The organism is Pseudomonas neustonica, assembly GCF_003797945.1.
GTDB classification, from domain to species: domain Bacteria; phylum Pseudomonadota; class Gammaproteobacteria; order Pseudomonadales; family Pseudomonadaceae; genus Halopseudomonas; species Halopseudomonas neustonica.
The window spans coordinates 1-57,671 of record NZ_RKKU01000010.1; the positions used below are offsets into that span (position 1 = coordinate 1).

The following is a 57,671-nucleotide window of genomic DNA, read 5'->3' on the forward strand; positions in this document are numbered from 1 at the left end:
TTGGGCCTGTCAGGCTTGGTGGCTTTGATCAGCGCAAAGCCGGTGGGAATCTAACTCCGTATTGGACGTTAAAAGTGTAACCCATGTATTTGAAATGATGTGTTACCTATGTTTTTGAATCATACAGGGTGGATTTCTTTTGGTTACCTTTTCTTTGGCCATTCAAAGAAAAGTAACTCGCCGGAGAAGGCGAAAGACAGATTAAAGAAAGACACTAAAATGAGCTTGCCACTTAAGGATACACAGCAAGAACTGGCACAGTTCACGCCGACCCAACCCGCACGCCAAGCCAAAAAACAAACAAAAAAAAAGCCGACATAAATGCCGGCCTTATAAAATGGTGGAGCTAAGCGGGATCGAACCGCTGACCTCCTGCATGCCATGCAGGCGCTCTCCCAGCTGAGCTATAGCCCCAGGTCTTTCGACCCTGACACGGAGACCGTGTCGGTAAAGATGGCGTCCCCTAGGGGACTCGAACCCCTGTTACCGCCGTGAAAGGGCGGTGTCCTAGGCCACTAGACGAAGGGGACGCAAACCCTTCTCTGAACAAACTGGAATCTGTTCAGCAGTGATAAAACAGGCCAACGCGAACGTCGACCAAAAAACTTGGTGGAGCTAAGCGGGATCGAACCGCTGACCTCCTGCATGCCATGCAGGCGCTCTCCCAGCTGAGCTATAGCCCCGTCTCGATGACGGGGCGCATATTATGATTCACGCCCCGCCCTGTCAACAGAATTTTACGCAAAACAGCAACTTAAGGTAGCAGCAAGCGACAAGCCCCAAGCTGCAAGCAGAACCCCAACGCTATATCGCCCTTGCCCTTGCCCTTGCCCTTGCTTTTAGCTTTTAGCTTGCGGCTTGCGGCTTGCGGCTTGCGGCTTCTAGCTTGCAGCTGGAGGCTAAATAGCCTCCAGCTCCTTCTGCCAGGCCTTGTTTTCCTTCTTCGAGGTGCCGCCGAGCAGCTCCAGAGCCTGCCGCAAGCGGAAGCGGGTCAGATCAGGCCCAAGATGCGCCATGGCATCCAGCACCGAGACCGAACTGGCTTGACCCGTGATAGCCGGGAACAGCAGCGGCATCAGATCGCGCAGCTTGAGCTCCTGACTGGCCGCCACGGCGTTAATGGTGGCCATGATGCCGTCCTTGCTCCACTCGCGAAGCGCTTCGAGCTTCCACAACAGTAGCTGCATGACCTTACGCACCTCGTCAGCCGACAGCTTTTTGTGTTCAAACAACTCGGGCGACGGGTCGACCTTGCCAGCCATGAAAAAGCCCAGCAGGTCCGGCAGATCACTGAAAGTTTCGACCCGGCTCTGCGCCAGGCCGATCATTGGCTTGAGATAGGCAGGGTTAAGCGCCCAGGTCTGCACCGCAGCGGCAAACTCATCTTCCGACAGCTCGCGAATCCATTGGCCATTGAGCCAGGACAGTTTTTCAACGTCAAAGATCGGACCACCCAGCGACACGCGTTGAATGTCGAAGTGCTCGACCATTTCAGCCAGGGTAAATTTTTCACGCTCATCGGGCATCGACCAGCCCATACGACCCAGATAGTTCATCAGCGCTTCGGGTAAATAGCCCATGCGCTCGTAGAAGGTAATACTGGTCGGATTCTTGCGCTTGGACAATTTGCTTTTGTCAGGATTGCGCAATAATGGCATGTGGCAGAGTTGCGGCATGTCCCAGCCAAAGTACTGATACAGCAGCATGTGCTTGGGAGCCGAGTTAATCCACTCTTCGCCACGCAGCACATGGGTAATACCCATCAGATGATCATCCACCACATTGGCAAGATGATAGGTCGGCAGGCCATCCGCTTTCATCAGCACCTGCATATCCACCTGCTCCCAGGGAATATCGATCTCGCCGCGCAGCATATCCTGTACCTGGCAGACGCCTTCACTGGGTACTTTCATGCGCACCACGTGGGGCTCGCCCGCACTCACTCGCTTGGCAACATCGTCAGCCGGCAAATGCAGGCAGTGGCCGTCATAGCCGGGTGTCTGCTTGTTGGCCATCTGCTCGGCACGTAGCTCGTCCAGACGTTCGCTACTGCAGAAGCAGCGGAAGGCATGGCCATCACTGATCAGCTTTTCGCTGTGTTGGTGATAAATCGCACTGCGCTCGCTCTGCCGATACGGGCCGTGGGGACCACCGACATCAGGACCTTCATCCCACTCCAGACCAAGCCAGCGCAGAGAGTCAAGAATCTGCTGCTCTGATTCAGCGCTGGAGCGGACTTGATCCGTGTCTTCGATCCGCAAAATGAACTGACCACCATGCTGGCGAGCAAAACACTGGTTGAACAGAGCGATGTAAGCAGTGCCAACATGCGGATCACCGGTTGGTGAGGGCGCGATACGAGTACGAACAGTCATGAAATCTCTCAGTCAGGCTGCCGAAGTCGACTTCGGCATGGTAATGATTGGGTTGTGGTAAGGATGAATGAAGATAATTTTATCAGTCCTCAAGCCTGCATCTCTACTTGCACGTCGTCACGCGCCTCCAGATTCTCGATAACAAAATCGATGAAAGCCTTAACCTTCATAGCCTGAAAGCGTCGTGACGGATATAACGCATACAGCTCGCTGGACGGCAGTGTCACACCTTCCAGCACCCGAACCAGGGTACCTTCGGCAACGCAAGGCTCAGCAATAAAGGCTGGCACATTGATAATACCGGCACTGGCCAGCGCAGCCTCACGAGCAAAGGTGATGTTGTTGACGACCAACACCGGGTTAATCGGCACGCTCAAATGCGGCTGTAAAAAGTGCCACTTGCGGCTACCGTCCACTAACGCGTGAATACAACGGTGCTGGCTCAGCTCCTCGGCCTTTTTCGGCATCCCATACTGGGCGACGTAATCAGGACTGGCATAAAGCTGCCGTGGACTGGACATGAGCGGACGTGCCACCAGACTCGAGTCCTGTGGTCGCCCAAGGTGCACTACGATGTCGACGCCCTCTTCAACCGGATCGACCATGCGGGTAGTCAGTTCAACTTCAACCTGAATAGCCGGGTAGCGGCGCATGAACTCCCCCACTACGCCGCCCAGAAACAACTGACCAAACTCAATCGGCGAGCTCACCCGCAACAAACCGGTAGGCTCACGCTGCAGCTGCATGATCGCCTGTTCGGCCTCGGCAAACTCCTGCATTATCTGCCGACAACGCTCGTAATAAGCCTGCCCAACCTCGGTTAGACGTAATTTACGCGTGGTCCGATTCAACAGACGCACACCAAGACGCTCCTCTAACTGAGCGATGCGCCGGCTCACCGTCGACTTCTGCATACTCAGGGTCGCGGCCGCACTGGTAAAGCTGTGACACTCCACTACGCGGGTAAAAATCAGCGCGTCATCCAATCCCATTAGTTACTGTTCCCGTATTGCAACAAAGTTTCCAGATTCTAGCGCCTCTGTGGTGATGTGGAACAGTGTTAGAGTGCAACGCATAACAAAAACTGGGGAACTTCATGTCTGCCCGCGTTCGCGTACGATTACTTGCCTTCCTGCTTGTCTGCGCCTTGATTGGTGCCGCTGCCTTCGCTAACTGGTGGCTCGTAGGCCGCCACTACGAAGAAACCGATAATGCCTACGTACAGGGCGATATCACGCTGATCTCCAGTCAACTGGCCGCTCAGGTCATCGAGGTACTGGTTGACGACAACCAACTAGTGGAAGCAGGAACCCCCCTGGTACGCCTTGATCCGCGCGATTTCGACGTTGCCCTGGCTCACGCCCGTGCCAACCTCGCCACGCGTGTCGCTGAACAGCAGCAGGCGCGTTCAAAGCTGATCCAGCAGGACAGCCTGATCCAGTCGGCAGAAGCCGGTCTATCGGCCACTCAGGCGGAGCGGCGGCGCATCGAGCTGGACATCAGACGAATTACCCCATTGCAGCAGTCCGGCTATGCCTCTGAGGAGCAACTGAGCAATTTCCGCGCACAGCTTGAAGTAGCCAAAGCGCAGGTCAAGAAAGCCGAAGCTGACGTGCAGACGCAAAAACTGATGAAAGACACGCTCAGTGCCGAAATCGATCGCCTGGCTGCACAAATTCAGGCCGCCGAAGCAGACGTAAGCCAGGCTGAGCTGGCGCTGGAACGCACTGAAATTCGTGCCCCCATTGCCGGTCGCATAGGCCAGCGCACTGCTCGCGCCGGCCAAAACGTGCAGGCTGGCAGTCACCTGCTGGCGGTCGTGCCCAGCAAGCAGCTTTGGATCAAGGCCAACTTCAAGGAAACTCAGGTTCAGGCAATGCACGAAGGCCAGAGCGCCGAGCTGATATTCGATGCCTTCCCAGACCAGGTTATAACAGCCCAGATCCAAAGCCTGTTCCCAGCCTCAGGGGCCCAATTCAGTCTGTTACCGCCAGATAATGCAACCGGCAACTTCACCAAAGTGGTGCAGCGCATTCCGGTCAAACTGGTCATCGACAGCGACCACCCGCTTGCAGGCAGCATCCGCCCGGGCATGTCGGTACATGTAAAGGTTGATCTGCGTGGCTGAACACGCGATCCCCGAACAGGAAATCCCGCCACCGGGCAGACGCGACTGGATAGCACTTCTAAGCGCTATCCTCGGCGCCTTTATGGCGATTCTGGATATCCAGATCATCAACTCATCCTTGAAGGATATTCAGGGCGCGCTGTCGGCGACCATTGAAGAAGGCTCCTGGATATCAACCTCTTACCTGGTCGCCGAGATCATCATCATTCCGCTCGCTGCCTGGCTGACGACAATCTTCTCGCCCCGCCGTTTTGCGGTCGGTATTTCAACCCTGTTTGTCCTTGCCTCGCTGCTCTGCTCCATGGCCTGGAATCTGGAGAGCATGATCGTATTCCGTGCCTTACAGGGGCTCGCCGGCGGCGCACTTATCCCTTTCGCCTTTACCCTGATCCTGACCAAGCTACCACCCGCCTCGCGCCCAAAGGGCATGGCGATGTTCGCCATCACCGCCACCTTCGCCCCGTCTATCGGCCCCACCATTGGTGGCTGGCTGACCGAGAACTTTGGTTGGGAATACATTTTCTACATCAACATAGTGCCCGGCATTCTGATGGCCAGCGGCTTAATGTATGGCCTGGATAAAGCAGCGCCGCGCTGGGAACTGCTTCGCCAAGGCGATTACTTTGGCATTGCTACCATGGCCGCCGGACTCGGCTGCCTGCAGGTTTTTCTTGAAGAGGGTCACCGTGAAGACTGGTTCGAATCCAGTGCCATGGTCACGCTGGCTGTCGTATCTTTTATCAGCCTGGTGTGTTTCATCATTCTGCAGCTCTCCAGACCTAACCCCCTGGTCAATTTGCGCCTTCTCAAAGACCGGAATTTTCTGTTTGGCAGTCTCGCTAATATTGGCCTCGGCGTAGGCCTTTACGGCACCGTCTTTGTGTTGCCGGTTTATCTGGCGCAGATCCAGCAATACAACGCCTTGCAGATTGGCCAGGTGATCATGTGGATGGGGTTTCCCCAGTTGCTGATCATTCCATTGGTGCCCATCCTGATGAAGTTCGTCGATGCTCGCCTCATCTGCGCTACCGGTTTTTTTCTGTTTGCCTTTGCCAGCTTTTTCAGTGGCAGCCTCAACCTGGATTTTGCCGGCGACCAGTTCATTGCCATTCAGATATTCCGTGCCTTTGGCCAACCTATGGTATTAGTCCCCATGTCGATTCTTGCCACGGCCATGATTCCGCCGTCGCAAGCGGGCTCAGCTTCCAGTCTCTATAACATTCTGCGCAATCTGGGCGGCGCAATTGGCATCGCTGCTTTGGCCACCATCCTGGATAGCCGGGCCAAGCACTATTACGAGATACTCCGCGAGAGCATTACACCCGGTAACGCTGCTTTTACCGACCGTATGGAGCTGCTCACAGCGCAACTGGGCAATGAACAAAGCGCCTTCCAGTTGCTGAGTAATCAAGTGCACCAACAGGCTAGCATCATGGCTTTTAATGATGCCTTTCACTTGATCGCTATCATGCTGGGCTTCTCCATGGTTTTCGTACTGCTGACCAAAGCCATTCCCAAACCTGTCGCTGCCAAGCCAGCCACTGCGAACGAAAAAAAATCTTGAGCCCCCCTTATCTGTAATTTTTTTTGATCACCCTCTAGCGCTAGCTGGAGCCAAGGGTTAGCATCGCCTACAAATGTAAAATATTTTAAACAACCCAATTTTCAGCAGGTGCACTATGGCCGAAACTCAGCACACCACTTCCTATTACGCCGCCTCGGCCAACCCAACGCCTTCACGGCCGCCGCTCCAGGGCCGTCATGAAACGGATGTGTGCGTTATCGGCGCCGGTTATACCGGTATTTCAACCGCGCTTTTCCTGCTGGAACAAGGCTTTAAGGTCACTGTTCTGGAAGCCGTCAAAGTGGGCTTTGGTGCTTCTGGTCGTAACGGTGGCCAGATCGTCAACAGCTACAGTCGCGACATCGATGTTATTGAGCGTAGCGCCGGCGCGCAGCAAGCTCGCATGATGGGCGAAATGGCCTTTGAGGGTGCTCGTATCATTCGCGAGCGGGTGGCCAAGTACAACATTCAATGCGACCTGAAGAACGGCGGGGTATTCGCCGCCTTCAACGAGAAGCAAATGGGTCACCTGCAAGCACAGAAAAAGCTCTGGGAGCGCTACGGTCACACGCAATTGGAAATGCTCGATCAGCGCCGTATCAATGAAGTCGTCAATACGGATCGCTATGTTGGCGGCATGCTCGATATGAGCGGCGGCCACATTCATCCGCTCAACCTGGTACTAGGCGAAGCCGAGGCAGTCGAGTCACTGGGTGGTATTATTCACGAGCACTCGACCGTGACGCGCATCGAGCAGGGCGCCAAGCCGGTGGTGCACACCGACAAGGGCCAAGTGGTTGCAAATTTCGTGGTCGTAGCGGGTAACGCCTATCTGGGCAACCTGGTTCCACAGCTTGCCGCCAAGTCCATGCCGTGCGGTACCCAGGTAATCACTACTGAACCGCTGAGCGATGAACTGGCGCAATCGCTGTTGCCGCAGGATTACTGTGTCGAAGATTGCGCCTACCTGCTCGACTACTATCGCCTGTCCGGTGACAAGCGCATGATTTTTGGCGGCGGCGTCGTTTATGGCGCGCGCGATCCTGCCAACGTCGAGGCGCTGGTGCGCCCCAACCTGATCAAGACCTTCCCACAACTCAAAGATGTGAAGATCGATTACGCCTGGACCGGTAATTTCCTGCTCACCCTGTCACGCCTCCCTCAGGTTGGCCGCATCGGCGACAACATCTACTATTCCCAAGGCTGCAGCGGCCATGGTGTAACTTACACGCATCTGGCTGGCAAAATCCTCGCCGAAGCCATACGCGGCCAGGCCGAGCGTTTTGATGCCTTTGCCAGCCTGCCGCACTATCCCTTCCCCGGCGGCCGACTGTTCCGCGTGCCCTTCACCGCAGTTGGCGCCTGGTACTACCAAATGCGCGACAAACTAGGCTTCTAACTCGCTTTCCCGACAGCCCTGCTGGGTATGGGCTGTCGGACACAACGCCTCCCAGACCAACGCATTAGAGTGAACCAGATCACAAGTGAAGTGGCATTTTGGAACTGCACGATACTTATCTAGTCAGATTATGCAGTGTCTGTGCAGCTTCAAGGCGCTACGCAGGCTTTCTAGCTGCAATCCAAGGCTTCCATGCAAGGAGGCCACGATCAGAATGAGGAGTAACTCCAATGACTTTCATGCAATCCAGCAAGCGCTATTTCTCCATCGTATTCGCCGCTCTCTTCATGCTTACCTCATTGGTCAGCATCCAGGCACAAGCAGCCATGGTAGGTACTGACGAAGTCATCGCGCAGCAGCAGTTGAATGTTGATCGAGCAGAGCTGAAAGGCATGCTGGATGATCAGTCGGTTCAGGATAAACTCGCCAGCATGGGGGTATCGCCTGACCAGGTCGACCAGCGCATCGATAGTCTCACGGCAGACGAGTTGGCCTACTTCAACACCCAACTTGATGAGGCTCCAGCCGGTGCCGGCGTCGTAGGTATTATCGTTCTGTTCCTGGTCATATTCGTCATCACCGATATGCTCTGCGCGACCGACGTTTACAGCTTCGTTAATTGCATCAACCGCTAAGCAAATGCTTAAAAAACTGCGCATTATTGCTGCGCTCGGGCTGACAGCATTGCTGTCAGCTTGCGCTGGCACTCCCACCGCGCCAACCCTGGCGCAGCTGCCACCAAAGCTCGATAACCGCAAGTTACTGACTGACGTCCCGTTTTTCGCTCAGGACGAGTACCAGTGCGGCCCTGCAGCGCTGGCCATGATGCTCAACCAGCGTGATATTCAAGCCACGCCCGAGGCGCTCAAAGAGCGCGTCTATATCCCCGAGCGAAAAGGCAGCCTACAGGTTGAGATGATAGCCACCGCCCGCGACAACGGCTTATTGGTCTACCCGCTGGAACCCGACTTGGCAGCGGTTCTAAGTGAGGTCGATGCCGGTAATCCGGTACTGGTGATGCAGAATTTAGGTCTGAGCTGGTACCCACAGTGGCATTACGCCGTGGTGGTGGGTTATGACCTCAGCGAGCAACAGATAATCCTGCACAGTGGTCTGCAGGAGGCAAAGCGCGAACCCATGAAACTCTTCCTGCGCACTTGGCAGCGCGCTAACAACTGGGCCAGAGTCACGCTACCCACAAATCAGCTTCCTGCCACCGCCATTGCACTGCCCTACTTGCGTGCTGCCAGCGACCTGGAGCAAACCGGCAAACTGAATGCAGCCAAAGAGGCTTATCAAACCGCTCTGGTTGAATGGCCGGAAGAGCCTGCAGCGCGCCTGGGGCTTGGCAATATAGCCTGGAGCCAAGGCGAACAAAGTGTTGCCATCGACCACTTCAGCGCGCTGACGCGCCAGTTTCCGACGTTCGATGCTGGCTGGAATAACCTGGTAACCGGACTCACTGAGATGGGCTGCACTCGCGCCGCCGAGATAGCAAAACACTGCTCTAAGCAACGCGACCAACTCAATACGGAGAATGACCAGAATGGCACTTGTCCACTGCCGGTATGCCCCTGACAATCTCTGCTGATTATAAGCAAGCAGACGCACTAGAAATCGGAGAGTGTAGAAAAATCGCTCGCCAAGTCCTCGATTCATGCCGCCTGCCACCGCTTTATCTTGCCAATGTGTTCGCAATGCGCTGCGATAGGTAGAACAGCGTCCATCCATTAAGGATTCATCTTTTGACCCCGCGTGCAGCCTTGTTAACCATGCTCGCTATGTTGGCCTTTGCTGGCAACTCCATTCTGTGTCGTCTGGCATTAAAGGAAACCAGTATCGATCCCGCCAGCTTTACGGGTTTGCGGCTGTTATCAGGTGCATTGGCGTTATGGCTTATCGTCCGGTTGCGACGGCCGAACAGCGCTGGGAGTGGCAACTGGATATCAGCGTTTGCGCTTTTTGCATACGCTGCAGCATTCTCGGTCGCCTACGTAAAACTGACGGCCGCGACCGGTGCCTTGCTGCTCTTCGGCGCCGTACAGATCAGCATGATCGGCTATGGCATTAGCCGTGGCGAGCGCTTGCGCTTGCTGCAATGGCTGGGCCTCGGTTTGGCAACCATCGGCCTACTTGTTCTGCTACTACCAGGCCTATCAGCACCACCACTGGATGCAGCCCTGATGATGCTGCTATCTGGGGTTGCCTGGGGAGTCTATTCAGTGCGCGGTCGCGGCGCGGGCGATGCTACCCGCGTTACCGCCGGTAACTTCATGCGCGCCTTGCCCTTTGCGGCACTATTTGTCGCGCTAAGTTGGCAAAGCACACCGCTTGACACCTTAGGCGCGGTCTATGCGATGGTATCAGGAGCGCTGGCGTCAGGTGCAGGCTACGCGCTCTGGTACGCGGTACTCCCGTTGCTGGCGACCAGCAATGCCGCCACGGTACAATTATCAGTACCTGTCATTACGGCATTAGGCGGCGTTATGCTATTGAGCGAGCGCCTGACGTTCAGCCTGACTCTGGCTTCAATTACGCTATTGTGCGGCATCGCAATGGTCATACTGAATAACCAGAGAACCTCCTGAGTATACGGCCATCAACCACCTGCATCTGCGCTACCTGCTCATTCTCACAGCCGCCTTCTGCCTGCTATTTGCGGGCTTGGCCATCAATCCGCACGACCGCTACGACTGGGCCCTGGAAAACCTCCTGGTACTGGCCTTCGCCGTAGTGCTCGGACTGAGTTGTCGCACGTTTCCGCTCTCACGCCTGTCGTATACCTTGATCTTCCTGTTTCTCTGCTTGCATGAAGTCGGCGCACACTACACCTACTCTGAAGTTCCCTACAACGACTGGATGACCCAGGCTTTTGGCGTCACTCTCAATGAGCTACTGGGCTGGGAACGCAACAATTTTGATCGCGTCGTTCACTTTCTGTTTGGCGCCTTACTGGTGTATCCAATTCGCGAGTTGTACTGCCGAATTGCCAACGCCAAAGGGTTCTGGGGGTACTTCTTCCCGCTCGAAATGGCGATGGCCGCGTCTATGCTCTATGAACTGTTTGAATGGGGTGCTGCCTCCCTGTTCGGTGGTGACCTGGGAGTCGCCTATCTGGGCACACAGGGTGATATCTGGGACGCGCAGAAGGACATGGCACTGGCCAGCCTCGGCGCGCTGATAACATTGACGCTGGTGCTCCTGGTTAACCTATCGCTCAACCCCAACTTTCGCACTGAGTGGCGCGACAGCTTCAAGGTGAAGCGCAAGACGCCCTTGGGTGAAGATGAGCTGGAGCAACTGCTAAAAAGCCGGGAAAAAGCGAACACCGCGCTATAACGCAGCTAAATTCACGGCTGATGTATTGCGCGCAAAGTGTTAATGTAGCGCGCACAAAATGTGCAAACACTTGCGCAATTTCTTTCAGCAATGCCGCAGCGCCCTGAGTAGCGTGTGAGGCAGATACGATCGTTCGAAGGATTTTAAATGGCGCGTGTTTCAGGCATCACCCGACTGAAGTTAACAGCCTTGGTGCTGCTTATTGCTGGCTTATTTCTCGCCTGCACTCAAATACCCCGTTACCCGGTTGAAGAGCCGGTAGCAGCCCGCGTGCAAAGCTTCGACTATCAACGTGATATCCGCCCCATTTTTGAGCAAAAATGCATGGCGTGTCACGGCTGCTATGACGCGCCCTGCCAACTCAAGCTAACCAGCGCAGAGGGTCTGGAGCGCGGCGCCACGACACTGCGTGTTTACGACGGCGGCAGATTGGAAGATGCAAAACCAACCCGCCTGGGTATCGATGCCAGCTCGACCGCAGAATGGCGTGAAAAAGGGTTTTTCTCGGTATTGCACGGTGCAGAAGACGGCCAACTTAGCGGACTGGATGCCTCGGTGCTGTTCAAGATGCTTGAACTGGGACGCGCCAACCCGCTACCCGCCAACAGCTTATTACCGGACGAAATCACCATCGGCACTGGGCACGAAAACAGCTGTCCGAGCATAGATCAGTTTGCCAGCTACGCCGATAGTTTCCCGCACGGCGGTATGCCCTATGGCACCAGCGGATTGACTGACGAGGAATTCGCCACACTGACCCAGTGGGTCAGCGAAGGCGCCGTAGTCAGGCCCGCATCCTACGCCCCCGGCCAAGCCGAGCAGGCAATGGCCCAGCGTTGGGAAACCTTTTTCAATCAGACCGGGACACGTGAGCAACTGGTAGCGCGCTACCTGTTTGAACACCTGTTTGCTGCTCACCTGCACTTCCCCGAGGTTGAAGGCAGCGCATTCTATTCGTTGGTACGCTCCAGTACTCCGCCGGGCCAACCCGTGCAGCCGCTGCGTACCGTGCGACCCAATGATGATCCTGAACAAGCGTTTTTCTATCGTTTACAGCCCCTGCGCCAAACCATTGTAGAGAAAACCCACATTACCTACGCACTGGGTGATAAGCGCCTGCAGCGCTTCCAGTCGCTGTTTTTCGAACCCCAATGGGAGGTTACCGCGCTACCGGGTTATAGCTATGCCGAGCGCGCGAACCCGTTTATTACTTTTTCTGCCATTCCTGCCAAGGCGCGCTATCAGTTCCTGCTAGACAACGCAGAGTACTTCGTACGCAATTTTATCCGCGGCCCTGTGTGTCGTGGCCAGATCGCTACTGACGTTATCAGGGACCAGTTCTGGGCTGTGTTTGAAGACCCTGAGCAGGAAGCCTACGTCAACGATGCCGACTATCGTCAGAAGACCAGTCCGCTGCTTGGGCTACCAGGCCAGAAAAGCGATCTACTATCGCTTGGGCCACAGTGGCTTGAGTACAACGAGCAACGCAACAAGTACCTTGACCTGCGCAGTACCTACTACGCCGAGCGTAAGCCTAACGGAGCCACGCTGGACGAGCTATGGGACGGTGACGGCTGGAACCAGGACGCCCTACTGACGATCTTCCGCCATCACGACAGCGCCTCGGTGCGTCGCGGTCTGCACGGTCGCGTACCACGTACCATTTGGGTGATGGATTACCCGTTGCTAGAGCGCACTTATTACGAACTGGTAGCCAATTTCAACGTGTTCGGTAGCGTGTCCCATCAAGGACAAACTCGTCTCTACTTTGATCTGATCCGCAATGGCTCCGAGCACAACATGCTGCGCTTTATCCCTCAGAATAAACGCGAAGCACTCTACGCTCACTGGTATCAGGGCAGTGCCAGAATCAAACACGCACTGACCTACACCGGCCTGGACACCAGCACACCGGTTGCAATGGACTATGAGGGCGCAGACGATAACGCGGCCGTCATGCAGCGCTTCAGTCAACTACTGCTGGCTCGCGCCGACAAGGTCAGCGGGCCAGCAGATACCTTGAACCGCTGTGCGCAGAATAACTGTCAGCGCGCCGGAATAAGTAGCGAACAGCAGCAACTGGAACAGACACTGCAACCCTTGGCACGCGCCGATGGCGGCAGTCTGCCGGTCATCAGCCTGCTACCCGAGGTAACATTCCTGCGCGTCAAGCAGGGTGACCAACGCTGGGTTTATACGCTGGTGCATAACCGAGCGCATTCCAGCGTAGCCTTCATGTTTGGTGAGGAGTCGCGTTTTCTGCCCGACGAAGACACGCTAACCCTGATCGAGGGCACCCTTGGTAGCTACCCTAACTTCAGCTTTGATGTCAGCTTGGACGAGCTACCTGATTTTGTCGAAGCGCTTTCAGCAGTGCAGAAGCAGGACGGTTTGCACAAGCTCGCTGACCGCTGGGGAGTGCGTCGAACACACCCCCAATTCTGGGACATCATGGCTGACTTCAAACGCAGCATCGAGGAAGTGTCGCCCGACCAGGCTGGCATACTCGACGTCAACCGATACCAGAATCTCTAGGACGCTTGCAGATTAACGGGCTGATCCAACAACTCGTTAATCTAGCCTACGACTACCTCACTGATCAGCAACTGCGGCGCGATATCTGTGTAGTTAACGATATCGCTCTGTATCACCTTGGCGTGGGGCGCAAAGGCAGCCTGAAAGCCTTCTATCGACTCGCAAAACAAGTGACCCGTGGCGACATAGGCGGCAGGTGCATCGGGTGCGCCGCCAGCCAGACCGCGATCCACCCCAAATGACAGGCAAGCATCACCCATCAGTCTTTTGACCATTGGCATATGCTGGTCACGGTAATAATCGTGATCAAAATGACTGCCTGGGTTGTTGGGATACATCACGCTTACTTTGATCATGGAGTGCTCCAGTGGTTAAGGTCCGCCTGACTTGCAGGATGACGTTTGCTAACTGAGTTTGCCTCAGCCTATGCGCAAGCGGCAACGCCATCAGCAGCGCGAATGCTTTATCAGTCATGGGCTCTGATAGTGACGAACAACTCGCCCGGCCAATTCAGGTTATTGCCAACGCAGACCTGCACTGAACTTGCCAGCGCCAACGCTGCCCATAGTACGACAGAGAGACGTCGGCCAACTGAATGGCTCAAGGCATCAGCGGATAAGTCAACACGCGTCTTTGGGTTACACTCTTTAAACGAATAGATATCGCTGGCGCTTGGCGCCGAGTATTGAGGAGCATTGCATGCATATCACACCTGCACACGTCATGTTGATCGGATTCACTTCCCTGCTGGCCGCCGGCTGCAGCCAGATAAACAGCAAAAATAGCGCCAGTGATACGACACCCCAAGAACAGGCAGCCCCCGCCACTGAGCAGGTCATCGGTAGCATCAGCTACCGTGAACGCATAGCCCTTCCGCCGGGCAGCGTCGCACACATCAAGCTCAGCGATGTCTCGCGTGCCGACGCGCCCTCAATCCTATTGGCCGAACAGAATACAACGATGTTTGCCAAGCAGGTGCCGGTGCCTTTTACCCTCAAGGTCGAGCCCGCCATGTTCGACTTGCGCAACAGCTATTCGGTGTCGGCGCAGATCCGCAGTGCCGAGGGCCAATTACTCTGGACCACTGACAGCGCCAACCTGATCGATGTTACTCAGCCGGTAGCTGACATGGGTACCTTGATGCTTATCAAGGTCAGCGGTGCAGTGGCAGACGATGCCGAAATCGTCGATGTGAACGCATTCCTGCCCTTTGCCGCCCAGGGTAATGAGCCGGGCTGGACCCTCAAAGTCGACAACGAGCGCATGAGCCTGAACCGCCAAAACGACCCGACCACCATACTCACTCCTACCCCGACGACCACCCGAGAAGATGACAGTTACCATTTTAACGCCAGTACCGAGGCGAACTCTGTCATTGTCGATGTAACCCCTGAACTATGCCGTGACAGCATGACCGGGATGCCATACCCCTATGCCGTCAGCGTCAAGGTCAATGGCGACACGCTTAAAGGCTGTGGCGGTTCACCTCAGTCGCTGCTGACCGGACGTGAGTGGATTGTCGAGGATGTTGATGACAAGGGCGTCATCGACAATACCCGGATGAGCATGAACTTCACCGCCGAGGGCCTGCTGGGCGGCGTGCTTGCGTGCAACCACTACAGCACCGGCTACCAACTGACTGGAGAAGGGCTTACTACCCAAGCGATCGCCTCAACCAATAAAGCCTGCGCGCCCGCGCTAATGAACCAGGATGGTCACTTTCTTGAGGTACTAGGCGATATAAACCGCTTTGAAATCGATAATGCCGGTGCGCTGCTGCTTTACAGCAGCGATAACCGCAGCATCAAAGCACGTGCCCAAGAGCCAGCAAACAGACCACTGCAATAACCTGCGCCTTGGGCTGCGTGCAGCGCGTGCGCAGCCCAAGATGGGTACGTCCTCTACTTTTCCAGCACAGCCGCGAGTTAACGCATGACCAAACAGAGCAACCCAGAGCAGGACAACCCGCTTACTCTGCATCTGGGTCATGAAGAACTGATTATTCGTCGTCGCTACGAACTGCTCAGCATCATCAACGACTTTTTTATCGCTATCTGGTTTCTCATCGGTAGCATTTTGTTTCTTTTTCCGTCACATGAAAAGCTCGCCGTTGTACTGTTCATTATTGGTAGTGCGCAATTCTTGATTCGCCCAAGCATACGTCTGATCAGTCATATTCACCTACAACGTAGAAGCGCCAGCAACTGGGAGAATTGAGCTACAGCGGCAATTACGGGCCTCACCAAGAACCTATCCTAGGCCAGTCAACATGGACAGAAAGGTCAAGTTACGGCATTATGCCCCGCTCAAAAACCCTGTTTCCCGCAAGGTTATGCACCCTGACAAGGTAATTTCATGAGCGATTTGCCCAACTGCCCCAACTGCGATTCTTCCTTCACCTACGAAGATGGCCTGATGTTCGTATGCCCGGAGTGCGCGCACGAATGGCCACAGCAAGCAGCTGAAGAAGAAAGCGCCGGCAGCGGCATCACCGACGCCAATGGCAACCCGCTGGCCGACGGCGATTCAGTAACGGTCATCAAGGATCTCAAGGTCAAGGGCTCGTCACTGGTCGTGAAGGTAGGGACCAAGGTGAAAAATATTCGCCTGGTTGACGGCGATCACGATATCGACTGCAAGATTGATGGTGTAGGCGCCATGAAGCTGAAATCAGAGTTCGTTAAAAAGTCCTGATTCTCAGGCCGGGCGGCCTATTGCTGCATTCCTCCAGAGCCGCCCGCCCCGCTTCATCACTGCTCGCCGCTTCCTTCAACGCTTGAATGCGACGTACTGTCGGTGCGGGTTAGGACCGCGCCAAATAAAACCTTCAAAATAATAATGTAGAAACGACAGGGTCAGAATCAGGATATTGATCCAGGCGAAATGCTGATAACTGTTTAATGCATAGGCGACCAGCAGCGAACTCACTGGCAACACAATGAAAGGCGACCAGCCACTGGCATGAGTCAAGCGATAGCACCAACTGCCATCGCCTGCGCGGATACGGTTACGGTCGTGGGTGATATAGACGCTATACGCAGTCAGGTCATGAATGACCCGCGGAATCAGGATAACAAACAAGGTATAACCCACCTCGTTAATGACCAGCGCCGACACCAGCATGGCTGCATTGGCCCATAGATACCAACGTCCAACTCCCCGTTTTGCCAGGCGTGCCAGGCGCCATGACAACAATAGAACTCCGGCGCACAACCCGGCAGCCAGTAGCGACATCAGCTGGTAACCATTGATTCCCAGCAACGCCCAATCACCCAGAAAGCGCATACCGTAGACATTAATGTAAATTGCGAAGCCGGCCATAATTGCCAGCCACTTCCAGCAGGTAAAAAGGCGATCAGGACGCCTACCAAGCATCATCAGGGTCAATCCCAATTGCTGGGCCAGCACGTGATAGATAGTGTAGAAAGCGAGGAAGACAAAGAGCAGGTTATAGCTGAGCGGCTGCGGCCCAAAGTGGCCGGCAATGGCGATGAATAGAAACAGGCAGAAGGGCCACAGCAGCGTGCGACGGTAATACGACAGGTATTCCCCGTCTGCCATCGTTAGCATGCTGGCAATGATATGCGGCAACCCAAAAAGCACCGCCCAGATCGGCCAATCGTTGGGATCGTCCGGCAACACCTCGTTAAGCAGCCAACCATTCCACAGCAATACATCCAGCGCAACCAGCGCAATCGACAGCGGAATAACCGCGTAAAGTGCCAACAGCCAGCGGCAATCAATACTGTGTAGCGAATGTTCCATATAGGGGGCCAGCACTCAAGTGGTTATAACCATCACTTGAGCACAGGCTATTTACCGCGCATATCACCCGAATCAGTGAAGCTTAACCAATACGCCCGGTTGCCAGCCAAGCCACGATCAGACTTAAGATAACCACGATACTGAGCGGTTTACGCAGCGCAGGATACCACACCGGTGCCAGACCATGCCGTACAGCCCATAGATCAGCAAAATACAAGGTCGCAAAGGCGACGAAAAACACCGGCAAAGCCAGGTTAATCGGCAAACTCAATCCCACCCACCCCAGCAGCGGCGGCACAACCGATAACGCCAGCTGGATCGGCGCCTTACTGCTGTGCTCGTCCGCACGCATCGCCAACCCCCAGTGAATCGCGCCCATAAAAGCCAGAATCAACGCGGCATAGGCGAGCAACTCCTCCAATACCCGCTCACGCCATGCTTCCGGCGTCACCCATAAACCAAGGGCACCAGTGATAAAGGGAATCAAGCCAGCCAAGCCCAATCCGAGAGCCAGCTTCGGTGGCCGTGTCGCGCTGAAAGGATGCATGCCTACTCCATAGGTCCTGTTAACGCGCCAGCAAGACGCAAAGCTGAATTATAGGGGCTTATCGGAATGGGACAATGGCTGATCAGCCAGTAACTCACTAGCCGCCGCTGGTCGCTTGCGAGGCAACGCCTTTATCAACGCCTTTAACCGCGCTTGCAGGCGCTGCTGATCTTCACCAGAGCCAGAGCCAGAGGCAAGCGCGGCATAAGACTGCCGCACAAATTCATCGAAGAAGCCATCTATCGCACTACGTTGCCACGGCAAAGCCAATTGCAGACGTTGCTGCCAGTCCCGCGGGCCCTCACCCGGCAGTGCCTGCAAGCGCAGCCGTGCCAGTCGTTGATCCAAGCGCACCCAGGCGCGTTGCTGGGCACTACCACTCTGGCGTTGCGGGCGTAACCACCACAAGGCTTGCAACAGCATGATCGCGCCTGCGATTGCCAGCACAACCACACCGATCCGCTGCCAGTCTGTGGTACCCAGCCAGCGGCGGAACAGCCCCATCTGTTGCTCGCTCTTGAAATTCAGCACCCGCAACTGCCATTGATAGTTAATGTTATCCCAGGCCAGGCGCGCTTCATTGAGCCAGGCTACATCGCGGTACCGCGAGCCGGAAAGAAAGGCGTCCTGCAGGAAGCTACCTTCGCCTCGTACTGCTTCTTCCAGGCCCATTTCTATCCGCTCGGGTGCTACCTGGAAGGTAGGATCAACCGAAACCCAGCCACGCCCTTGCAGCCAAACCTCTACCCAGGCGTGGGCGTCAAACTGATGTACCAGAACATAGCTCCCGCGCGTATTGATCTCGCCGCCCTGATAGCCCGCAACAACCCGCGCCGGTATACCCGCAGCGCGCAGAACAAAGGTCATGGCGCCCGCGTAGTGTTCACAGAAGCCGCGGCGAGTATCGAAGAGAAACTCGTCGTTACTGTGCTGCCCCAATGGGGTCGGGTTGAGCGTGTAAAAGAATGGCTGTTGATTGAAATAACCAAGCAGCGCCTGCACCAACTGCGCATCGTCGGCATGCTGCTGGCGGAGCTCCTGGGCCCACTTGCGCGCACGCGGATCACCTTGTTTGGGCAGCGCCAGCTGTCGATCACGCTCCAGCTGGCTCAGTAGCTGCGGCTGTAATGCTGCGCTCGGGTAAGACCGAGCAGCGTAACCAAAGGTGCTATTCAGCGGTGCAATCGACCGCAGGGTGAAGTCTTGCATACGGCGCAGCGCAGGTTCTTCGGTGACCGCGCCAGCCAGACTGAACACCCAGTGTTGGCCACTCGCACCGGCAACCACGCGATAGTCAATAAACTCACCCGAGGTATCCAGCTCAGGTGCAGGCAGGTTATTAAGCAAGCGATCCTGCGACCAGCTACGCCCATCAAAACGGCTAAAGGTCATGGCTCGCCAGTAGAGCGTGCGAAGTGGCGGAATATCACCTTCGAAGCTGGCGCGAAATGCCAGCTCTGGCGAGCGCGCAAGATTGGCAATGTCGGCTGGTGACATGCTATCCGACAGGCCGGTGCGGGCCGTACCGCCCGGCATATTGACCGACCACAGCGGCTCCAGGCGCGGGAAGAAGATGAACAGCACCAGCAATAACGGGATAGCTTGCAACAGCATCACCCCCGCGCTGCGCAACGCGCGAATGGGGTCATTGCGACCCGAACTCTGCTGCAGACCAACCAGTGCAGCCACCAACACCAGCAAAGGAATGCACTGATACAGGGTTAACGGTATCCCTTGATCAAATAGAAAGGCCGTAGCCAGAATAAAAAAGCCAAGATAGACCACGACCAGGGCGTCGCGTGGGTTGCGCATTTCCAGTAACTTGAGCATGAACAGCAGCAGCAGAAACATGACCGTGGCATCCAGCCCGATCAAGGTGCCCTGTGCAAAGAACACCCCCAACAGGATCAACACCAGCGCCATGCTTTTGACCAGCGTCCCTGGATAACGCCAGCGCATGCGTTGAATTTGCACCCGCCAAAGCGCGCAGCCGATCCACATCAGCGCGACCCACCAGGGCAGGCGCGGCAAATGCGGTAACAGCACGACTACCTGCGCCGTCAGCAGCCAGGCCAGACTGTTGCGCGGGATAAGCCCGGCGGCACTCATGCGTCCTCCTCCAGCCCATACAAGGCCAGGGCGCGCAGACAGACATCGCGGTGCGACTCACCCAATGCAGGCGCCAATCTGAGCCCCGGCAAAGCCAACCCATAGGGCCGCCCGGCTGCTTCCAACGTCAATATCCAGCCTGTTAGCATGCCCAGACGCTGCTCCAGATCGCTTCCGGCAGTCTGCTCCAGATCCAGCCACTGGCTCTGCTGCTGTGGCTCGGCAAAGATCTTGCTGTGCAGCCCCTGACCGCGCGAGTAGGCTCGCCAGTCCAGGCGTCGCCGCGAGTCTCCGGGACGATAGGCACGTAGTCCCTGAAAGTCATCCACTCCCTCGGCCAATGGCGCTTGCTGGGCCTCGTCCTGCCCCTTACCACTGCGATGCACAGGCAGCGGCGCCTTGATTGGGCGCGGATACACCAACACCCGCCAATTCAGATCAAGCAAACTCCAGGCAACGAAGCAACCCAAAGGGAAACGGGTTTCAATACGCAACCGCTCAGGCTGCAACCAGCCCCGTCGCGCCGTTGGGTAATAGAGCGTTGCGGCAGTCTCGCCGTCAGCAGGCACGTCCAGCTGCTGTGGCACGACCTGTGGCCAACTTAGTTTGAGCGCCTGTCGCTCGCGCCTTGGGCTCTGCAATAACAGCCCCAAGGGCACCTGCTCCCCGGCAAACACCGGACGTCCACCGGTGGCGCGTAAACTGATCCCCGCGAGATTGCGATAGCTATGATGCAGCACTACCCAGAACAGGCTGAGTAACAGGAAGGTTAGTCCGTACACCAGACTATTTTGGTAATTGATTGCCCCCACCAGCAAGATCGCCAGCAACAGCAAAAATCCCAAGCCTGCCCGGCTTGGCAAGATAAAGATGCGGCGGTGATCCAGGCTGATCTGCTGTGCCGCCGGAATGCGGCGCTTGAGCCAGCGCTGATGCAGTGCGCGGGCACGCACTCGCCAGGCCTTGCTCACACCGCAGGCACTTCGTTGAGCAGCCAAAGCGCCAGGCTATCACCGCCATGACCGGTCGGATCGCTGGCCGCGCGCAAACGATGGCTGACAACCGATGGCAAGACCGCCTGTACATCCTCCGGAATCACATAACTACGCTGCTCAAGCATGGCCCACGCGCGGGCAGCAGCCAGCAAACCAAGACTGGCGCGGGGCGACAGCCCCCAAGCACAGACATCACTGTTACGGGTGTGATTGACCAACCGCAGAATGTAATCCACCAGTGCCTCACTGGCGTTGACCTGCGGCACCAGGCTCTGCAATCGGCGCAACTCATCACGATTGAGCAGCGCCTCTACCCGATCCAGACGCACCCGGCGATCATCACCCAGCAACAGACTCTTTTCTGCCTTTTCACTCGGATAGCCCAATGAAAGGCGCATTAAAAAGCGATCCAGTTGTGATTCGGGCAGGGCAAAGGTGCCGCCCTGAGATACCGGATTCTGGGTGGCAATCACAAAGAACGGATCTGATAACGCACGCGTGGCGCCATCGACGGTAACCTGGCCTTCCTCCATCGCCTCCAGCAACGCGCTCTGGCTTTTGGGTGTCGCCCGGTTGATTTCATCCGCCAGCACCAACTCGGCAAAAATCGGCCCCGGGTGAAATACAAACTGACCTGTATTGCGGTCAAATACGGAGGTGCCAAGAATATCGCCCGGCAGCAAATCACTGGTGAACTGAATACGCTGGTAGCTCATGCCCATTACCGAGGCCAGTGCCTGCGACAAGGTGGTCTTGCCCATCCCCGGCAGATCCTCAATCAGCAAATGCCCTTTGGCCAGGATGCACGTCAAAGCCAGCTTGACCGCGCGGGATTTGCCCAGCAATACCTGATCGATCGAGTCCTGTGCCGCTTTCAACGCATCCTTCATGCTCACCTCTTCTCCGGGTTACTATCCCATGGTAGGTGTAAGCGTCGCGCCGTGAAAGCCAAATGCAATGGCTTGTAACAGCTTGCGCGTCGCCAACTCATTCAACAGCGAGGGTCTCAGCATGTTGCTCCGTCCGCTTTCTCTGCTACTGACTACTCTTTTGGCTGGCTGCTCGGCATTATCGCCCGTCAACTGGCTAGTACCCGATGAAGGATATGAGCAGCTTGAGACTCAAGCTTACGGCGACTTGCCGCGCCAGCAGCTCGACATCTATCTGCCACAGAAGCTGGCATCTCAAGCACCTGTAGTGGTGTTCTATTATGGCGGCAGCTGGCGCAATGGCGAGCGCGCCAGCTACCGCTTTGTCGCTCAGGCGTTGGCCAGCCGCGGCATCATTACGGTGATCCCCGACTATCGTTTATTCCCGGAGGTACGCTACCCGGACTTTCTGCGCGACAGTGCCAAGGCATTGGCCTGGGTAAAAGCCCATCAGACTGACTGGCAAAAGCAACCAGGACCGCTGTTTATCATGGGGCACAGCGCTGGAGCCTACAATGCAGCGATGCTCGCGTTGGACCCACGCTGGCTGAAGCAGCAAGACCTCAGTCCGGATATGCTGAGCGGCTGGATCGGTCTGGCTGGCCCCTATGACTTTCTTCCGATCCGTAACCCCGACGTACGACCGGTGTTCTATCACCCGGTCACACCGGTTGATTCACAGCCACTGTTTCACGCACAGCCAGGCAGCCCGCCGGCGCTGCTACTAGCGGGTAGCGAGGATGACCTGGTAGACCCAAAGCGCAATACCGAGCAACTTGCGCAGGCTCTGGCAGAACAGAAGGTCTCAGTAGACAGTGAGATATTAAGCGGGCTGGGGCATATAAAGATATTGCTTACACTGGCAGCGCCCTTTCAGGATTGGGCACCGGTGATTCAACGCATCAGCTGCTTCGTTGACACTCAGGCAGACGCTGCTAATGCCAGGCCTGCACCGAGAGACTGCCCGCCCAGCGGCCGGGGGGCCATGTAATACAAATCACCCGCACTGCTCTCGCTCGCAGGGTAAGTCCGTGGCGAGCGCCTGAGCTTTATCAGCCAGGCGCACAAGCCTATTCGGCTACCTGACTCACCTGCTGGTAAGCCTGCGTGCCCCAAAGCGGGACGGTTGAAAGGCTGTGTTTAAAGCTGCCTGATGTTTCTTTGGTGGAGTAAGAAAGATACATCAGCGTCTGATTGGCGGGATCAAAGATGCGTCGCACCTTCATGGTCTTGAAAAATACGCTCTTGGATTTACGAAAGACGATCTCACCTGAATCGCTGCGATCAATTTGCGCTATCATCTCTGGCGTAATCTCGCCCGTCTGGCGGCAGGATATGGCGCTATCGCTCGGATCAGAAAAGCTCAGGTTGGCTTCAACCGAAGCAATGTGACAGGTGACCCCGGTTACCACCGGATCGACCATCGAGTTGAGTTTGATGTCCTTGAGCGTAAACACCCCCAGTGATACATCACCTACTTCGTTATCAGAACAACCGGTAAGCAAAGCCAGTACACCGGCAGCCACGAGTAGCTTCTTCATTATCACTCCCTGTTTTAATCGTCAGATTTATTCCAGACATTTTTCAATTCCAGACATTGGAACAGGATGTCTTTTATAAGTTGCATACGTCGACAGCAGGCACGACAAGGGGCCCAATCAATCCGACTTTTGCCCCGTTCGCTGACGGCCCTTGTGCAACCTGAAATAAAAAAGCTGCGCTCCCGGAACACAGGAGCGCAGCTTTGTTTTTAGCCAGGTAGCGCTTACATGCTTAGCGCCATGCTAACACCCGCCATACTAATCAGCGCGCCCAGTACCTGAACCGCGCGCTGCCAGTGACGCGCCTGCAGCCACTGACCGCCGAGCAGACCCAAGCCGTGCAGCGCAGCCGTGGCAAATGCAAAACCAAGGGCATAAGTCGCTGCCCCTGCAGCGGCCGGCATCTCTGCACCATGTGCATAACCATGGAACAGGGCAAAGCCGCTGACCAGCAGCGCGGCTGGCACCGTAGCGCCGCTACGCGCAAAGATCAGCAACATGCCCAGCACAATCACCGAGGCGACAATGCCCAACTCAACGCCCGGCAGGTGCATGCCTGCGATCGCCACACTGCCACCCAGCACCATGATCGACACAAAGAGCACCGGCAGTAACCAGCGCGCAGTTCCACCCAGCTTGGCGGCACAGAGACCAACAGCCACCATCGCCAACAGGTGATCCAGACCAAAAAGCGGATGGCTCAAACCGCTGACCAGGCCTGACGTGCCATGACCAGGGTGCGCGAACGCCATAGACGGTAAGAGTACCAGGCCGGCGGCAAAGGCGAGATTAGTACGAAGTGAAGACATGTCAGGCTCCTTGTTGGGTTTTGTCGGTGTCCGGCAGCGCCTTGAGCATGCCCTGGCGAACGATAAATTCAATGATATCTTCCACACCCTGACCACTTTTCAGGTTGGAGAAAACGAAAGGACGCTCACCGCGCATTTTTTTGGCATCACGATCCATTACCCCCAAATCGGCCCCCACCAGCGGCGCCAAATCGGTCTTGTTGATGATCAGCAGATCGGAACGGGTGATGCCCGGCCCCCCCTTGCGCGGAATCTTGTCACCAGCCGATACATCAATCACATAGAGCGTCAGGTCAGAGAGCTCGGGGCTGAAAGTGGCCGCCAGGTTGTCACCGCCACTTTCGACCAGCACCAGCTCCATTTCCGGATGCGTTTGCTGCAATTCGGCAATGGCGGCCAGGTTCATTGAGGCATCTTCGCGGATCGCGGTGTGCGGGCAGCCGCCGGTTTCCACCCCAAGAATGCGGTCTTCCGGCAATGCGTCATGGCGCAGCAGAAAGTCGGCGTCTTCGCGGGTATAAATGTCGTTGGTGATCACGCCCAGGTTGTAGTGCGGGTACAGGCGCTCGCACAGGATACGCACCAGGGCAGTCTTGCCGGACCCAACCGGTCCGCCGATGCCTACGCGCAAAGCAGGTCTGGTAGTCATGGATTAAAGCTCCTTATGATCGAAACAATCGGGTGTATTGGTGTTCATGCCGCGCACTGGCAAAGGCCAGCCCCGGCAAACCGGCGCCCAGCTCATCGCTTGGCAGATCGCGCGCTATTTCAATAACAGCGGGCAGGCTCGGCAAAATACGGTCAAGCAGCCGCTGGGCATCGGTCTGCCCCAGCGGAATCAATTTGGTTGCGGCGCCCACCTGATTTTCCAGCCAGCTCCAGAGCGCGCCTAGTGCTAGCGCATGGGCGCCGGTGTGCCAGTGCTGCCCTGCCATGGCCAGGCCGGTCATCAAGGCCAAGGGCTCGCCCGTTGGCCACTCCTGCGCCGCTGGCACGCCCAGCGAGCACATCAGCCGCAACAGAGCACCGCCCTGCTGACTGTCTTCCAGATAAAGTTCCGCTGTCTCGCGATTGGCCAGCAACCAGTCATTCCAGGAAAACAGCGCACCGTCATCAGCTCGTTCCAGCGCTTCGTACTGCCGCAGCAGCACCGGTATATCCAGCCGCGCCAGCGAATGCTCAAGCAGACCACCCAACCAGCCGGCGGCACTGTCGATGTCTGTCACCCAGCCCTGCTCGATGGCATATTCCAGACCTTGCGAATAGGCGTAACCACCAATCGGCAAAGCCGGACTGGCCAACTGCAATACCCGCAGCAGTGCCAGATCCGTCATGACTCTGGCCTCAGCCACGATCATGACCTGCCAGACGCAGGAAAGGTGCGGCGGGTGTGGCCACGCTGTGACTGTGGTTGTGATACGCGCCGGACTCTGGATTGAACGGCGCAGTAATCTGCTCTATCTCCATGCCAAAGCCGCGCAGCATGGCATCGAGCACGTGATCACAGAGATAGCGCAACTCGTTGGCACGTACCTCCAACGCTACATGGCGGTTCCCCATGTGATAGGCGGCGCGGGCCAGCAACAGCGCATCATCGCAATGCACGCGCGAGAGCTGTTCTGGCGCAGCGCTGATCATCAATACGCTGCCGTCATTACACTGCAATCGCTCGCCCTGCGCCAATACCCGGCCACGCGGCAGAAACAGGCCCACTTCAAGGCCGCCTTCAGTCTCGGCGCGCAAGCGGCTGCGGGTGCGCAGTTCATACGACAGCTCCAGCACATGATCGTGGCCGCCCTCGCCCTCTAGCCATTCATGACATTCCAGCATTCAGTCCTCCTAAAACATAAAATCCACAACAGACAACGCAACGCTGCCTGATCAAAATAAGTAGTAGCGCTGCGCCAATGGCAAGTCAGTAGCCGGCTCGCACAGCAGCTCGACACCATCGGCCTTGACCACATAGGTCTGCGGATCAACGCTGATGTCTGGCTGATAGTCGTTGAGCTTCATGTCGGCCTTGCTGATGGTGCGGGTATTGCGTACCGCTTCCAGTCGGCGGCTCAAGCCCAGCTTGTCAGCGATACCAGCATCAATCGCCGCCTTGGACACAAAGGTCACGCAGGTACTGTCCATGCCTTTACCAAAAGCGCCGAACATCGGCCGGTAATGTACTGGCTGCGGGGTCGGGATCGAGGCATTGGGATCGCCCATGGGCGCTGCAGCAATAGAGCCACCCTTTAGAATGAGGCTGGGCTTGGTACCAAAAAACGCAGGTTTCCACAAAACCAGATCAGCCAGCTTGCCAACTTCGATCGACCCCACTACATCCGACAAGCCCATCGTGATCGCCGGGTTGATGGTGTACTTGGCGATATAGCGTTTGGCGCGCGCATTATCGGACCAGTCATCATCACCGTCGAGCGGTCCACGTTGCACCTTCATTTTGTGCGCAGTCTGCCAGGTGCGGGTAATCACCTCACCAACGCGGCCCATAGCCTGAGAGTCCGACGAGATCATGCAGAAGGCGCCCAGGTCATGCAGGATGTCTTCGGCGGCGATCGTCTCGCGGCGGATGCGCGAGTCAGCGAAAGCCACATCTTCAGCGATCGCTGGGTCCAGGTGATGGCAGACCATCAGCATGTCCAGATGCTCGTCAACGGTATTGATGGTGTAAGGCCGCGTCGGGTTAGTCGACGATGGCAAGACGTTGGACTCACCACAGGCCTTGATGATATCCGGGGCGTGACCGCCGCCCGCGCCTTCGGTGTGATAGGTATGAATCACCCGGCCCTTGATAGCCGCCAGGGTATCTTCAACAAAGCCTGACTCGTTCAGGGTGTCAGTGTGAATAGCCACCTGCACGTCATAAACGTCGGCTACGCTCAGGCAACAGTCGATAGCCGCCGGTGTGGTACCCCAGTCCTCGTGCAACTTGAGACCCATCGCGCCAGCCTCAATCTGCTCTTCCAACGCGTCTGGCAGGCTGGCATTACCCTTGCCCAGAAAACCCAGGTTCATCGGAAAGCACTCAGCCGATTGCAACATCTTGCCGATGTGCCAGGCACCCGGCGTACAGGTGGTGGCATTGGTGCCGGTAGCCGGACCAGTACCACCGCCAATCATGGTGGTGACACCCGACATCAGCGCCTCTTCAATCTGCTGCGGGCAGATAAAGTGAATGTGCGCGTCAATACCACCGGCGGTAAGGATCATGCCTTCGCCGGCAATAATTTCGGTACAGGGCCCGATAATGATGTCGATACCGGGTTGAATGTCCGGGTTACCCGCTTTGCCGATGGCCTGAATGTTGCCATCCTTGAGCGCCACGTCGGCCTTGATTACACCCCACCAATCGAGAATCAGGGCATTGGTAATAACCGTATCCGGGGTATCCGTGCGGGTACGCTGGCTCTGGCCCATGCCATCACGAATCACCTTGCCGCCGCCAAATTTCACTTCCTCGCCGTAGCGGGTCATGTCCTTTTCTACGCTGATCCAGAGTTCGGTATCGCCCAGGCGTACCCGGTCTCCGGTCGTCGGGCCATACATTTCGGCATAGGCCTGTCTGCTGATTTCCATTTGTCGCTCCTGTCAAAACCCGGTTTCAGAGACTGCCCATGACATCGCCACGGAAGCCATATACCTTGCGCTCACCCGCCAGGGCGACCAGTTCCACTTCGCGGCTTTGGCCCGGCTCAAAACGGACCGCCGTGCCGGCGGCGATGTTCAGGCGAAAGCCACGCGCGGCGGTGCGGTCGAACTGCAGCGCCGGATTGGTCTCCGCAAAATGGTAATGCGAGCCCACCTGTACTGGCCGGTCACCGCTATTGGCAACGCTGATCACGATGGTTTCGCGACCTTCATTGAGCTGCAATGAACCCGGCCGGGTCTGCACTTCTCCTGGAATCATGTCAGTTCTCCTCAGGGAATCGGGTTATGGACAGTGACCAACTTGGTGCCGTCCGGGAAGGTAGCTTCCACCTGCACCTCGGCCAGCAGCTCGGCAATACCGGGCATCACCTGCTCGCGAGTCAGCAGCGTGCGGCCGTAGCTCATCATCTCGGCCACGCTGCGACCATCGCGAGCGCCCTCCATGATGGCGGCGCTGATATAGGCCATCGATTCGGGGTAATTCAGTTTCACCCCACGTGCCAACCGACGTTCAGCCAGCAAGGCTGCGGTAAACAGCAGGAGTTTGTCTTTTTCGCGCGGTGTCAGCTCCATGAAACGGGCTCCATTCAGGTATTCCAGATACGGGGTGGGCAGGCAGCGCGACCATTGATCAGCGGGCGCAGGTGCTGCCACAAACGAATAAACGTGTTACGTGCATGCTCAGCCTCTAGGCCGATATAGCGACCGATCAGCAAGCCGTTCCGCTGAGTCAGCGCCAACTGCGGATAATCCGCAAAGGTCTCGCGCAGATCATCCATCTGTTGGCGATCCAACTGCAGTGTAGCCATCCAGGTGCCACTGACACCGGCACCCGCCAGCCCCCAGCGTGCATCCAGCAGAGGCTCACCGCCAATAAAGTGATTACGCTCAATATAGATTGGACGACCATCGCGCCATACATCCAGCCGCTGCTCCACCGCGCCATGGCTAAAGCGCTCATCCGCCGCAGGGCGACCCAGGCAAAGCAGATCCCACGCGCAGCAACGAGCGTCGCCGCTCAGATCAATACGGGTGATCAGCTTGGCGTTACAACCTTCAAAGGCAATGGTGTCCTGCGGCAAGTACTCCAGGCTACTGCCGGCAGCCAGCGTAAAGCGGTTGTGCTGCACCTGAAAGGTGCCGTTGTCGCGCGCGCGGTAGCACTTGCCCGATGAAGGTGTGGTCAGCAAGGCATTCGCGCCCGGCTGCACATCCGCCTGCAGACGTAGCGTATCGCCACTGACCAAGCCACCGGGCGGATGCAGAATATATAAATGAGGGCAATCAATCCCTTCGGGGTAAAACGGGCGCTGTATGCGCAATGGTCCACGATGGCTCGTGTGCGCCAACTGAGTGCGCTCGCCGCTGCGGGTGAACCCCAGGCTCAATCCTGCCTGCCAGTTCAGCGCGCTGTCATGCTGCTCAAGGTGCCAGGCTACTGTCATCCGTGCTGTCCAACCGTGTAATGTGGCCAATTACAGAGCAAGTGCCATGCCAGCCAACCGCCCTGATATTTCGCGGCGTGCCCGACAAGGGGTCACGACACCATGCACCATAAAAGAACACTGACCATCTGGACAGCATTTCAGCGCACCATCATTGGGCATAATTTGAAACCTATTAGCCATTGTAACTGGCTGCCAATCTGGTAACGTCAGCTGACCAGCGTCCTGCTGGGCATGCCTTTTGTAATCTCACAACGGTTTGAATCAAACTCTAGAAAAGGAGTAGTGCCGCTCGCCATGAACAAATCCCCTGCCATCGTAATGACACGCTTGGATGTACAGCGCCTGGAAAAGGTGCTCGACAACATGCAGGCACCGCTGGACCTGCTCGAAGCACTCGAAGATGAAGTGCTGCGCGCCCGCGTGGTTAGCCACAAACGCATAGCCAGTGATGTGGTAACCATGAACTCCACGGTGCGCTTTATCGATGAGGCCAGCGAGCGCGAATTCGTGCTAACGCTCGTTTATCCCGAGCAAGCAGGACGACCAGGCACCATCTCTATTCTGGCGCCAGTCGGTATTGCGCTGCTAGGTTTGAAGGTAGGCCAGAGCATCAACTGGCAAGGTCCACAGGGTCGCCCGCTGAAGCTGAAGATCATGGATATTGTCTATCAGCCGGAAGCCAGCGGCGACTTTCACCTGTAGCCCGCAAAGGCGCCCGTCGCTATCAGCGGGCGCCGCTTCACAGCAGATTACTCCGCTGGATCGGGGCTGTCATGACTCAGCTCAAGACTCGCACGCTCGGTCCATTCTTCGCTTAACTCTGCTTTAACTGACACACCCAACTCTTTGAAATCATTAACCTGTTTCACCAGATTCGCACGACCCCCCAATAGCTGATCCTTGGCTTTTCGGTAAGCGTCCGAGGCCTTATCCAGGCTCTTCTCGATGTTATCCATACTGCCCAGGAAGGTACGTAACTTGTCGTGAATTTTGCTTGCACGTTCGGCGAGTTCGGCGGTATGGCGATTCTGATCCTCAAAGCGCCAGAGCTGACGTACGATATTCAGGCTGGTCAGCAGCGTGGTCGGCGTGGCCACCAACACATTCTGTTCAATCGCTTTCTGGAACAGGGTTTCGTCCGCTTTCAGCGCCTCGACAAACGCCGACTCAATCGGGATGAACATAAACACCATTTCTGGTGCGTTGAGCCCCGGCAAATCAAAATAGTTACGATCCGACAATTCGCGAATACGCTGGCCGATGGCGTGCACATGCTCGCTCAGCGCGACTCGGCGCTCGGTATCATCTTCACTATTGATATAGCGCGTGTAGGCGTTCAGTGACACCTTGGCATCAATGATCAGATGCTTGTCCTGCGGCAGGTATACCAGCACGTCCGGTCGCTGACGCTGCCCTTCGCTATTGGTCATGCTGACTTCACGCTTGAAGTCGATCCCGGCGCGCAATCCCGAGCGCTCCAGCACATTCTCCAGAATCAGTTCACCCCAGTTGCCCTGGGTCTTCTTCTGCCCACGCAGCGCAGTACTGAGGTCATGCGCTTCCTGAGTGATCTGCAGGTTCAGATCCTTCAGGTGTTTGAGCTCGGCGGACAAGGTCGCCTGCTGCTGCACATCCTTATGGTGGATGTCTTCAACCTTGCTGCGGAACTGATCAATCTGCTCACGAAACGGCTTGAGCAGCGCGTCCAGTGATTGCTGGTTCTGCTGCGAAAACGCCTGGCCCTTGGCTTCAAATATCTTGCCGGCCAGTTGCTCGAATTCCATTTTCAGTTGATCGCGGCTGTCCTTGAGCAGTTGCTGCTGTTCACTGAAGTGCTGCTGGCGTTGCTCCAGGCTGCTTTGCAGGGTGGAGTGCTCCACCTTCAACTGCTCATGCTCGTGCTGCAGAGCATCCAGTCTTGCGCGCAGCTGATCGCGCTCAGTGCGCAGTTCATCGACCTGCCGACCCTGCTCGCGGCTCAGGGTTTGTGCGCGCTCAGCCTGCAACTGCCATTCCTGGCCCTGACTCTGCGCATTGCTCAGGCGCTCGGCCTGTTGCTGCAGCTGCTGCCGCAGGTCGTGCAGCGTCTCCTGCATATGCTCATTACGTGCCTGTAACCCACTGTGTTGTGTGTCCTGCTGGTGCAACTCCAGTTGCACTTCCTGCAACTGCTCACGCAGCAACGCCTGCTGCTGCTGGCTCTGCGCCAACTCGTCACGCAGGGCACTCTGACGGCGCAGCAATAACGCAGCGGTCAACGACCAGCCGAGCAGCAAGGCAATACAAATAAAAGGGTACAGATCAGGTAGGTCAGACAGGGGCATGCAGTTCTCCTTGGATTACCCTTATTATCCATGCCCCGCCGCCGCTTTAAAATGGCTGATCGCAGGCTTGGCGTGAATAGCCAAGCCTGCGATGCATTTTGTGCGGCCAGTGACTACTTGCTACGCAAGGATCCCAGAATCCCGCGGACGATGGCCCGGCCCGCCTGCGTGCCCACTGAGCGCATGGCGCTGCGACCAAAGGAGCGAAACATGTCACTTAGCTCCTGACCGATCGACTTACCGGCACGCGGCTTGCGCGCCTGGCTCTGTGGTGTAATGCTCGGCTTCTCTTCAGACAGCGCTTTATCCGCTCTCTCCTGCAGTACCTCATAAGCTGACTCGCGATCCACCGTCTGATCATAAACACCCGCCAGCGGTGAGCCCTTGACCAGAGCCGCGCGCTCAGGCTCATCAATCGGGCCCATCTGACTATCGGGTGGGCGAATCAGCACCCGCTGCACTATGCTCGGTGTGCCCTTGGCGTCGAGCACCGACACCAGGGCTTCGCCTACGCCCAGTGCCGTGATGGCACTCTCGGTATCCAGCTCAGGGTTGGCGCGAAAGGTTTGCGCCGCCGCCCGCACCGCCTTCTGATCGCGCGGAGTGAAGGCCCGTAGCGCGTGCTGTACACGGTTACCCAGCTGGCCAAGGATGGTATCGGGAATATCCAACGGGCTTTGGGTCACGAAGTAGACGCCCACACCCTTTGAGCGGATCAAGCGCACCACCTGTTCGATGCGGTCAACCAGCGCCTTGGGGGTGTCCTTGAACATCAAATGGGCTTCATCAAAAAACAGCACGAAGCGCGGTTTATCCGCATCCCCTACTTCAGGAAGCTGCTCGAACAATTCAGACAGCAACCACAGCAAAATGCAGGAGTAAGCCAGCGGGCTATCCTGATACAGCTTGGCCGCATGCAGCACATTAACCACACCCTGGCCGTGCTCGTCGGTCTGCAGAAAGTCATCCAGACTGATGGCCGGCTCGCCAAACAGCCGCTCGCCACCCTGCCCGTCCAGACGCAACAAGGAGCGCTGAATCGCACCCAGACTGGCAGCCGATACATTGCCGTATTTGGCGCCCAATGCAGCGCGCTGTTCGTGCAGATAAATCAGCATGGAGCGCAGATCTTTTAGATCCAGCAGCAGCCAGCCGTTGTCATCTGCCACGCGAAACAGAATATCGATGATGCCGCTCTGGGTTTCGTTGAGGTTCAGCAGGCGCGACAAAAGCACCGGACCCAGCTCCGCGATAGTCAGGCGGAGTGGATGGCCATGCTCACCGAATACATCCCAGAACACGGTCGGCGCGCCGCGCAGCGTCATGGTGCCCAAGCCCACCTTATCCGCCCGTTTCTGCAGTTTTTCACCCGGCTTTCCGGCCTTGGCGATACCGGAGAAATCGCCCTTGATATCCGGCACCAGCACTGGCACCCCCAGCTGTGAAAAGCTCTGCGCCAGCACCTGCAACGTAATGGTCTTGCCGGTGCCGGTCGCTCCGGCGATCAGGCCGTGACGGTTCGCCATACTCGGTTCAATGGCCACGCTGGCCACGTCATTGCCGCCAATCAGTAATGGCGGTACGTGCAATTCTGGCATCAGCCATCACTCCCTGGGGTCACTTTGAAAGGCTCTCATTGCGCTACCGCATTATGGCTCGCCTCGCATTGCTTGCAAGCGCCCAATCTGACGCCACCCCCCATTAGGGGGGTATAGCAGGCAAGAGCACAGTCATAGAGTCGAGCAAGTGATGCTCAGCTTGATAGTACCGTGAGCGTCATTTGCCAGGGATCACTAATAAAAACAAGCGCCCGGCGCGAGGAATGTCATGACAAATACAACAACAAGAAAGGTCTTGAGGAACACACTGAAGCCGCTGGTCGTCGCGGTAGCCATGGCTTCAGCAATGCCGGCCCATGCAGTTCGCTTTGATCTGGGCGAAGTTCAAGGCCAGTTCGACTCACAAATGTCGATCGGTGCCAGCTGGGGTACCAGCAACATAGATGATGACCTTGTCGCCGCGAATAACGGTGGCAACGCCAACGCACTCAACTCTGACGACAACCGACTGAACTTCGACAAGGGAGAAACCTTCTCCAAGATATTCAAGGGCATCCACGATCTGTCACTGCAATACGGCGACACAGGTGTCTTTTTGCGCGGCAAGTACTGGTACGACTTTGAGCTCAAAGACGAGCACCGCAACCTCTACGATATCAGCGATGACAACCGCAAGGTTGGCGCCCAGTCATCCGGCGTTCAGCTGCTTGATGCCTTCGTCTACCACAGCTTCAGTATCGGCGATAAACCAGGCTCTATTCGCGCAGGTAAGCAAGTAGTGAGTTGGGGCGAAAGTACCTTTATTCAGAACGGTATCAACTCCATCAACCCGATTGACGTAGCGGCGTTTCGCCGTCCGGGCGCAGAAGTAAAAGAAGGCCTGATACCGGTCAACATGCTCTATCTGTCACAGAGCCTGACCGACAATCTGGGCATTGAAATGTTCTACCAGCTGGAATGGGACCAGACCGTACTCGACAACTGCGGCACCTTCTTTTCCTTTACCGATACCGTCGCCGATGGCTGCAATTATGTCGGTGTGGGTGGCAGCCAGAACGGCAAGGATGGTAGTCCTATTTTTGCCTATGTGCCGCGCGCCGCAGATCGTGACGCGCGCGATGACGGCCAGTTCGGCGTGTCACTTCGCTACTTTGCCGAGAATTTGAACCAGACCGAATTCGGCTTCTATGCCATGAATTACCACAGCCGGAACCCGATCTACAGTACCAGCACTAACGGTGTAGCTTATCCAGCCGCGGTTCCTGTCTCGCAATTACCTGGCGTCAACGCGGGCGGATCCTATTTTATCGAGTATCCGGAAGACATTCGTATGTACGGGGTGAGCTTTCAGACCAGCCTGGGTACCACCGCCGTCTCGGGTGAAATCAGCTACCGCCCCAACCAGCCACTGCAAATCAGCAGTAATGACCTGACTGCTGCGGTACTGGGGGCATCCAACCCCGCTACTGCAAGGATTGAGGCCAATGGTGATCTACACGGTTACAAGCGACTACCGGTCACCCAGGCGCAGGTTACCGTGCTGAACTTCATCGATAACGTATTGGGCGCCGAACGCCTGACATTGATTGGCGAAGTCGGCTACAACCACATCAGCGGAATTGATAGCAGCCTGGGAGAGCTGCGCTTTGGCCGCGATTCACTCTACGGGTCTGGTGATCTGACCACACCTGGCGCCTGCGCCGCCAGCAACACCGCTGATCCGTCTACCTGCACCAATAGCGGCTTCTATACCGATAACTCATGGGGCTACCGCGCGGTTGCCTCGCTCGACTACAACGGTTTTGCCGGTGTGGCACTCACCCCCGCACTTGCGTTCTCCCACGATGTTGACGGCTACGGCCCCAACTTCAATGAAGGTGCCATGGCCGCCAACATAGGTCTCACTGCGGTCTACAACAATAAATACAACGCCAGCATCAACTACACTAATTTCTTCGGTGGTGACTTCAATGCCAATACCGATAGGGATTTTGCGGCAGTTAGCGTCGGCGTTAACTTTTGAACACAATGGAGAAATACATGAAATCAATAAGAAAACTAAAACTCCAGACCATGGCTATGCTAGCCCTGAGCAGCCTGGCGCTGTCTGTATCCGCCGCCGTTACGCCTGACAAGGCCGCCACCCTGCAGACCACGCTCACGCCTTTGGGTGCAGAGCGCGCTGGCAACGCCAGCGGTACCATTCCCGAGTGGACCGGCGGCATGGCAACAGATGCTGCCGCGGTAGACGAAGACGGCTTTTACGGCGACCCCTTCGCTGGTGAGCAGCCGCAATATGTCGTTACTGCAGCCAACATGGAGCAGTACAAGGACATGCTCACCGACGGCCAGAAGGCCATGCTCAGCCGCTACCCTGAGACCTATAAACTGCGCGTATTCCAGACCCGTCGTAGCGCAACGGTACCCCAGGAAGTCTTTGCTGCAGCCGCACGCAACGCGGTAAATACCAAACTGGCCTCCGGTGGTAACGGCTTGGAGAACTTCGATACCGCCTATCCTTTCCCCATTCCCGAGAGCGGCGTGGAAGTCATCTGGAACCATATTACCCGCTACCGTGGCGGTAGCTTCACCCGCACCATCGCCCAAGCTACCCCGCAGGCGAACGGCTCCAATACCTATGTAGTGCTGCAGGATGCCTTCAGCTTTGCCACCGCGCTGACGGACTACGGCCCAAAAATCTCCGACAACCTGATGTTCTATTTCACGCAACGCGTTCTCTCGCCCTCTCGCCTGGCAGGTGACGTGCTGTTGGTCCACGAGAACATCGACCAGGTTAAGGAGCCTCGCGCCGCCTGGCTGTATAACGCCGGCCAACGCCGCGTGCGCCGCGCGCCTCAGGTTGCCTATGACGGCCCAGCGCTGAGTGCCGATGGTACCCGCGTATCGGATAACTACGACCTGTACAACGGCTCACCCGATCGCTACGAGTGGAAGCTGGTGGGTAAACGCGAGCTGCTGATTCCCTATAACAACTTCGCCATCGCCAAGCGCGATGTGGCATACGACGACATCATTCAGAAGGGGCATATCAATCAGGATATGGTGCGCTATGAAGTGCACCGCGTCTGGGAAGTGGAAGCCAACCTGCGCGAAGGTCAACGGCATATCTATGCCCGTCGCCACTTCTTCATCGACGAGGATAACTGGCAAGCAGGTGAAATCGACCATTACGATGGCCGCGGGGGTCTCTGGCGTATTGCTGAAGCCATGGCCCTGCAGCGTTTTGACAAACAGGTACCCGGCTACGCGATCGAGACGCTATACGACTTGCAGAGCGGTCGCTACATGGCACTGGGCATGACCAACGAAGAGCGTAAGAACTACGATTTCAGTTTCACCGCCTCTTCAGCTGACTTCACCCCTAACGCCCTGCGCGCCTCGGGTATTCGTTAAACCTTTGTAAACACCGAGCACTACCAAGCCCCTGTCGTTTCCGCTGCTCCGGGCGACAGGGCAACCTTCTTTGAGCTTCAAGCTGCAAGCGACAAGCAGCAAGTTAAAACCCTAACCCACCACCCCCGCAGTTGCAGTTGCAGTTGCTTCTAGCTTCTAGCTTTCGGCTTTTAGCTTGTAGCTTGTAGCTTGTAGCTTGCGCAAGCCTAGCCCTGCTGCAACATCACCGCCGCCTGAGCCCGACTCTCCACTTTCAATTTGGCAAAAATACTCTTCATGTGCGACTTGATGGTTTCCGGCGTTACGCTCAAGTCCTTGGCGATTTGCTTGTTGGATTTACCCTCAGCTACCAGTTGCATGACCTGGCGCTCTTTCACCGTCAATGCCAGTAGCGCTGAGCACCCGGCCTTGTCCTCATCAGCATCGCCTGCATGACCAAAAAGCGCCGTCACCTCTGCCCGCCAATTCGCGGGGATATAAGGTGTGAGCGTCGCACAGGCCTGAGGTATGCCAATATCGCGCAATAAGCACACTGCACCAGTGTCACGAACCACCTCCAACGCCTCTATCAGCAGTGCTTCACTGCGTTGGTCTTGTTGGCTGGCCAAATAAAAACCCAGTGCCACCCCCAACTCTGCCACCATTAACCAATACTGCCGTTGGCGTAGCTCTGTCAGCAAAGCCTGTGCATCAGTGACCAGCTCTGCACGCACCGGCTGCCCGTTAAGCCCCAACCAAAGCTCAGCTAGCAGGGCGAAGAGCCACCGATCCACGCCGCCATCATCCAGGCTCATAGCACGTATTTGCTGTAGCTCGCGCAAACAGCCCGCAGCCTCACGAACCCGCTCACCTTGCAAGCAGCTGCGTACTCGCTCCATCAGCGCCCAGGATTGTAATCGCGGCCATTCACGCACCTGCGCCAGGCTAGACATCCGCTCCAGAGTGCGCCTGGCTCGACCCGGATGGCCCTGTTGCACCTGCAACCGCGCAGAGGTAACAAAGGCATGGGCAATGCAATCCAGAAAGCCCCCCATATCGATGTAATCCATACACCCCTGCAGGTAGTGGGTCGCCTGCGAGGCGTCACCCCGTAAATAGTTAAAGTGCGCAAGCAAGGCATTGGGTAGCGCCAGCAGAACAGGATTGGGTTTGGCCAGGCCATCAGAGAAACTGAGGTCGATGCGCTCGACCAGCGCTAGCAGTCCGTCTAGCGCACAAGCAACGCGACCCTGCAGCCCCTCCGCCAGCGCCGTCAATGATTGCCGATAGCACTCGTGCAGAAAATACCCCCGATTACCATCCTGCGCATCAAGGGTCGGCGGCAATTGATAAAAAGCGTCCCAGTTCGCCTGCCGCAGCAGACTGCCGCTCATCAGATTAAGCAACACGTTGGTAATCCAGGGCCGCGTTGCACTGGACTCATAACAGACCCGCGCCCAAGGTCCTGAGCGCATATTATGGTCGGCCAAGCCCAACAACATGGCCTGCAGCGATTGCACCTCCCAATAGATGGGTGAGCTTTTGCCCTGGTCAGGCAGCCCCCCGAGTTCAGTTTCAATCTGTTTGGCCAACCTCAGCGCAGGTCCTATCTCCAGCGCCAGCCCCATTGCCCAGGCACGCGCCATCTTCAGAGGCAACGGGCACTCGGCCGGTTGGAGTTTCCAGTGTTTTTCCAAAATGACCAGGGTGGTGAAGTCGCCTTGTTCTATCAGGGTAGTAGCGCAATGCTCAATCCAGAGTTTGACCTGCCACACCTCGCCACTCTCAAGACCTAGCCGAATTGCATCCAACCAAAGCTTGCGCTCAGCAAACCAGTCTGCGGCATGCGCCATCACCGCACGGGCTTCGGCCTCATGATGACGCAGGTAGGCCTTTTTCAGATGCTCGCGAAACAGCGGATGCAGGCTGAACCAGGTTTCCTCCGGATCGAGTGCAGAAACAAACAGCTGCCGTTGTTGCAGCAAATCCATCAGCGCTGTAGCTGCTCGATGCCCCAACAGCGTACTTAGCAAACCAGCACTGAACTTCTCCAACAGCCCCAGCAGGTAAAGCGGCTTGCGCACCGACTCATCGAGATGCCCAATCACATCATCAAACAGGTTGCAGATACTGCGCGGCGTAATACGCGCTACCGTGTGGCCAGGCGTCAACAGGAAGGCACGCAATGCGGCGATCCAACCTTCTGCCGATTCCTGAATACAGAGAACATCATTCGACTGCTGCGGCTCGAAGCCGGCCTTGCGCAATAAATCACGCGTCTCTTCCAACTCGAAACGCAGCTGATTACCGTCGATCTCAAGTAGATCATCAGCGTATAAATGCGTGAGCAAGGCCGCCGGCAATTCGTTTCGACTGATGAACACCAGATGAACGTGCGGCGGTGCGCGCTGCAACAACACGTGCAAGGCCTCTACCAGCACCTCATCGTCGATACAGTGGAGATCGTCAATAAAAAGAGTAATGGGCTCCACACTCTGGCTTAGCTCATTGATGAGCAGACCAACCAGAGTTTCGCTGGAAAAGAAGGTCAGCTCGGCGCGCAGACTCATACAGGATAAACCCAGCGCCGGATTCGCCTGATTCAGAGCCGCCGCAATATAAAACAGCAGGCGCTGAGCTGAATCATCCTGCGCATCCAATGACAACCAGGCCACGGCATGCGACTGGGCCAGTAGCACTTCTGCCCAAATACTGGCCAATGTGGTCTTGCCAAAACCCGGTGGCGCCTTGAGGATTGCCAGGCGGCGCTCATGCAGCAAGGCAGCATGCTGCTCCAGGCGCGGTCTTGGTAAAATACCGCGCCCACGACGCGGCGCTGTGATTTTGGTTTTCAGTAGCAGAGGTGCGTCACTGCCCTGCGCCCCAGGTGCGGCTGCAGGAATGTTCTGCGCATCGAATCTGATGTTCATGAACTACTCGCTGAACACGTATCGCTGGACCCACACTGAAAATCCGCGTTAGCAACGTAGCTTCAGGTTTTTCCGCGATCTATTGTTATTGTTGTCGCCAAGGCGGCTCACCGAGCAGCCTTGGGTCAGCATAGCAGGCATGAAAAAGACGGCGGGCCAAAACAGGGCTGACGCCGTTATCATAAGATTTGGTGATATTAGAGTAAAGACTCTAAGCCAGTAGACCACAGGACGGGCTGTCCTGTGGTCATAACCGACGCAGGTTATTGCTTAGCGCTATTTATCCAGCTGTCGTATTCACGCTGCATGATGTAAAGGCGTATTTGCTTCGCTTCTTCGCTGCTGAGACTGTCTCCGAAGCTAGCCATACCGTTAGCCTGATAGGCACCGTGCAGCACAATGGCATCCCAGGCCTCGCGCACGGCATCACTGCTATGACGCAGGTCGGGCAGCACACCGCCACCTACAACGCCAACACCATGGCAGACTGCGCAGTACTGAGAATAGAGCGTTTCGCCAGCCGTAAGGTCAGTTGCCGCGGCCACTACCGGTTCCGGCGTGCGCCCACTACCCGGCACGGCAGCCAGAGTTGGCAATTGCTGATTAGCTCCCAGCTTGAACACCAGCATGCGGCTGACGTTGCGCACGCCCGTCGCGACTGCAGCATCACCGCCAATGAGCGCGCCGGAACCGCCCCAGCCTGCCATCAGGGCGACATACTGCTCACCATTGTGCAGATAGGTCATGGGTGCCGCGATAACCCCCGTTTGTGCATCAAACTGCCACAGTAGCTGGCCCTTGTCGGCGCTGTAAGCCTCCAGCTGCCCAGCAGAGGTGCCTTGAAATACCAGATTGCCCGCAGTGACCAGGGTACCGCCATTCCAATGATTGGGACGCTCGACCCGCCACGCCGCCTGCTGCTTGACCGGGTCCCAGGCGAGCAGAGCCCCGGCAGTGTATTCGCGCGGCAGCTCTTTTATCTCGGAGGAGCCGGCAGCGGTATTGAAGGCGCGCTTACGCACAAAACTGCCCGCTTCATTGGTATAAGTGCCGGGTATTTCCTGATAAGGGATATACACCAGCTTGGTCAGCGGACTGAACGACATGGAGTGCCAATTGTGCGCTCCCAGAGGGCTCGGCCACATCACCAGCGTTTCTTTCTGATAGCGCGCATCGGCCGCCTCGACAGGCCGACCAGTCGCCATATCAATGCGCTCGGCCCAGGTTACCTTGCCGAACTTCTCGGCTGACAGCAGCTCGCCAGTGGCGCGATCGAGCACATAGAAGAAGCCGTTTTTTGGTGCCTGCATAATGACCTGACGCGCCTCACCATCAATCTCCAGTTCAGCCAGCGTCAGCTGCTGAGTCGCAGTAAAGTCCCAGGAATCACCCGGCGTGACCTGATAGTGCCATACCAGCCTGCCGGTCTCGGGCTTGAGCGCGAGAATAGACGACAGGTAAAGGTTATCGCCGCCACCGGGGCTGCGTACTTCGCGGTTCCAGGGCGAGCCGTTGCCGGTACCGACATATAACAGATCGAGGTCCGGATCATAGGCCATACTGTCCCAGGCGGTCCCGCCGCCGCCCATCGACCAGTCGGTATCCTTGCTCCAGGTTTCCAGCGCAGCATTCAGCTCCGGGTGCTCCTGTGGCTGCGCCGGGTCGCGCGGAACGGTATAAAAGCGCCAGCGTAATTCTCCGGTAGCCGCGTCATAGGCAGAGAAATAGCCACGCACACCAAATTCGGCACCACCGTTACCAATCATCACCATATCCTTGAGCACCCGTGGTGCACCGGTGATGGTGTAAGGCTGGCTATTATCCGTGGTTTGTTGCGTCCAGACCGGTTGACCGGTTTTCGCATCCAGCGCAATCAGGCGGCCGTCCAGCGTGCCAACATAGACCTTGCCTTGCCATAACGCCACGCCGCGATTGACCGCATCGCAGCAGGCGTCGCGGCCCTTCGCTTTATCGACCTGCGGATCATAACTCCAGAGAATCTGCCCGGTCCCCGCGTCCACAGCCATCACCCGGCTCCAGGATAACGAGGTGTAAAGCACACCCTCGTGATACAGCGGGGTTGCCTCCAAACCACGATTGTTGTCGAGGTCAATCGACCAGGTCAGCCCCAGTTTGTCGACGCTCTCAGTATCAATCTGCTGCAAAGGACTAAAGCGCTGCTGTGCCCAGGTGCGGTCGTAGCTAAGCCATTCCGTGCCGTCGCTTTCCAGCGCCCGCATCGCCGCTTCATTTACCTCTGCCGCCTGCGCGGCAGCAGCCCAGCCAAGGCTGGCGAGGCCAAAGCCAGCCAAACGCAGCAATGGGCCCAGGCCCTTGGTCATATAAGTCATGGTTTTCTCTTTATTATTCTGCTGTACATGACTCAGATGCTAGCCAGCGCACCAGCCAATGATTACCCCCCTTGTGGGGGGTATGGCCACCGGAACCAACCAGCTGAAAACCGGCCCTCACCACCACTTGTTGCGCCGCTACCTCAGCGAACGACACACAGCCCAAGCACCAAGAGTGCCAGACTCGCCTATCTCGTCTCACTCAGGTTGTACCGCGTTTCAAGTACGAAAGATGAAAGTTTAAAAAGCGAGTAACTCTATTAGCGCACAACACAATATCAAACTGATATTGGCCAGCCGAAAACGTAAAGAAAAATAGAGCAAGCGGCAGTACATCTGCCAGACAAAACGGACCCAAGTCACGAAACCTAAACTTCTCACCCATTCAGGCTAGTTCAAAAAACACTATTTAAAGTTAGCGTCATCACCTAGGAGCAAAGGCGTTTCTCAACTTACTCACTCGCAACAAAAAGCAAACAACTTTAATAATAAAGGAACCACCATGAACAGATTTGCACTCAAGTTTAGTGTACTTACTTTGGGCATCGCGCTGTCTAGCGCGGCACTGGCAACCAATCCAGGCGGAGGCGGCGGTGGCAGCTCAGATCCAACCGGCACAGGTTTCCCCGGGGTCACTGACTTTGCAGCATCAGGGTCCTTCACAACCACCAACGGCAGTGCCGGTTTCAGTTGCACCGTTTACCGTCCCAGCACACTGGGTGCCAATAACCTCAAGCATCCGATCATTCTCTGGGGCAACGGCACTGGCGCCTCACCCAGCACCTATTCAGGGCTACTATCCCACTGGGCCAGCCAAGGTTTTGTGGTAGCTGCAGCCAACACCTCAAATGCGGGTACCGGTGAAGCCATGCTCGACTGCCTGGACTACCTGACCACCCAGAACAACCGGACGACGGGCACCTATGCCAATAAGCTAGATCTCAACCGCGTGGGCACTGCGGGCCACTCACAAGGGGGTGGCGGCACTATTATGGCCGGCCGCGACTCACGTATCAGCGCTACGGCGCCATTCCAGCCGTACACCATCGGGCTTGGGCATAACAGCTCATCACAGAGCAATCAAAGTGGGCCCATGTTCCTGATGTCCGGCAGTGCAGATACCATCGCCAGTCCTACGCTCAATTCGTTGCCGGTGTATAGCCGCGCGAACGTACCCGTCTTTTGGGGCGAGCTGGACGGCGCTAGCCACTTTGAGCCCGTAGGCAACGCAGGGGATTTTCGCGGCCCTGCTACCGCGTGGTTCCGTTACCACCTGATGGAAGATCAGAGTGCTGGGGATCTTTTTTACGGCAGCAACTGTGCGCTTTGTACCGATAACGATTGGGAGGTACGCCGCAAAGGTATCAACTGATTTTTAATAACCTGCAGCACCCGCGGAGTAGTCAACAGCTACTCCGCCTTTCTTATCCCATTTAGATACCTGGTGAAAATCCCAACCCTGCTTTATTGAATTAGCAACAATCTTCGTACAGAGCCAATCTGCATAGTTACATCAAAGTTAAAAACATGATCGGACATAAAAAACGGTACTTAAAACATTCCACCCGAATAGGTGAGTTCATTTAATAAACAGAGCACCTATCGTTGTTAGCCAGTGCTGACAGGCCAGCGACTCCAGCCTGGTCATCACCCTTACAACAATGAATCAACACAAGGAATGTCCCATGAACGCACCCGCATTCAAGCTAGCAGCCCTGACACTCGGCATGGCGATTTCCAGTATTGCTCTGGCGACCAATCCAGGCGGCGGCGGTGGAAACGGCAACCCAACCGGTAGCGGCTTTCCAGGTGTATCCAGCTTCAGTGCAGATGGTCCCTTTGCTACCACCAACGGCAGTGCTGGATTTAGTTGTACCGTATATCGCCCCCGCACCTTGGGCGCCGATGGCGTCAAACATCCCATCATCGTCTGGGGCAACGGTACAGGTGCATCGCCGACCACCTACCGCTCACTGCTTGACCATTGGGCAAGCCATGGCTTTGTTGTCATTGCCGCCAACACATCGAACCCAGGCACAGGCACCCAGATGCGCGGTTGTATTGACTATATCGTCGATCAAAACAACCGCAGCACCGGCACCTATGCCAATAAACTGGACATCAATCGCATTGGCGCTGCCGGGCACTCCCAAGGTGGGGGTGGCAGCATCATGACCGGCCAGGATTCACGCGTCAGCGTCACTGCACCCTTTCAGCCTTACACCATCGGACTTGGCCATAGCCGCAGTTCACAATCAAACCAGAATGGACCTATGTTCCTGATGACCGGTGGCGTGGATGTTATTGCCGGTCCTACGCTCAACGCACTGCCCGTCTTCAGTCGCGCGAACGTACCCGTGTTTTGGGGCGAGCGCCGCACCGCCAGTCACTTCGAGCCAGTCGGCAATGGCGGCGACTTCCGCGGGCCATCCACCGCCTGGTTCCGCTATCACCTGATGGATGACCAGTCAGCCGAGAGCGTGTTCTATGGCAGTAACTGCGGCCTGTGTAATGACTTTGGCTGGGAGGTGCGCCGCAAAGGCATCAACTAAGCAGCAATAACAACGCCGAAAGCTCTCTGTCGGCAGCGGTGTCGAGCGGCCAGCTACTCTTTTGTAGTTGGCCGTTTTTTCATCCCGCCCCTGTCTCAAAAGCGACAGATCAAGCGTTCTGCCTGTTGTATTCTTAGCCCAAAGCCGACAACAGGAGCGTTGTAATGACACAACAAACGAACAAGGTCGCACTGGTTACCGGTGCAGGCAGTGGCATTGGCCGGGCCAGCGCTCTGGCGCTACTAAGCGCCGGTTACCAAGTCGTCATGACCGGGCGCCGCATGAGCACACTGCAGGCTTCGCTGCAGGACGCAGGTAACCTCGCAAACAATGCATTACTGATCGAATCTGATGTGCGCGACCCCGACTCGGTGGTCGCTCTATTTCAACAGATCCAGGCGCAGTTCGGACGGCTCGACCTGCTGTTCAATAATGCCGGCACCGGCGCACCTCCGGTTTTGCTGGAAGACATCAGTTTCGAGCACTGGCGTGCCGCAATTGATACCAACCTCACTGGCGCGTTTCTGTGTACCCAGCAGGCGTTCAAACTGATGAAGGCGCAAGATCCAATGGGAGGGCGCATTATCAATAACGGCTCCATCTCGGCCCACGCGCCCCGCCCCAACTCAGCCCCTTACACCGCATCCAAACACGCCATGACCGGACTCACCAAGTCCACCTCTTTGGACGGCCGCAAATACAACATCGCCTGCGGTCAGATCGATATTGGTAACGCTGCAACCGAGATGGCGGCCCCCATGCAACGCGGCGTGCCACAAGCGAATGGCGAAATCGCAGCTGAGGCTGTGATGGATGTAGAGCACGTAGCACAGGCCGTGGTGCAGATGGCTGAGCTGCCGCTGGAAAGCAACATTCAGTTTATGACCATCATGGCGACTAAAATGCCGTTTATTGGGCGCGGATAGTTACTTATGCGCTACTCCAAGGTGCAAGTCAGCACATAGCTCCAAAGCCAAGTGCCAAACTTAACACTCGAGCGGGTCCGCTGCTTTAACGCTTGGCAACAGGCCCGCTGTCACCACCCTCGTTCCGCACAGCAGCAATACAGGCACACTTCGATATACCGCTCACCAGTCAGACGCTATCGCCCCTCGTCTTCAAGAAAGTGATCAACTGACATCGTCCGAGCACGATACAAATCGCATCAAAAAACAAAAATGCTTACTCAACTTGCCAGATCAACAAGATGAAACTTGTCGACAAATGAGCATAAAGTCGCATTTACATCTCATTAACAGGTGATTCAAGATCGGGACACTTTCCTTCTTGGTATCACCATTGTTACCATGGCGCCTATATAAAGATTCACATGAACAGGCAGGTAAGAAAATGAGCACCCAGCAGACCCCCCTGGCGATGGCACTGTCCAAGCGCAAGTCCGACGAACGTGCAACGCCGCTAAGCGCCTTCCGCATGGCACGCAGCTGGTGGCTTGAGGGGCGTCGCCTAAACTTGTCACTGCTGGCAGAAGAACTCGGCATCGGCCGCGCCACCCTGATGCGCTGGGTAGGTAACAAGGATCTGCTGATGGGCGAAATTCTCTGGTCGCTGTACAAGCGCATCTACGATGAAGCCATCGCGCGAGCTGATCAAACCCCAGACCTCGACGGGATTGACTACCTCACCCAGATCTACACCGATATCAACATTGCCTTGATCAACGCCAAACCCATGCACGACTTCCTGCAAGCGGAGCCGCAGTGGGGCCTGCAACTACTGACATCACGCGTGTCGGGCCTGCATGAAAGGCTAATGGAGACCTGGCGCAAAATGTTTGAAGAGCAAATCAAGGCAGGCAAGATCAAGCCCGAAATGGATGCAGAGAGCCTGGCGCTCTATATCGTCAAGATCGGTGAAGGGGCGATTTATTGTGACCTGATCTGCGCGCGCAAACCTGATCCTACACCTGCAGCTACCGCTTTCCGCCTGCTGGTTAACGGTCATCAGGCGTAAAGTAGGTTACTGACGCCGTAGCGGCCAATCGATAATAAAAGCCGCACCGCCCAAATCACGTGACGCTTCTACCCTGGCGTCACCATCGTGCCAGTAAACCACTCGACGCACGATTGACAGGCCCAAACCATAGCCGCCACTCGCCCGGGTGCGGCTGTCGTCAAGGCGCAAAAAGGGGGTAAAGATATGCTCGCGGTACGCCTCAGGTATACCAGGACCGTCATCCTCGACTGTGATCTGACACCGACCGCCCTTTACTCGCGTGACTACCTTTACTCGGCCAGCCGCGTGCCTGGCCGCATTGCTGACCAGATTGGTAACAGCGCGGTGCAAATACCGCTTTTCCGCATCGACCCAGCATGCTCGGCCGCGTGAGCGATCTGAAAACTCAATACTGACCTGCGGGTTAATGGGTGCTAATTCAGCCAACACCTGCTCAATCACAGCTGGCACATCCACTGGCGCTAATACCAGGGCCGGAGCGCTCTGCTCCAGCCGCGCATAGGTCAGAATCTCATCGACCAGCTTATCCAGCTCGGTCAAATCGCCATCCATGCTCTCAAGATAGCGCTTGAGCGCGTCTTCGCCTTCGGCGCTCTCGACCATCTCCAGGCCAAAGCGTAGGCGCGCCACAGGCGTGCGTAGCTCGTGGGAGATAGCCCCTATCATCTCCCGCTGGATACTCATCAGACTTTGCAGGTGGCGCGCCATATCATTGAAGGCACGAGCCAAGCTGCCTACCGAATCGTTACCGATGACTTCCGCGCGGGCATCCAGATTACCGCGCGTAATATGCAGAGCGGCTGACTCCAGGTTCATCAACCGCTGCTCCAGTTGCCGAACCAATAGATAGATCAGCAAGCCGCTGAGTGAGAGTGCCAGCAAACCGGTAATCAGCAGCATCTCGGTCGGGTAGTCCTGCATCTGGTAGACCGGCCCCATGCTTAACACCCACTGGGTGTCCGGGATCTTCATGTACATCATGACCGCGTTGCCTTCTGGCCCCAGACTGAGCACCGTATCAAACTCGTCGAGCCGGCGCATTTGATCGGCATCCAGGTCCGCCTCGGCCAGACGTGTCAAACGCAGTGGGTAGCCAAACCCTTTATCGCGCCGCAGCTCAGACAACCAGCGCGGCATTTCGGTATCCGGGTGACGCACCAGTTCATCGGCGATCAGAAACAGGGTGGCGCGGCCCAGTTGCTCGGAAATCCGTTGAATGTCGGCGGTCAGCACGACCTCTTCAGCCAGATCAACCAGGCTGTAAACGCGCACATTACCTGGCCCTTTGCTGCGCGCCAGTACCCGACCACGAATCAGCCGCGACCAGCTGCTGGACTCGAGTTGCAGCGAGTCCAGCGAGTTGAGCTCCAGCGGCACCCCAATCAGACGTGACCAGACCGCCAGCGCCTTTTGCCGCTCGGCAGTGTCCATGGGCTCAAGGTTATCCGCCATCAACCGAAAGGTGCCGGTGGCCATACGCTCGCGATAGTCTTCGGCGCGCACATCGTTGACCATGCGAATGCTGATCAACGCCAAACATGAGACCGCAATCAGCACCAACAGCATGCCGCCATAGATGCGGATAAAAATGGAGTTCACTGCGGTTCCGATGCGGATAAAAATGGAGTTCACTGCGGTTCCGGGCTCGGCGCGACGAACAGATAGCCTTTACTGCGGACGGTCTTGATGATGCGCGGCAAATCCGGATCGTCACCGATCTTGGGCCTGATGCGCGAAATACGCACATCAATGGAACGATCCTGGCCGTCGTACTCTATACCGCGCAAGGAGACAAAAATCTCTTCCCGGCTAAGGATGCGGCCGGCATTACTCGCAAGCAACCAGAGTAGATCGAACTCGGCGCCCGTCAGCTCAATCATATCCTCGGCTAACCAGGCCTCGCGCCGGTCGTTGTCGATCAGCAAGTTGCCAAAACTCAGACGCGGCGTACTGACCTGCTCAGGCTCACCAGAGCGGCGCAGCAAGGCGCGGATGCGCGCAAGCAGCACCTGCGGACGCACCGGTTTGGTGACATAGTCATCGGCTCCCAGTTCCAGCCCTTGTATATGATCCTGATCTTCACTGCGCGCCGTCAGCATCAGAATCGGGCGCGCAAAGCCAGCCTCGCGTACTCGCTGGCAGATACTCAAGCCATCCTCACCGGGTAGCATCAAATCCAGCACCACTACTGCCGGCTGAGTATCGAGAATACGTTGTACCGCATCGCTGCCATTGGCCTCGAGCTCGACCCTTAACCCCTGCTGTTGCAGAAAGTCACTGATCAGACCCGCCAGCTTCTGGTCATCTTCAACAATCAGAATAGTGCTGTTATCCGCTTCCATCCCACCACCTTGCCCTGACTACTTGACCGCAATTGGGCCGCGATTGTAACACCGGCGAGACAGTGCCGGGGCAACCGCAAGAAAGCAGCGCTGCAACAGTATTTTGCAGCTATCGGACAGGTACCTGTGGTGTGCTTCACACAAATCACAATATGCAGTGTTTGCCTGTTAAAACCTGAAAGTCGCGTCATTCCCCGCCGCGCAGGCGGGTCAAGCCTTCAGGCAAAAAAAACAATGAAAAAATCGGCTTGCCACATAACAAAACACACACTATCTTGTGCCAATACCGTTTCACGCAACCACATATATGGTTATGACGCACAACCTCACCTACCGCGTCAAGCGCTGAAATGATGCCGTATTTGGGTGCTACAGAGTCAGTCATGCAGACAAGGCAGCTGTAACACCTACTACATATTGTGTTTGTGACCACCAAGGAGCTGTCATGCACGCTACATCTTCACCCAGTAATACATCCGCCACCCAAGTGCATGCAGAGGGCGACCATCAAGACGACCTGAACATGAGCGCGCCCGGCCAGTTGCGCGTGATCAAACGCAACGGCACCCTGGTACCTTATACCGACGATAAAATCCGCGTTGCCATGACCAAGGCGTTTCTCGCCGTAGAAGGTGATCAGGCCGCCTCCTCCTCGCGCATTCGCGAGACAGTAGACGAGATGACCGACACCATCAGCGCCATCTTCAAGCGCCGCCTGCCTTCCGGCGGCACCCTGCATATCGAAGAGATCCAGGATCAGGTCGAACTGGCACTGATGCGCTCCGGTGAGCAAAAAATCGCCCGTAGTTATGTGCTCTACCGTGACGAACATGCCCGTCAACGCAAAGAGCGTGAAGCTGAAGCCCCTGCCGATGCTCACCCAAGCATTCGCGTCACCCTGTCTGACGGCACGCGTCAGCCGCTCAACATGGGCCGCCTACGTACCGTCATTCAGGAAGCCTGCTACGGCCTGGCCGAAGTCGATGCCGATCACATCGAGCAAGAAACCCTGAAAAACCTGTACGACGGCGTCACCCAGATCGACGTCAACACCGCCATGGTCATGACCGCACGTACCCTGGTTGAGCGCGAGCCCAACTACAGCCAGGTAACCGCCCGCCTGCTGCTCGACAACCTGCGCGCAGAAGCCCTCAGCCACCTGGGCGTCGCCACCAGCGCGACCCACAGCGACATGGCCGAGCTGTATGCTAAAACCCTGCCCGTCTACATCAAGGCCGGTATCGGTTACGAACTGCTTGATCCCAAATTGGGTGAGTTCGATCTGGACGCCTTGGGCGCCGCGATCGACCACGACCGCGACCAGCTGTTTGGCTACCTCGGCCTGCAGACCCTGTACGACCGTTACTTCCTGCACCATGAGGGTACGCGCCTGGAGCTGCCGCAGATTTTCTTCATGCGCGTTGCCATGGGTCTGGCCATTGAAGAGCAGGATAAAACCGCTCGCACTATCGAGTTTTACAACCTGATCTCCAGCTTTGACTACATGGCCTCCACGCCTACGCTGTTCAACGCTGGCACGCTGCGCCCGCAACTCTCCAGCTGCTACCTGACCACCGTGCCCGACAACCTGTCCGGCATTTATCACGCAATCCACGACAACGCCATGCTGTCCAAGTTTGCTGGTGGCCTGGGTAACGATTGGACGCCCGTGCGCGCCATGGGTGCCTACATCAAAGGCACCAACGGTCAGTCACAGGGTGTCGTGCCCTTCCTCAAGGTCGTCAACGACACCGCCGTCGCGGTAAACCAGGGCGGCAAGCGCAAGGGCGCGGTCTGCGGTTACCTTGAAACCTGGCACCTGGATATCGAAGAGTTTCTGGAGCTGCGCAAGAACACCGGTGACGACCGTCGACGCACACACGACATGAACACCGCCAACTGGATTCCAGACCTGTTCATGAAGCGCGTATTTGAAGACGGCAACTGGACGCTTTTCTCACCATCAGACGTACCCGATCTGCACGACCTGACCGGTAAGGCATTTGAAGAGCGTTACGAGTATTACGAAGCGCTGATCGAGTACGGCAAGATCAAGCTGCACAAGACCCTCAAGGCGGCCGATTTGTGGCGCAAGATGCTCAGCATGTTGTTCGAAACCGGCCACCCCTGGTTGACCTTTAAAGATGCCTGCAACCTGCGCAGCCCGCAGCAGCACGCTGGTGTGGTCCACAGCTCCAATCTGTGCACCGAGATCACGCTGAACACCAGCGCTGACGAAATCGCCGTGTGTAACCTGGGCTCGGTCAACCTGGTGCATCACATTACCGATGGCAAGCTGGATCAAGCCAAGCTGGAGCGTACCGTCAACACCGCCGTGCGCATGCTGGATAACGTCATCGACATCAATTACTACTCGGTACCGCAGGCCAAGAACTCCAACTTCAAGCACCGCCCAGTCGGCCTTGGCATCATGGGCTTCCAGGACGCACTGTACCTGCAGCACATCGCCTATGGCTCGAACGAGGCTGTCGCCTTCGCCGACCAGTCGATGGAAGCGATCAGCTACTACGCCATCCAGGCCTCCTGTGATCTGGCCGAAGAGCGTGGCAGCTACTCCAGCTTTGAAGGTTCGCTCTGGTCCAAAGGCATCCTGCCCTACGACTCGCTCGACATCCTCACCGAGCAACGCGGCGCCAAGTACATTGAAGTCGACCGTAGCTCCACACTGGATTGGGAACCGGTCCGTGCGCGTGCCAAGAAAGGCATCCGCAACTCCAACATCATGGCGATTGCACCGACCGCGACCATTGCCAACATCACTGGCGTATCCCAGTCGATCGAACCGACTTACCAGAACCTGTACGTTAAATCGAACCTGTCTGGCGAGTTCACTGTGATCAACCCCTACCTGGTCCGCGACTTGAAAGCCCGCGACCTGTGGGACCCGGTCATGGTCAACGACCTCAAGTACTACGATGGCTCGGTGCAGCAGATCGACCGCATCCCGGATGACCTCAAGGCCATGTACGCCACCGCGTTTGAAGTGGAAACCAAGTGGATCGTCGAGGCAGCCAGCCGCCGCCAGAAGTGGATCGACCAGGCGCAGTCACTGAACCTGTACATCGCTGGTGCCAGTGGCAAGAAGCTGGACGTAACCTACCGCATGGCCTGGTACCGTGGCCTGAAAACCACTTACTACCTCCGCGCGTTGGCCGCTACCAGCACCGAGAAGTCGACCGTCAACACCGGCAAGCTGAACGCGGTATCCAGCGGTAGCGCACCGACCGCCGCGCCGGCCGGTCCGGCGCCCGTGCCGAAGGCCTGTGCGATTGATGAGCCAGATTGTGAAGCGTGTCAGTAAGCGCACGTATCTGAGCGGCGCGCGCGTTGTTGCCGAGCCAGCCGTATCCGGCCACGTACATTAGTACGCTCCCGGGTCCGGCAAGCCCGACGCCTAGCGCTCACTCGCTCAGCTCCGCGCTCATGCAGCAGAGAACATGAAGTCATTCCCGCCCAAGCGGGAATCAACCAGAACCAATAGCGACTCCGAGCTGGCGACAACATCGCTCGGGCCGACACACCAAACTACTTTCAGCTTCAAGCTTCAAGCTTCAAGCTGGCGACCAAAGGGAGCCACCCCATGTTGAGCTGGGACGAATTCGATAGCGAAGACACCACCACCGCACCTGCTTCTGCAGCCGCTGAAAAAGCAGCGCCAACCCAGGCAGATAAGGCGTTAGATCAACAGGCCGCTGCCAAGGCCGAGCAGGCACGTAGCGTAGATGACGCGGACTCCGCCGCCATTGCCCGCGCCAAAGCCGCACTCGATAACCTGGATGTAGAAGAAGGTCTGGAAGAGCTGGAAGGTTCTGCCGCACGCGTCAACGTAGACGCCAAGCAGATGATCAACTGCCGCGCCGACCTCAACCAGCTGGTGCCCTTCAAGTATGAATGGGCCTGGCAGAAGTACCTCGACGGCTGCTCCAACCACTGGATGCCGCAAGAGGTCAACATGACCGCCGACATCGCCCTGTGGAAGAGCAACGACGGCTTGACCGAAGACGAGCGCCGCATCGTCAAGCGCAACCTCGGCTTCTTCTCCACCGCCGACTCACTAGTCGCCAACAACCTGGTGCTGGCCGTTTACCGCCTGATCACCAACCCCGAGTGCCGCCAGTACATTCTGCGTCAAGCGTTTGAAGAAGCTATCCACACCCACGCCTACCAGTACTGCATCGAGTCACTGGGCATGGATGAAGGCGAGATCTTCAACATGTATCACGAGATTCCCAGCGTCGCGAAAAAAGCCGCCTGGGGCCTCAAGTACACCCGCTCGATCTCCGACCCGACCTTCAACACCGGCACCGTCGAGACCGATAAAGAACTGCTGCGCAACCTGATCGCTTACTACTGCGTATTGGAAGGTGTGTTCTTCTACTGCGGCTTTACTCAGATCCTCTCCATGGGCCGCCGCAACAAACTGACCGGGGTGGCCGAGCAGTTCCAGTACATCCTGCGTGACGAATCCATGCACCTGAACTTCGGCATCGACGTGATCAACCAGATCAAGATCGAAAACCCACACCTGTGGGATGCCGCCATGAAGGACGAAGCCACGCAGATGATCCTGCAAGGCACCCAGCTGGAAATCGAATACGCCCGCGACACCATGCCCCGCGGCGTACTCGGCATGAACGCCGCCATGATGGAAGACTACCTCAAGTTCATCGCCAACCGCCGCCTAACCCAGATCGGCCTGAAGGAAGAGTACCCAGGTACCAGCAACCCCTTCCCGTGGATGAGCGAAATCATGGACTTGAAGAAAGAGAAGAACTTCTTTGAGACGCGGGTGATTGAGTATCAGACAGGCGGGGCGTTGAGCTGGGATTAAATCTGCGCCTTGATTCTCTGATCGTTCCCACGCTCCGCGTGGGAACGCACACTCTTATGCGATGCGAAGTATCCTTAAGCATTTTCTTATAAGGCAAAAATCATGAGCGAAACGAACCTTATACTTGCCTATCCAGAAAGCAACCAAGAAATACGCACCTTATACCGAGATAGCGAAGTTTTATTCTGCCTTGCAGATGTGGTGAGAATACTTGCAGAGCAAAACACTACTCTTGCCGAAGATGGAAGAAAGGTAGGCTTGGGAGGGCTAACGAAGGCATTATTAGACGCACTAGATACCGACGAAAAGTATTCTGTACCAGAAATTGCATTAGACAACCCTCAGGATGCCCAATTTGTAACCCAACCTGGGCTTTTCAGAATAATACTTCGCGATAACAGCCCAGCATGTAAAAAATTTCAACGGTGGGTATTTCACGAAGTTTTACCCTCCATTCAGCGATACGGTACCTATCCGCCGCCGAAGATTCAGCAGGGGTCCGAAGTAAAGAAAGCTGTAATGCTACTCCTTGAGGAAATTGAGGAGCGAGAAAGATTAGAGCGTGAAACGAAAGAACGATTCCTACAAACTGAGCGCCGATTAAATGAGCTTAGCCAAAAAATATCCACAACAGCGACACACCAAAATTACGGGGTGAATTATTTAACTGTCTCTGACTATTGCCGTCAGCTAGAAATAGAAAAGTCTCAAGAACAATTGCTTCGAGGCTGGTGTATAAAAATTAGTGCGGAAGAAGGGCATCCCAGCCACAAAGTGCTGAAAGATGGTCACGAAGAGGTATCGTTCTCTGAGCTCGTACTAAACAAAGCAATATCTAATATTCGCGGATAACGGAACTGCGATGGTTCCCACGCAGAGCTTGGAAACCATCGGCATATATTTTTCGCAACCGGCACAACGTAAAAATTTCAGTCGCCGGTCGACTCAATAGCCGCCTGCTCAGCTTCTTCACTATCTTCAATACTCAGAACCTCCACCGGGTCACGCTTCTGCAATTTTGGTGGCGGTGCTACCCATGCTCTGAGCTTTTGTCCAACTTCTTGGTAAAAATGCGGAACAGCTTTCTCAAGCTCTTCTATAAAAACTTTCGCGCCGGAGAAACGAGCGCCTAAATCCGCCATATAGAAAACCTCGAATGCGCTGGGCACCACATTGGTAGAAAGGGTTTCTAAAGCATTGCCATCTGCCAGGAGCGTTGCCAATGGTGTTTGGGTTTCTTCGGCACGACCGGGACGTATCGCTTTAACGTAAAAACCGTCCGCGTTCGCTTTGCTAACCTGTTTAATCAGCCAGTTCACCCTTGCGGAGCTACGTACTTTGTCTTGCGGCGCGCCGAGACGCATGGCGCAAGTAATAGTTCGCTTTGTCAGGTCAGCCGTTATATCCAGATCGGCGGCAGCATCAGGGATCGTTAGGCAGCAAGTTAGTTTGTGTTCCTTGGCCAGCAACTCACAGTCGTCTTTCAACCGCTGAACAGGATCGTTGCGGTGCGATTTACTGATTTTCTGTTTTATCTGCCTACCAAGCTTGCGACTCATAACCAGACACAGGTCGCGCTGTTCTTGATGCCAACTTGAAACCGTGTTTTCCACTTCTTCCGTAGACTTGCTCAGAACGGCGCCACTTTTTACCTTGGCAACGACTTCCTTCCATTCACGATTCATACTGTCGAAGCGTGTTGCTCCACTCGAGTCATGACTGAAGTAACGTAAAACCTCTTCCAGAATAAAGCGCTGATCCGGCGAGGTGATGTCCCCTGAGTCCAGCAAAAGTGTCGCCTGAGTTACAGCATACATCCAAGACCAATGATAGAGTTCCACGCCCTTGAGCAGCGTCTTCGGGATTTTTACTGGATGGTGGTTTGGCAAAGCAACAAACTGGTTGGTGATGGTGATCACCGCATCGATCTTATTCTTTTTTGCTTGGAGCAGATAACGTTTCAGCTGCTCTTCGCCTACTTCGTTGCTACCTATCTTTGCTTCTATCAAAGCCGCCCATTGCTTACTGCCGGTCACAAGTTGAACAAGACCGTCAGGGCGATCTTTCTTGGGAATGTCGAGATCGCATTCCAAGGCAACCTCAGTCCAGGCTCCCATTCTGGCTCGAGCGCTGACCCGGTGTCCGAGTGAAGCAAACATGACCTGCCGAAATTCATAAACCCCACGCAACGCGGCGAGAAATATAGAAGCCGCCCTTTGTTCTCGGTTTGTATCAGCTACCACCGGTATTAAACGAGCTACCTCGGCTTGCACCACGTACTCTGGCCGTTCCATGCGCATTTGTCCTTGTTGTAATCAACTTCATTGCAGCCTGATACTTCAAACTACAAAAAGAACCATCAGCTGCTCACATAGCTTTACCTTAGTTGACTCTCACAAGCGCCGCCAAAACAAAGCAGCTATTGCCGACCTCCGCGACGCGGAGCGTCACCAGACGGGTTCCCACGCAGAGCGTGGGGACCATCAGCAATGAGATTCCAAATAATAGTAATAAGTCGCTAACCCCCAATCCCGTCAGCGTTTTTATCCGCCAACCATACGGACCAATGTCCGCCGGGCTCCATCTGCAACTCTAACAAATCATACGTCTTCACCATATCTAACAAGCCTGAGTGCCCATATTTCTTAGGCGAAAAAGCGGGGTCTGTACGCTTTAGATAGGCCCCTAGCGGACCGAGTCCGACCTTACCCTCAGACGTATCACTGGCCAGTAGAGACACCGCCTCCACCACAAAGCGAGGGCGCTGCTTTACGGCTATGTGGCTGGATTCCTTAGCTGCTTCTTTGGTCTGGTCTGTTTTAGCGGTTTTAGGCTTGCTAGCAGGCTCTTCTTTGGCCGGTGACTTTTCTGCAGAGTCCGCACTAACATCTGCGTCAGGCTCGCCTGGCGTCCACTCAAAAAAGAGGTCGCTGGCGTTGCGTAACGCCTCCGGTGTTTTGCTCTCACCTACTATGCAAACTCGTGCACCACGCTCGCGCAGTTTGCGGCAAAGGTAGGCAAAATCCGAATCACTAGTAACCAGGCAGAAGGTCTCTGCACGGTGGTCAAACATGGCTTCCAGCGCGTCTAGGGCGAGGGCAATGTCTGCCGTGTTCTTACCGGAGGCGTATTGATATTGCAGATGCGGCGTAAAGGCCAGTCGCACCAGCGCCTCCTGCCAACGATTTGCGAGGGTGCCGTGGTTACCGTAGCCGCGGCGTAACGCGACCCGGCCAAATTGAGCGGCCATGCGCAAGGCATAGGGAAGGATGTCCGGTGGCACGTTGTCGCAATCAACCAGCACCGCGACGGGTACATCGGTGCCGTTGGAGAAGTCCTGAACTGCGTTGGATCGAGGATTGTTATTCATGGCGTCCCTGTTTGATTGAAGCCCATGCGCGCTTCATATTCCTGAGTGCTGCGTCTCCCGACGTTATCCCGAAGGCTTCGATAGGTAAAGCAGCAAAATAAGCTGAGGTTTGCGCTTGATGATCGTTCTCACGCTCCAGTGTGAAAATGACGCCTCGGACGCTCTGCGTAGTCCCAAGGCACCATGCGAACTCAGGCCTTGGCGAAGCAGAGCGTCACCAGACGGGTTCCCACGCAGAGCGTGGGAACCATCGGCAATTTATGAAGGCCTCCACTCAGAGTTTCTGATCGTTCCCACGCTCCGCGTGGGAACGCAGTCTTGGACGCTCTGCGTCCAGTCAAGCCACCGAGCTCATTCAGCCGCGTGGCTACGACGACTATCTCGCGCTAGACTCCAATGCAAAGCGCGGCTCCATCAGTGTTAAAACCAGCCGCGCACGCCAGCCAACCGATTCACGGAAGAATCCCATGGGCCGCAGCCGTTACGTAATCACTGAACCGGACAAGCCTCACTTCCTAACCTGCACAGTGGTTGAGTGGCTACCGCTGTTCACCCGCCCTGCCCTGGTCGAGATCCTGCTCGACTGCTGGCGTTACCAGCAGGCTAACCAGAACCTTAAGCTGTGCGGTTACGTGGTGCTAGAAAACCATCTGCACTACGTGGCCCAGGCACCCGATCTGGCCAAATGCGTCAGCGGCTTCAAGTCCTATACGGCGCGCCAGATGCTCAATCACTTGGAGCAGCATGGTGCCAATTCCACCCTCCAGCGCCTAAGCTTTGCCAAACGAGCGCACAAGCAGGATCGTGATTATCAGGTCTGGCAGGAAGGCAGTCATGCTGAACTGGTGTGCAGCGCGGACGTGATGCGGCAGAAGCTGGAGTAC

General features: G+C 56.3%; 49 protein-coding genes and 3 tRNA genes (1 of these 52 running past the window's edge). 24 read left to right on the forward strand and 28 right to left on the reverse strand.

The features are described from left to right. Positions 1-108 precede the first annotated feature (108 nt). The gene (locus EF096_RS09745) at positions 109-321 is read left to right on the forward strand and encodes a hypothetical protein (protein WP_123889440.1); all 213 of its coding nucleotides are present in this window, start codon (positions 109-111) and stop codon (positions 319-321) included. A 17-nt stretch (positions 322-338) separates the two neighbouring features. Here EF096_RS09745 and EF096_RS09750 read toward each other — a convergent pair. The 5 genes from EF096_RS09750 to EF096_RS09770 all read right to left on the reverse strand — a co-directional run bounded on the left by EF096_RS09750 (position 339) and on the right by EF096_RS09770 (position 3,367). Continuing rightward, a tRNA-Ala gene (locus tag EF096_RS09750) sits at positions 339-414 on the reverse strand. A 40-nt stretch (positions 415-454) separates the two neighbouring features. Then, positions 455-530, reverse strand: a tRNA-Glu gene (locus tag EF096_RS09755). Positions 531-607: 77 nt separating this feature from the next. Then, positions 608-683 (reverse strand) — tRNA-Ala (locus EF096_RS09760). Positions 684-899: 216 nt separating this feature from the next. Continuing rightward, the gene (gene gltX, locus EF096_RS09765) at positions 900-2,375 is read right to left on the reverse strand and encodes a glutamate--tRNA ligase (RefSeq protein WP_123889441.1); all 1,476 of its coding nucleotides are present in this window, start codon (positions 2,373-2,375) and stop codon (positions 900-902) included. An 89-nt stretch (positions 2,376-2,464) separates the two neighbouring features. Next, the gene (locus tag EF096_RS09770; protein WP_123889442.1) at positions 2,465-3,367 is read right to left on the reverse strand and encodes a LysR family transcriptional regulator; all 903 of its coding nucleotides are present in this window, start codon (positions 3,365-3,367) and stop codon (positions 2,465-2,467) included. A 104-nt stretch (positions 3,368-3,471) separates the two neighbouring features. On the opposite strand from EF096_RS09770, the gene EF096_RS09775 reads away from it, so the two are divergent. From EF096_RS09775 to EF096_RS09810, 8 genes are all read left to right on the forward strand, one after another. After that, positions 3,472-4,503: an HlyD family secretion protein gene (locus EF096_RS09775; protein ID WP_123889443.1), complete on the forward strand. Its 1,032-nt coding sequence runs from the start codon at positions 3,472-3,474 to the stop codon at positions 4,501-4,503. Beyond that, on the forward strand, positions 4,496-6,067 hold the full coding sequence (locus tag EF096_RS09780; RefSeq protein WP_256671290.1) for a DHA2 family efflux MFS transporter permease subunit: 1,572 nt from the start codon (positions 4,496-4,498) through the stop codon (positions 6,065-6,067). Before EF096_RS09775 ends, EF096_RS09780 begins: the two co-directional genes overlap by 8 nt. A 115-nt stretch (positions 6,068-6,182) precedes the next feature. Further along, complete coding sequence (locus EF096_RS09785) at positions 6,183-7,466, forward strand: NAD(P)/FAD-dependent oxidoreductase (protein ID WP_123889444.1); 1,284 nt, start codon at positions 6,183-6,185, stop codon at positions 7,464-7,466. 239 nt (positions 7,467-7,705) lie between these two features. Continuing rightward, positions 7,706-8,101 (forward strand): PA2779 family protein, encoded by a 396-nt coding sequence (locus EF096_RS09790; RefSeq protein WP_123889528.1) that lies wholly within the window; start codon positions 7,706-7,708, stop codon positions 8,099-8,101. A gap of 4 nt (positions 8,102-8,105) precedes the next feature. Next, on the forward strand, positions 8,106-9,044 hold the full coding sequence (locus EF096_RS09795) for a PA2778 family cysteine peptidase (protein WP_123889445.1): 939 nt from the start codon (positions 8,106-8,108) through the stop codon (positions 9,042-9,044). Between the two features lie 167 nt (positions 9,045-9,211). Beyond that, complete coding sequence (locus tag EF096_RS09800; protein WP_218565754.1) at positions 9,212-10,054, forward strand: DMT family transporter; 843 nt, start codon at positions 9,212-9,214, stop codon at positions 10,052-10,054. Between the two features lie 76 nt (positions 10,055-10,130). Continuing rightward, a complete protein-coding gene (locus EF096_RS09805; protein ID WP_235869694.1) occupies positions 10,131-10,805 on the forward strand; it encodes a DUF2238 domain-containing protein in 675 nt (224 codons plus the stop codon). Positions 10,806-10,952: 147 nt separating this feature from the next. Then, complete coding sequence (locus EF096_RS09810) at positions 10,953-13,340, forward strand: fatty acid cis/trans isomerase (protein WP_123889447.1); 2,388 nt, start codon at positions 10,953-10,955, stop codon at positions 13,338-13,340. A gap of 41 nt (positions 13,341-13,381) precedes the next feature. Here the strand turns inward: EF096_RS09810 and EF096_RS09815 are convergent, their stop codons facing one another. Next, positions 13,382-13,696, reverse strand: coding sequence for an EthD family reductase (locus EF096_RS09815; RefSeq protein ID WP_123889448.1), 315 nt, complete (start codon positions 13,694-13,696; stop codon positions 13,382-13,384). Between the two features lie 343 nt (positions 13,697-14,039). Here EF096_RS09815 and EF096_RS09820 point away from each other — a divergent pair, with 343 nt between their 5' ends. From EF096_RS09820 to EF096_RS09830, 3 genes are all read left to right on the forward strand, one after another. Further along, the gene (locus EF096_RS09820; RefSeq protein WP_123889449.1) at positions 14,040-15,188 is read left to right on the forward strand and encodes a YbaY family lipoprotein; all 1,149 of its coding nucleotides are present in this window, start codon (positions 14,040-14,042) and stop codon (positions 15,186-15,188) included. An 84-nt stretch (positions 15,189-15,272) separates the two neighbouring features. Beyond that, positions 15,273-15,557 carry a YrhK family protein gene (locus EF096_RS09825; RefSeq protein WP_123889450.1) on the forward strand — a complete coding sequence of 95 codons (285 nt, stop codon included), beginning with the start codon at positions 15,273-15,275 and terminating at the stop codon, positions 15,555-15,557. A 138-nt stretch (positions 15,558-15,695) separates the two neighbouring features. Beyond that, the gene (locus tag EF096_RS09830) at positions 15,696-16,034 is read left to right on the forward strand and encodes a zinc ribbon domain-containing protein YjdM (protein ID WP_123889451.1); all 339 of its coding nucleotides are present in this window, start codon (positions 15,696-15,698) and stop codon (positions 16,032-16,034) included. Positions 16,035-16,109: 75 nt separating this feature from the next. On the opposite strand, the gene EF096_RS09835 is transcribed toward EF096_RS09830, so the two are convergent. The 5 genes from EF096_RS09835 to EF096_RS09855 form a co-directional block, all read right to left on the reverse strand. Further along, on the reverse strand, positions 16,110-17,105 hold the full coding sequence (locus tag EF096_RS09835; protein WP_123889452.1) for a hypothetical protein: 996 nt from the start codon (positions 17,103-17,105) through the stop codon (positions 16,110-16,112). An 82-nt stretch (positions 17,106-17,187) separates the two neighbouring features. Continuing rightward, complete coding sequence (locus EF096_RS09840) at positions 17,188-17,652, reverse strand: DUF3429 domain-containing protein (RefSeq protein WP_123889453.1); 465 nt, start codon at positions 17,650-17,652, stop codon at positions 17,188-17,190. A 48-nt stretch (positions 17,653-17,700) separates the two neighbouring features. After that, entirely contained in the window at positions 17,701-19,761 is a 2,061-nt protein-coding gene (locus EF096_RS09845) for a transglutaminase TgpA family protein (protein WP_123889454.1), read from the reverse strand. Continuing rightward, positions 19,758-20,732, reverse strand: a complete 975-nt coding sequence (locus EF096_RS09850; RefSeq protein WP_235869695.1) for a DUF58 domain-containing protein — start codon at positions 20,730-20,732, stop codon at positions 19,758-19,760. Before EF096_RS09850 ends, EF096_RS09845 begins: the two co-directional genes overlap by 4 nt. Further along, a complete protein-coding gene (locus tag EF096_RS09855) occupies positions 20,729-21,646 on the reverse strand; it encodes an AAA family ATPase (protein WP_123889531.1) in 918 nt (305 codons plus the stop codon). Before EF096_RS09855 ends, EF096_RS09850 begins: the two co-directional genes overlap by 4 nt. Before the next feature lie 124 nt (positions 21,647-21,770). Here EF096_RS09855 and EF096_RS09860 point away from each other — a divergent pair, with 124 nt between their 5' ends. Beyond that, positions 21,771-22,676: an alpha/beta hydrolase gene (locus EF096_RS09860; protein WP_372237885.1), complete on the forward strand. Its 906-nt coding sequence runs from the start codon at positions 21,771-21,773 to the stop codon at positions 22,674-22,676. A 79-nt stretch (positions 22,677-22,755) separates the two neighbouring features. On the opposite strand, the gene EF096_RS09865 is transcribed toward EF096_RS09860, so the two are convergent. The 9 genes from EF096_RS09865 to EF096_RS09905 all read right to left on the reverse strand — a co-directional run bounded on the left by EF096_RS09865 (position 22,756) and on the right by EF096_RS09905 (position 29,134). After that, positions 22,756-23,226, reverse strand: a complete 471-nt coding sequence (locus tag EF096_RS09865) for a CreA family protein (RefSeq protein ID WP_123889456.1) — start codon at positions 23,224-23,226, stop codon at positions 22,756-22,758. A gap of 224 nt (positions 23,227-23,450) precedes the next feature. Further along, on the reverse strand, positions 23,451-24,035 hold the full coding sequence (locus EF096_RS09870; RefSeq protein WP_123889457.1) for a HupE/UreJ family protein: 585 nt from the start codon (positions 24,033-24,035) through the stop codon (positions 23,451-23,453). A 1-nt stretch (position 24,036) separates the two neighbouring features. Further along, a complete protein-coding gene (gene ureG, locus EF096_RS09875) occupies positions 24,037-24,684 on the reverse strand; it encodes an urease accessory protein UreG (RefSeq protein WP_123889458.1) in 648 nt (215 codons plus the stop codon). Positions 24,685-24,697: 13 nt separating this feature from the next. Further along, positions 24,698-25,369 (reverse strand): urease accessory protein UreF, encoded by a 672-nt coding sequence (locus EF096_RS09880; RefSeq protein ID WP_123889532.1) that lies wholly within the window; start codon positions 25,367-25,369, stop codon positions 24,698-24,700. Between the two features lie 10 nt (positions 25,370-25,379). Then, complete coding sequence (gene ureE / locus EF096_RS09885) at positions 25,380-25,865, reverse strand: urease accessory protein UreE (RefSeq protein WP_123889459.1); 486 nt, start codon at positions 25,863-25,865, stop codon at positions 25,380-25,382. 51 nt (positions 25,866-25,916) lie between these two features. Beyond that, a complete protein-coding gene (gene ureC / locus EF096_RS09890; protein ID WP_123889460.1) occupies positions 25,917-27,617 on the reverse strand; it encodes an urease subunit alpha in 1,701 nt (566 codons plus the stop codon). Positions 27,618-27,642: 25 nt separating this feature from the next. Beyond that, a complete protein-coding gene (locus EF096_RS09895) occupies positions 27,643-27,948 on the reverse strand; it encodes an urease subunit beta (RefSeq protein WP_123889461.1) in 306 nt (101 codons plus the stop codon). 11 nt (positions 27,949-27,959) lie between these two features. After that, positions 27,960-28,262, reverse strand: coding sequence for an urease subunit gamma (gene ureA, locus EF096_RS09900; protein WP_123889462.1), 303 nt, complete (start codon positions 28,260-28,262; stop codon positions 27,960-27,962). A 14-nt stretch (positions 28,263-28,276) separates the two neighbouring features. After that, entirely contained in the window at positions 28,277-29,134 is an 858-nt protein-coding gene (locus EF096_RS09905) for an urease accessory protein UreD (RefSeq protein ID WP_123889463.1), read from the reverse strand. 297 nt (positions 29,135-29,431) lie between these two features. Between EF096_RS09905 and rnk the strand changes: the two genes are divergently transcribed. Beyond that, positions 29,432-29,839, forward strand: coding sequence for a nucleoside diphosphate kinase regulator (gene rnk / locus EF096_RS09910; RefSeq protein WP_123889464.1), 408 nt, complete (start codon positions 29,432-29,434; stop codon positions 29,837-29,839). Positions 29,840-29,886: 47 nt separating this feature from the next. Here the strand turns inward: rnk and rmuC are convergent, their stop codons facing one another. Together rmuC and EF096_RS09920 are read right to left on the reverse strand one after the other, a co-directional pair. Continuing rightward, entirely contained in the window at positions 29,887-31,461 is a 1,575-nt protein-coding gene (gene rmuC / locus EF096_RS09915) for a DNA recombination protein RmuC (protein WP_123889465.1), read from the reverse strand. A gap of 113 nt (positions 31,462-31,574) precedes the next feature. Beyond that, positions 31,575-33,059, reverse strand: coding sequence for a helicase HerA-like domain-containing protein (locus EF096_RS09920; protein ID WP_123889466.1), 1,485 nt, complete (start codon positions 33,057-33,059; stop codon positions 31,575-31,577). Between the two features lie 229 nt (positions 33,060-33,288). Between EF096_RS09920 and EF096_RS09925 the strand changes: the two genes are divergently transcribed. Together EF096_RS09925 and EF096_RS09930 are read left to right on the forward strand one after the other, a co-directional pair. Continuing rightward, positions 33,289-35,043, forward strand: coding sequence for a DUF1302 domain-containing protein (locus EF096_RS09925; protein ID WP_123889467.1), 1,755 nt, complete (start codon positions 33,289-33,291; stop codon positions 35,041-35,043). A 17-nt stretch (positions 35,044-35,060) separates the two neighbouring features. Continuing rightward, positions 35,061-36,434, forward strand: coding sequence for a DUF1329 domain-containing protein (locus EF096_RS09930; protein ID WP_123889468.1), 1,374 nt, complete (start codon positions 35,061-35,063; stop codon positions 36,432-36,434). Positions 36,435-36,640: 206 nt separating this feature from the next. Here the strand turns inward: EF096_RS09930 and EF096_RS09935 are convergent, their stop codons facing one another. Both EF096_RS09935 and EF096_RS09940 read right to left on the reverse strand, forming a co-directional pair. Beyond that, a complete protein-coding gene (locus EF096_RS09935; RefSeq protein WP_123889469.1) occupies positions 36,641-39,343 on the reverse strand; it encodes a LuxR C-terminal-related transcriptional regulator in 2,703 nt (900 codons plus the stop codon). A 263-nt stretch (positions 39,344-39,606) separates the two neighbouring features. Next, positions 39,607-41,694 (reverse strand): PQQ-dependent dehydrogenase, methanol/ethanol family, encoded by a 2,088-nt coding sequence (locus tag EF096_RS09940; protein WP_235869697.1) that lies wholly within the window; start codon positions 41,692-41,694, stop codon positions 39,607-39,609. A 502-nt stretch (positions 41,695-42,196) separates the two neighbouring features. Between EF096_RS09940 and EF096_RS09945 the strand changes: the two genes are divergently transcribed. The 4 genes from EF096_RS09945 (at position 42,197) to EF096_RS09960 (ending at position 46,220) form a co-directional block, all read left to right on the forward strand. Then, entirely contained in the window at positions 42,197-43,066 is an 870-nt protein-coding gene (locus EF096_RS09945) for an alpha/beta hydrolase family protein (protein WP_123889470.1), read from the forward strand. A gap of 313 nt (positions 43,067-43,379) precedes the next feature. Beyond that, on the forward strand, positions 43,380-44,246 hold the full coding sequence (locus tag EF096_RS09950) for a poly(ethylene terephthalate) hydrolase family protein (protein ID WP_123889471.1): 867 nt from the start codon (positions 43,380-43,382) through the stop codon (positions 44,244-44,246). Positions 44,247-44,410: 164 nt separating this feature from the next. Continuing rightward, positions 44,411-45,172: an SDR family oxidoreductase gene (locus EF096_RS09955; RefSeq protein WP_123889472.1), complete on the forward strand. Its 762-nt coding sequence runs from the start codon at positions 44,411-44,413 to the stop codon at positions 45,170-45,172. Positions 45,173-45,596: 424 nt separating this feature from the next. After that, positions 45,597-46,220 carry a QsdR family transcriptional regulator gene (locus tag EF096_RS09960; RefSeq protein ID WP_123889473.1) on the forward strand — a complete coding sequence of 208 codons (624 nt, stop codon included), beginning with the start codon at positions 45,597-45,599 and terminating at the stop codon, positions 46,218-46,220. A 6-nt stretch (positions 46,221-46,226) separates the two neighbouring features. On the opposite strand, the gene EF096_RS09965 is transcribed toward EF096_RS09960, so the two are convergent. Next, positions 46,227-47,822 carry an ATP-binding protein gene (locus EF096_RS09965; RefSeq protein WP_123889534.1) on the reverse strand — a complete coding sequence of 532 codons (1,596 nt, stop codon included), beginning with the start codon at positions 47,820-47,822 and terminating at the stop codon, positions 46,227-46,229. Positions 47,823-47,851: 29 nt separating this feature from the next. Next, positions 47,852-48,565, reverse strand: coding sequence for a response regulator transcription factor (locus EF096_RS09970; protein ID WP_123889474.1), 714 nt, complete (start codon positions 48,563-48,565; stop codon positions 47,852-47,854). Positions 48,566-49,010: 445 nt separating this feature from the next. Between EF096_RS09970 and EF096_RS09975 the strand changes: the two genes are divergently transcribed. From EF096_RS09975 to EF096_RS09985, 3 genes are all read left to right on the forward strand, one after another. Then, entirely contained in the window at positions 49,011-51,887 is a 2,877-nt protein-coding gene (locus tag EF096_RS09975; protein ID WP_123889475.1) for a ribonucleoside-diphosphate reductase subunit alpha, read from the forward strand. Between the two features lie 279 nt (positions 51,888-52,166). Beyond that, complete coding sequence (locus EF096_RS09980) at positions 52,167-53,417, forward strand: ribonucleotide-diphosphate reductase subunit beta (RefSeq protein ID WP_123889476.1); 1,251 nt, start codon at positions 52,167-52,169, stop codon at positions 53,415-53,417. A 102-nt stretch (positions 53,418-53,519) separates the two neighbouring features. Beyond that, a complete protein-coding gene (locus EF096_RS09985; protein WP_123889477.1) occupies positions 53,520-54,269 on the forward strand; it encodes a BRO-N domain-containing protein in 750 nt (249 codons plus the stop codon). A gap of 77 nt (positions 54,270-54,346) precedes the next feature. On the opposite strand, the gene EF096_RS09990 is transcribed toward EF096_RS09985, so the two are convergent. Continuing rightward, entirely contained in the window at positions 54,347-55,711 is a 1,365-nt protein-coding gene (locus EF096_RS09990; RefSeq protein WP_123889478.1) for a hypothetical protein, read from the reverse strand. A 224-nt stretch (positions 55,712-55,935) separates the two neighbouring features. Then, a complete protein-coding gene (locus EF096_RS09995) occupies positions 55,936-56,787 on the reverse strand; it encodes an NYN domain-containing protein (protein WP_123889479.1) in 852 nt (283 codons plus the stop codon). 467 nt (positions 56,788-57,254) lie between these two features. Between EF096_RS09995 and EF096_RS10000 the strand changes: the two genes are divergently transcribed. Continuing rightward, positions 57,255-57,671, forward strand: the 5' portion of a protein-coding gene (locus tag EF096_RS10000; protein ID WP_123889480.1) for an REP-associated tyrosine transposase. Its footprint extends 117 nt past the window's final position; the window shows 417 of its 534 coding nt (coding positions 1-417); it begins with the start codon at positions 57,255-57,257; the stop codon falls past the right edge of the window.

Excerpts from the sequence above, each read along its gene's own strand:
- EF096_RS09745 (WP_123889440.1), top strand. The coding sequence starts at position 109 with ATGTTTTTGAATCATACAGGGTGGATTTCTTTTGGTTACCTTTTCTTT.
- gltX (WP_123889441.1), bottom strand. The coding sequence starts at position 2,375 with ATGACTGTTCGTACTCGTATCGCGCCCTCACCAACCGGTGATCCGCAT.
- EF096_RS09770 (WP_123889442.1), bottom strand. The coding sequence starts at position 3,367 with ATGGGATTGGATGACGCGCTGATTTTTACCCGCGTAGTGGAGTGTCAC.
- EF096_RS09775 (WP_123889443.1), top strand. The coding sequence starts at position 3,472 with ATGTCTGCCCGCGTTCGCGTACGATTACTTGCCTTCCTGCTTGTCTGC.
- EF096_RS09785 (WP_123889444.1), top strand. The coding sequence starts at position 6,183 with ATGGCCGAAACTCAGCACACCACTTCCTATTACGCCGCCTCGGCCAAC.
- EF096_RS09790 (WP_123889528.1), top strand. The coding sequence starts at position 7,706 with ATGCAATCCAGCAAGCGCTATTTCTCCATCGTATTCGCCGCTCTCTTC.
- EF096_RS09795 (WP_123889445.1), top strand. The coding sequence starts at position 8,106 with ATGCTTAAAAAACTGCGCATTATTGCTGCGCTCGGGCTGACAGCATTG.
- EF096_RS09810 (WP_123889447.1), top strand. The coding sequence starts at position 10,953 with ATGGCGCGTGTTTCAGGCATCACCCGACTGAAGTTAACAGCCTTGGTG.
- EF096_RS09815 (WP_123889448.1), bottom strand. The coding sequence starts at position 13,696 with ATGATCAAAGTAAGCGTGATGTATCCCAACAACCCAGGCAGTCATTTT.
- EF096_RS09820 (WP_123889449.1), top strand. The coding sequence starts at position 14,040 with ATGCATATCACACCTGCACACGTCATGTTGATCGGATTCACTTCCCTG.
- EF096_RS09825 (WP_123889450.1), top strand. The coding sequence starts at position 15,273 with ATGACCAAACAGAGCAACCCAGAGCAGGACAACCCGCTTACTCTGCAT.
- EF096_RS09830 (WP_123889451.1), top strand. The coding sequence starts at position 15,696 with ATGAGCGATTTGCCCAACTGCCCCAACTGCGATTCTTCCTTCACCTAC.
- EF096_RS09835 (WP_123889452.1), bottom strand. The coding sequence starts at position 17,105 with ATGGAACATTCGCTACACAGTATTGATTGCCGCTGGCTGTTGGCACTT.
- EF096_RS09840 (WP_123889453.1), bottom strand. The coding sequence starts at position 17,652 with ATGCATCCTTTCAGCGCGACACGGCCACCGAAGCTGGCTCTCGGATTG.
- EF096_RS09845 (WP_123889454.1), bottom strand. The coding sequence starts at position 19,761 with ATGAGTGCCGCCGGGCTTATCCCGCGCAACAGTCTGGCCTGGCTGCTG.
- EF096_RS09855 (WP_123889531.1), bottom strand. The coding sequence starts at position 21,646 with ATGAAGGATGCGTTGAAAGCGGCACAGGACTCGATCGATCAGGTATTG.
- EF096_RS09865 (WP_123889456.1), bottom strand. The coding sequence starts at position 23,226 with ATGAAGAAGCTACTCGTGGCTGCCGGTGTACTGGCTTTGCTTACCGGT.
- EF096_RS09870 (WP_123889457.1), bottom strand. The coding sequence starts at position 24,035 with ATGTCTTCACTTCGTACTAATCTCGCCTTTGCCGCCGGCCTGGTACTC.
- ureG (WP_123889458.1), bottom strand. The coding sequence starts at position 24,684 with ATGACTACCAGACCTGCTTTGCGCGTAGGCATCGGCGGACCGGTTGGG.
- EF096_RS09880 (WP_123889532.1), bottom strand. The coding sequence starts at position 25,369 with ATGACGGATCTGGCACTGCTGCGGGTATTGCAGTTGGCCAGTCCGGCT.
- ureE (WP_123889459.1), bottom strand. The coding sequence starts at position 25,865 with ATGCTGGAATGTCATGAATGGCTAGAGGGCGAGGGCGGCCACGATCAT.
- ureC (WP_123889460.1), bottom strand. The coding sequence starts at position 27,617 with ATGGAAATCAGCAGACAGGCCTATGCCGAAATGTATGGCCCGACGACC.
- EF096_RS09895 (WP_123889461.1), bottom strand. The coding sequence starts at position 27,948 with ATGATTCCAGGAGAAGTGCAGACCCGGCCGGGTTCATTGCAGCTCAAT.
- ureA (WP_123889462.1), bottom strand. The coding sequence starts at position 28,262 with ATGGAGCTGACACCGCGCGAAAAAGACAAACTCCTGCTGTTTACCGCA.
- EF096_RS09905 (WP_123889463.1), bottom strand. The coding sequence starts at position 29,134 with ATGACAGTAGCCTGGCACCTTGAGCAGCATGACAGCGCGCTGAACTGG.
- rnk (WP_123889464.1), top strand. The coding sequence starts at position 29,432 with ATGAACAAATCCCCTGCCATCGTAATGACACGCTTGGATGTACAGCGC.
- rmuC (WP_123889465.1), bottom strand. The coding sequence starts at position 31,461 with ATGCCCCTGTCTGACCTACCTGATCTGTACCCTTTTATTTGTATTGCC.
- EF096_RS09920 (WP_123889466.1), bottom strand. The coding sequence starts at position 33,059 with ATGCCAGAATTGCACGTACCGCCATTACTGATTGGCGGCAATGACGTG.
- EF096_RS09925 (WP_123889467.1), top strand. The coding sequence starts at position 33,289 with ATGACAAATACAACAACAAGAAAGGTCTTGAGGAACACACTGAAGCCG.
- EF096_RS09930 (WP_123889468.1), top strand. The coding sequence starts at position 35,061 with ATGAAATCAATAAGAAAACTAAAACTCCAGACCATGGCTATGCTAGCC.
- EF096_RS09935 (WP_123889469.1), bottom strand. The coding sequence starts at position 39,343 with ATGAACATCAGATTCGATGCGCAGAACATTCCTGCAGCCGCACCTGGG.
- EF096_RS09940 (WP_235869697.1), bottom strand. The coding sequence starts at position 41,694 with ATGACTTATATGACCAAGGGCCTGGGCCCATTGCTGCGTTTGGCTGGC.
- EF096_RS09945 (WP_123889470.1), top strand. The coding sequence starts at position 42,197 with ATGAACAGATTTGCACTCAAGTTTAGTGTACTTACTTTGGGCATCGCG.
- EF096_RS09950 (WP_123889471.1), top strand. The coding sequence starts at position 43,380 with ATGAACGCACCCGCATTCAAGCTAGCAGCCCTGACACTCGGCATGGCG.
- EF096_RS09955 (WP_123889472.1), top strand. The coding sequence starts at position 44,411 with ATGACACAACAAACGAACAAGGTCGCACTGGTTACCGGTGCAGGCAGT.
- EF096_RS09960 (WP_123889473.1), top strand. The coding sequence starts at position 45,597 with ATGAGCACCCAGCAGACCCCCCTGGCGATGGCACTGTCCAAGCGCAAG.
- EF096_RS09970 (WP_123889474.1), bottom strand. The coding sequence starts at position 48,565 with ATGGAAGCGGATAACAGCACTATTCTGATTGTTGAAGATGACCAGAAG.
- EF096_RS09975 (WP_123889475.1), top strand. The coding sequence starts at position 49,011 with ATGCACGCTACATCTTCACCCAGTAATACATCCGCCACCCAAGTGCAT.
- EF096_RS09980 (WP_123889476.1), top strand. The coding sequence starts at position 52,167 with ATGTTGAGCTGGGACGAATTCGATAGCGAAGACACCACCACCGCACCT.
- EF096_RS09985 (WP_123889477.1), top strand. The coding sequence starts at position 53,520 with ATGAGCGAAACGAACCTTATACTTGCCTATCCAGAAAGCAACCAAGAA.
- EF096_RS09990 (WP_123889478.1), bottom strand. The coding sequence starts at position 55,711 with ATGGAACGGCCAGAGTACGTGGTGCAAGCCGAGGTAGCTCGTTTAATA.
- EF096_RS09995 (WP_123889479.1), bottom strand. The coding sequence starts at position 56,787 with ATGAATAACAATCCTCGATCCAACGCAGTTCAGGACTTCTCCAACGGC.